Raw genomic sequence first — 57,671 nt, forward strand, 5'->3', positions numbered from 1 at the left:
GCAGCGGAGCCCGGTATTGGGGGCTGGTTCTCCCCTGAGTTATCCACAGGCGGGAGAGTTCGGGGTGGTGAACCGTTCCGCCTACGTGATCCCATCGATCTTGGGGGAGCCTCTGGTTTCGCCGGTTTTGCGCTGCCCGGGGTGATGGGGGTGGGGTGTGGGGTGTGGGGTGTGGGGTGTGGGGTGCCTCGGGTTTTTGGTTCTTGGGGTTGGTGGGGTAGCTCGGATGTGTTGGTGGGGCGCCTCAGGTAGAGAACCTACCGGCGGCCTGGCGGGGTGGGGGTGGGTTCTCCCTCCTTCCCCGCCGCGTGATTGTTGCCGCCCGCACCGCACGCGTCAAGGCGATGTCGGGTTCTGTAGTGCTGTGGTTGGTGGCCTTGACCCGTGCGGTGCGGGCGGCGGTTTGGCGGCTATCGGGGAAGGGGGAGAGTGGTTGGGGTCCCAAAGGGCCCTGTGGGCCTGCGGCCCACTCCGGCCGCAGGCGGCCGGATCCCTTCCCCTCCCTCTGGTGTCCTCGTGGGGCGCGTCGCCACTACGTGACCGGTGGGGTCACGAAGTGCCCGCTACAGGTGGGAAGGGTGGTGGGGCGCGTCCCTGCGGTGGCAGGCTCCGGAGGCTTTTCCCCGATGATCTTGTCCGTAGCGCCATGTTCGGCGCCCAAATTGGCGCTACGAGCAAGATCAAAAACAGGAACCTATTTAATCCCGGGTTGTGGGTAACCCGAAATGGCCGCCCTATTCACGGTAGGTGCATCCGCTGGCCGGAAAACGAATTGAATATACCCACGAGTAAGTCTCCCATTCTTTGGGGTGTTCGCCTATAATCAGAGTATGAGCTTTCCTCCCAGCACACCGCGCCCGACCGGGAACACCCTGGTTGATCAGGCGATGGCGGGTGCGCGGGAGAGGGCGGTGGAATTCTCCGAACGGGATATCCCGTTCGGGTGCGAAACCGATGTGCTCGCCCAGTTCGGCCGCCTCAATGGGGAAGTCGACCGTATCCGTTATGGGATGTTGCCCGCCCTGGCCCGCATGGAGGCCACCGGCGCCCTGTTGGAAGAGGGCGGACAGCGCAGTATCCAGGCGTGGATCACCCACCAGTGGGGCACCTCCCCGGCCGAAGCCAACACCCTGGCCATCCTCGCCCGGGGCCTGTACCGGCAGCAGTTGCCGTTGGTGGAAGAGGCCTTCCAGGACAGTGTTCTGTCGTTGGGTGAGGCGTGCGCGATCGCGACTTCCACCGAAAAGGCCACCGCCGAGTGGGCGAAGGTCCTCGAAAAAGCGGATGAGGGATTCCGTGCCCAGCGCCCTTCGGTGGAGGGTTTTCGGGCCCGGTTGGAATACGGTCTGATCGCTTACAAACACGAACGCCCCCAGACCTCGGTGCGCCAGTTGCGGGACGCGGCGAAATGGTTCGTCGCCCGCCTGGACCCGGATAAGGCCGACCGGGACTTTGATGAGGTGTTCGAGAACCGGGGCGCGCAGTTCTCGCCGACGTTCGAGTCCGGGTTTTTGTTGCGGATGTGGGGGCCGGGGGCCGACAACGAGCTGATCCAGGCCGCCCTGGAGGCCTACACCGAGCCGTACGGTCCCGATAACGCGGCGATGCCGAAGCATGAGCGGGTCTATGACGCGATGATGCGGATCTTCGAGACCGCCCTGACACACCGGGGGTGCTCCAGCCTGAGCCGCCAGCCGTTGGCGACCCTCAACATCACCGTCCCCTTGAAGCGCTTCCTCGGAGACGAAACCGCTGAGCCCGCCGTCACTGAGGACGGTGTGGTCATCCCCGACCAGATGGTGTCCCGCCTGACCCCCGACAGTTGGTGGCGCCGGTTCGTGACCGACGAGGAAGGCCGGACCCTGCTGGACGTGGGGCGCAAATACCGGTGTGCTCCGGATCCGGTGCGTCAGGCGGCAGGGTTCAAGAAGTCCTACTGCGAGTGGCACCAGGGCTGTGATGTGCCGCGTAGCTGGTCGCAGTTCGACCACATCGTCCCCTTCTCCCACGGCGGGGCCACCAGCTCCGACAACATGCAGATCCTGTGCTCGACCCATAACCGGCTCAAGCACCGGTTGCAGGCCAAGGTGAACCGGAAGATCTGGGAACACCACCACGCCCAGAACCGCCAGGACACCGAGACCAGCGGGGACAGGGACGGGGAAGGAGAGCCAGCCCCAGCCACCGCCTTCTAACCACCACGACCCGCTTCCACCACGCGTTTCCGCCAGGTGGAACACCACCACCCCGAGAACGCCCCAAGCGGGTGTCAGACCCCAAGGGCCCGTGCCCTGTGGGGATATCGGCATGCCCCCACCACGAACCCCCCACCCAGAGCCATAACCAGGGGCCGGAGTGGCTCCTGTTGGGGGTGTCGGCAGCACACCTGCCGAGATCGGCCCTACTGCCACCCCACTACGGGCACAGTGCCGGGTGCCGGCACCGGGGCTACCCCACTGCGGACACGGCACCGGGTAGCAGCACCTGGGTTACTCCCACCACCACTGACCACCACTGCTAACGGCCCGCCGGTACCGGGGCCTGCTGTGAGCCTCGGTGCGGTCTTGCTACCGGGGCCGGCTACCGCAGGGACGCGCCCCGCCCCGTGTCTGGCCTGTAGCGGGTCCTTCGTGACCGGGCCTGTCACGTAGTGGCGACGCGGCCCACGAGGACACCAGAGGGAGGGGAAGGCATCCGGCCGCCTGCGGCCGGACCGGGCCCCCAGGGCCCGGGGCCGTTAGGAACCTCAACCACTCTCCCCCCTTCCCCGATAGCCGCCAAACCGCCGCCCGCACCGCACGGGTCAAGGCCACCAACACCGCTGCCAGAGCACCCGACATTGCCTTGACGCGTGTGGTGCGGGCGGCAACAATCACGCGGCGGGGAAGGAGGGAGAACCCACCCCCACCCCGCCCAACCACCGGCAGGCTCTCGACCCCAGGCGCCCCACCAACACACCCCACACCAACTCCGCCTCATCCTTCAGGGGACCCGGCCACCCAAAACCCTTCAGCTCAGCCGCGCCGAGAACACCGAGAACAGAGCGGCACATGGTTCTCAAGGGCCCATGGTCATGAGCCTTCGAGCACATCGGCATGTGTCGGGCAGCCCCGATACTCCGGGAAGAGGGACGTTCGGCAGACTGGACGGCCATCCGCCCAAGGGTTACTTCCGAAGAACGAGGCACGCGATGACCACTCACCCCCGACGACCCACGCACGGAGCACGGGGCGGTCTGCTTCGTCCGTCCATGTCCCCCTGGGCCGACCTGCGCGAACCCGCGGCGGACGACGCCCCGGGACGGTTGCGCGCGGTGTTCCTCGGGGTCTCCACGATCCTGCTCACCGACGGCGAGACCGCAGTACTGACCGACGGTTTCTTCAGTCGCCCGAGCAAGCTCGACCTGGCGTTCAAGCGGCTCGCCCCGAACCGGGCCCGGGTGGAGGCCGCACTCGCGCGCTTCGGCATCTCCCGCCTGGACGCGGTGTTCGTGGTGCACTCCCACTTCGACCACGCGCTCGACGCCCCCATGGTGGCCGAGCTGACCGGGGCTCGGCTCATCGGTTCGGGGTCCACCTACAACATCGCCGCCGGTCAGGGGATGGACGGTGGCCGCTTCGACCAAGCGAACCTGGGCGAACCGATGCGGTTCGGTTCGCTCACGCTCACCGCGCTGTCGGCGGAGCACAGCCCCGGCGACATCGCCCCCGGCGTGATCGGCCGCCCGTTGCGGACCGGGCGCGCCGGCGACTTCAAGACGGGTGACTGCTACTCGCTGCACGTGGCCCATCCCGACGGGGAGCTGCTGATCCACGCCAGCGCCAACTGGCTGCCGGGCGCCCTCGACGGCCACCAGGCGGACACGGTCTACCTGGGGGTGGGCACGCTCGGCAAACAGGACCGGGGGTTCCGGTCCGACTACTGGCACCACGTCGTGGAGCGCACCGGCGCGCGGCGCGTGGTGCCGATCCACTGGGACGACTTCACCATCTCCTTGAAGCACCCGCCACGGCCACTGCCCCGGGTGGTCGACGACCTCGGCTCGACCCTGGACTTCCTGTCCAGGCGCGCGGAGGACGAGGGTGTGGACCTGGCGCTGCCGGTCCTGGGCCGGAGCACCGATCCGTTCAGGACCTGAACCACCCGCCTATGGGCCCGCGCGAAGTCGCCCGGGCATCGGCCGGGGGAACCACCGCCGGCCCGCCGCCACAGAAGTGGGGCAGCGGGTCGTGTCCTATGGCGGAGGGTCAGGACCGCCAGGTTCGCACCACGTGCAGCACGACCGCGATCACGGCGAGGATCCCCCACGCCATTCCCTCGGGGGTGGACTCGGCAGCCCAGGCGGCGGCGACGATACCGAGCGCGCCCCACCCGGCGACCTTGCGTGTCCGTTCGAAGCGCGTGGCGGGGCCGGACCGCTCCTGCTCCCCCTGACCCTTCAGTGCGGTCTCCGATTCCATACGCGTGGCCAGCGAATCGGCGATCTCGGTGTCGAAGTCCTGGCCGAGTTCGCGCGCGGTGGAGATCGCGGTGGCGATCTCGTCGCGCAGGTCGGTGACGCGGGCTGGGGGCGTGGTGGCGGTCCAGCCGTGCGGGTCGGTGGTTCGAGCAGGGGGTGTGGTGGCCATCAAGTCTCTCCTCCAACGGTTTTACCGGTCATAGTAGCCCGAGGGCGAAGTTCTGAGCTTATGGCGCGGTCTCCGCCCCGGGTATAGCCACGCGGGGTGGCGAAGCGACCGTTCGCACTGGTCAGGATGCGGAGGTGAACGTCCTGCGCTACCATTTCGAACATAGGTTCGACAACGGCGTCTTCCCCTTCTGCCGGTCACGGAAGGGGTGTCACCGGTGTTCGCGCATCTGCGTTCGACGTCGTCGTTCTCCTTCCGGCACGGCACCGTGCCGCCCGCCGCCCTGGTCGAACGGGCCGCCCGCGACGAACAGCCGGTGCTGGCCCTCACCGACAGGGACGGGCTCTTCGGGGTCGCCGAACACCTTCGCGCCTGCGCGGAAAGCGGGGTGCGTCCCGCGCTCGGGGTCGACCTGGCCCTGGCCTCACCCGAGGGCGGCCGGGTGGTCCTGCTGGCCCGCGGCGCCCGAGGCTGGGCGAACCTGTGCCGTCTGGTCACCTCCGTCCACCACTCCCCCGGCCCGGTGGCCGCCACCCCCGAGCAGATCGCCGAACACCACGAAGGACTCGTCGTGCTGCTCGGCAACGACTCCGACGTGGGCCGCGCCATGGCCCAAGATCTCCCCGTGCGCGCCCGCGACCTGCTGCGCGCCTGGCGGGACCTGGGTGTGGAGATCGCATTGGCCCCGCACGACCACGGCGCCGCAGGGCAACGCCGCACCGCCCGGGACCTGGTCCGTCTGGCCGACGACGAACACGTGCTGGCGGTGCTCACCAACGCGGCCCGCTACCCGACCGGCGAGCACGCCGGGGTGGCTCGGGCCCTGGACCGGATCCGCGGGCACGCCCCCGGCGGGTACCGGCCCGAGCCCCGCACCGACCGCGCGCACCTGGCCACAGGCGAGGAGATGCGCCTCATCGCGACCGGGGTGTGCGGCGGCGACACCGCCCGCGCCCGACGCCTGGTCGCCCACACCCTGGCCCTGGCCACCTCCTGCGCCCTGGACCCCGTCGCCGACCTGGGCTGGGGCCGTCTCCACCTGCCCACCCGGCCCGATGCCGCCGCCGAGCTGCGTTCCCTGGTCGGCGACGGAGCCATTCGTATGGGGCGAGCCGCCGAGGAACGCGCCCGGCACGAACTGGAGGTCATCGACCGGATGGGACTGGCCAGCTACTTCCTCACCGTCGCCGACGCCGCCCGAGCCATCCGGGACAAGGACATCCGCTGCTTCGCGCGCGGATCGGCCGTGGGCAGCCTCGTCGTGCACCTGCTCGGCATCTCCGCGATCGACCCCTTGGAACACGGGCTCTCGTTCGAGCGGTTCTGCACCCCGAGCCGGCCAGGCCTGCCGGATGTGGACCTGGACGTGGAGTCGGCGCGCAGGTTGGAGGCCTACGACGCGGTGATCGCCGCCCACCCAGGGGCGAGCGCGGCCGTGGCGATGCTGGAAACCTACCGGGCACGCAGCGCCCTGCGCGACGCCGGGACCGCCCTGTCCCTGCCCTCGGTGGAGGTCGACCGGATCGCCTCGGTCTTCCCCCGGGTCCGGGCGTCCCGGATCACCGAGACCGCGCGCGAACTCCCCGAACTACGGAACCTGGACGGTCTGGACACCGCACACGTGAAGAAGCTGTTCGCGCTGGCCGAGCGGCTGTCCGGGCTGCCCCGCCACGTGGCGATGCACCCCTGTGGTCTGGTGCTGTCCGACCACGCCCTGGGCGACCGGGTCCCCACCCAGCCCTCGGGCGCCGGCTACCCGATGGTGCAGGCCGACAAGGAGGACGTGGAACACCTGGGGCTGCTCAAGCTGGACGTGTTGGGGGTACGGATGCAGTCGGCACTGGCCCACACCGTCGAGGAGATCGGCCGGACCGAGGGGACCCGCCCGGAGCTGGAGGCCCTGCCGGACAACGACCCGGCCACCGCCCACATGGTCGGCGCCTCCCACACCCTGGGCTGCTTCCAGATCGAGAGCCCGGGCCAGCGCGAACTGGTGTCCCGACTGCGCCCGCGCGGGGTCGCCGACCTGATCGCCGACATCTCCCTGTTCCGGCCGGGTCCCATGGGCACCGACATGGTCGGCGCCTACCTGGGGGCGCGGGAGGGCACGGAGCCGCCCCGGCTGCCCCATCCGTCCTTGGCCCCCGTGCTGGCCGAGACCGGTGGCGCGCTGCTCTACCACGAACAGCTCCTGCGCGCCCTGGACACCATGACCGGTTGCGGGGCCGACGAGGCCGAGGCGATGCGGCGCGCGTTGGCCACCGACCAGGGGCGTCGGGAGGTCGAGACGCGGGTTCGTGTCCTGATGACCGCGCGCGGGCACGACGAGCGGACGATCGAGGACACCTGGCGACTGGTGGCGGCCTTCGGCAACTTCGGGTTCTGCAAGGCGCACGCCGCCGCGTTCGCCCTGCCCACCCACCAGTCCGCCTACCTCAAACGGCACTCCCCGGCGGCGTTCTTCGCCGGGGTGATGACCCACGATCCCGGCATGTACCCACGTCGGGTGCTGTTGCACGACGCCCGCAGGCTGGGGGTCGCGGTGCTCGCGTTGGACGTGAACGTCTCCGGTCGGCACTGGCACGTGGACACCGACGCCGAGGGGCGGCGGGGTCTGCGGCCGTCCCTGTCGGACGTGGGCGCCCTCACCGGGGCCGAACTCGACCGGTTGCTGACGCGGCGACCGTTCAGTGACCCGCGCGACCTGCTGGCTCGGGCTTCCCTGTCCCGCGAGTCGGTGGACAACCTGGTGTTGGCCGGGGCCTTGGACTCCCTGGCCGGGGTCACCGGCGCACCCGGTGCCCCGGACCGGCGCGACGTCCTCGTGCACGCCCACACCCTGGTGCGAGGCGGCGTCGTGGAGAGCGCGCACGACCAACTCTCACTGCGCACCGACCCCGTGGAGGTGCCGGTGGGGGCGGGGACTCCGATGACACACGCCGAACGCGTGGCCGAGGAGCTGCGGGTGCTGGGCTACGAGCTGTCCGGGCACCTGTTGGACCGGTACGCCGAACACCTGGCCGCACTGGCCGCCGCCCATGACCTCGTTCAAGCCCAAGACCTGCACCGGGTTCCGGACGGGGCGCGGGTCATGGTCGCGGGGGTGCGGGTCTGCACGCAGACCCCGCCCACACGGTCTGGGCGCAGGGTCGTCTTCACCACCGTGGAGGACCGAACCGGGCTGGTCGATGTGGCCCTGTTCGAGGACGCCCAACGGCACTCGGCGGCCTCGGTGTTCGGCTCTGAGCTGGTGGTGGTCCACGGGCGGGTGCGGCGAGCGGCCCCGGGCGCGCTGCCCACCCTCACCGCCACCCGGGTCCGACCCCTTGATGAGAACGCCGGCACCTCATCCGGAAAGGGGTGAGGTGCCGGCGTCGGTGCGGTTCGTTCGAGGAGGTCCGTTCAGGGAGGAGGGGTCAAGCGCGGGCGATGGCGAGGAAGGCGTCCCACTCGGAGGAGGGGAAGGGGATGTGTCCGTCGGTGGGGTGCTTGGAGTCCCGGAGCGCCGCGCCACAGGGCAGGTCGGCGACTTCGACGCAGTTGCCGTTGACGCCGCTGTGACTGCTCTTCCGGAAGTCGGTGGGGATGTGCGCGACCTCCACGCAGTTCGGCTCTTGGCCGCTGTAGCTGCTCTTGTGGAAAACCAGCTCGTTGCTCATCAGTCGCTCTCTAGGAATGTGAGCACGTCGGCGATGAACCGTGCGCTCTGTGTGGTGCTCAGTGCAGTTCCTTGGATGTCGCCGAATGTGGTGCTATAACGTGCGACATCCTTGGGCTGCTCGAAGAATACTGAATCGGTCACTGTGCCTACGTGAACGATGGGCAGGTCCAATTGCTCTGGGAACTCCAGAATGCTGAAGGGGGCCACCAACGCGGCGTGTGACCCTGCGGCGAAGGGGAGCACCTGCACGTCGACATTGGGCATCCGAGCCATGTGCAGCAGATGCTTCAGTTGCTCGATCATGATCGAGGGGTTGCCGATCATGCGCCGTAGGGCTGCCTCGTCCATGACCACACGCAGATGCACCGGATTGAAGCGGGTCAGGATCTCCCGCCGTGCCATACGAGCTTCCAGCCGGTGGGCAATGTCTTCGGCATCGGTGTAGCGACCGCCCTGGAAGAGAGCTTCGGCGTAGGCGGGTGTCTGCAACAACCCTGGGATGACGAGCCCTTCAAAGCTGCGGATGATGGAGGCTTCGGCCTCGAAGTCCGGGAGCGCCTGGTCCCCGAAGACCTCCCTGTAGGAGGACCACCAACCACGTTTCTTGGCGTCCTTCGCCAGTTCGTGCAGGGCTTGCCGCTTGGGTGGGTTCTCGAACTTGTACAGGTCCATCATCTTGTCGAGGTCGTTGGGTGTTATTCGACGAGTTTGTCCGGTTTCGATCTTGCTGATCTTGGATGACGTCCACCCCAGAGCCTTGCCGGCTTGAGAAACGGTCAATTTGGACTTTTCGCGCCCCTGTTTGAGCTGGGCGGCAAGGCGCCGAAATCGGAGGGTGGGACTGTGAGGCTCATGCATGGGGTAAGCCTAAGCAAGTTTTTCGACATTGTCTAAATAATCCCGTTGACACTCGCCAATGTCGAGCTATGGTTATGAGTGTAGCCAGTGACTGGACTCTCACTCAGGGTTCATGTGACCAGGCTATGCCATGCCCCTTTCCCTCCTCCGGGAAATCGTGAAGGTCGTTGACCTAGCGGGCGCGCCGAATTGTCCATTTTCCTCACCTTTGTGACAGGAGTTCTGTTCGTCATGCCCTTAATCGCACCTTTGGCCGGTCTGCCCGACGTCACCCTTCCGCTCGGTGAACTCATCCCGCCGTTCCAGCGGCACTACTTCACCGGCCCCGACGACATCCGCTTCTTCAAGTCCCGCTGCTACACCTTCGGCCGCTCGGTCCAGTACATGCCGCTGGTCCGCGCCTTCCTGGACACCTGCGCAGCCGAGCGCGGCACCGACTACCGCTACCTGTTCACCCTGCTCGGCTCAGAGCTCGCCAACAACGCGCTGACCCACACCCGCTCCGGGCAGCCCTACGGCCACTACACCCTCAAGTGCGAACGCCGAGACAACGGACTACGCCTGACCTGCCGCGACCAAGGAAGCAAGCACACCGACCAGAAGGATCAGCCGAACCGGTTCGAGCACCTGACCACCCACGCCTCACGCCTGACCGGCGACGCCGAATCCGGGCGCGGACTGGCGATGATCGACTCCCTGGCCACCAACTGGGGCGACAACGGGTTCACCGGCACCCGACAGGTCTGGTTCTTCCTCGCCTACGACCTGTCCGGCAGCAGCTGGAACAGCCTGCTGTGACCCACCCACCCCAGCAAGCACAGCAGTACATCGCGCCATAGACGCGAAACGGGCCCAGAAAGCGCGCCAACGCCTTCCGGGCCCTCAGATCCCAAAATCCACACACTTGCACATGCTTAGAAAGCAGGATCAGTGACGCATCCTATCCCCGCACCCCGCCCCTCCAGTGACCCGCTCTACCGCACCCGCCCGGGGCTGCCCCGGCGCGGTCCGCTCATCGGCCCGGTCTGCCCCACCTGCGCCCACCCCTCCTGCCGCCGGATCCGCGCCGAGGAGCTGCCCATCCTGGGAGGTCACAAGGCCGAGTACCGCGACGAACACGCCTTCGCGGCCTCCGTCCAGGCCCGCAACCGACACCTGATCGTCTGGTACGGGGAGAAGACCGGTTCGTTCTGGGTGGCCTCCTCCACCGGCCTGGCCGAAGTGCCCGACGCCGCGACCCTCACCCACCTCCTGACCCCCGAACCCGAACCGGAACCGCACCCCGAACCGACCCCGTTCCTGAGGCCGTACCTGAATCCGACGAACCCGAACCTGAACCCGGTGCTGATCTGAGTCGGAAGGCCTGATGCCGGTGGGTCGTGCGGCACTTCGCACCTGGGCCCTTCCTCCCGATTCGCGCGCCACACCCACCTTGGAGAGGCGCGGCGGGGTCCCATGAGGCACTCTCGAAGGAAACCGCCGTTGAGGGGGAGGAACACGGATGGCCGAGAACGGAACGCCGAAGGTGGCCGTGGGTGTCGACGGGTCGGCGACGGCCGAGAGGGCCTTGGGCTGGGCCGCGTCCGAGGCCGCGCGTCGCGGGTGGCCTCTGCACGTGGTCCACGCCCTGGCCATGCCGTTGGTGATGTCGGTGTACGCCGGGCCCACCCGGTTCCCGCCGAACGAGGAGATCACCGAGCAGGGGCAGCGGGTTCTGAGCCGCGCCGAGGCCCACGTGCGTGAACTCGAACCGGATCTTCCGGTGGAGACCGCCCTGGCCTTGGAGGACCCGGCGAAGGCCCTGTTGAGGCGCACCGGGCCCAAGGACCTACTGGTGACGGGTTCACGGGGTCTGGGCGCCGCGCGTTCGGCCCTGGAGTCGTCGGTGAGCGTCCGGTTGGCCGCGCGCGCCGAGTGCCCGGTGGTCGTGGTGCCCGAAAGCGAGGCCTCCGTGGTCACGGCCCCGCGCCGGATCGTGGTGGGCGTGGACGGTTCCGACTACTCCCGTGGCGCGCTGGACTTCGCGCTGCGCGAGGCGGCCCGGGCCGAGGGCGGTTCGGTGGTCGTGGTGCACGGCTGGCGGATGCCGTTGCCGTTCGATTCCGAGGAACTGGCCCAGAGCGGTTGGTCGCCGCCGAACGACCTGCTGGACCAGCGGTCGCAGGAGATGGTCTCGGACATGCTCGCCTTGGTCCAGGACGAGGAGACCCGGCACGTGGGGGTCTCGGTCGTGCGGTTGGACACCGACCCGGCCGACGCGCTGGTGGACACCGGTGCGACGGCGGACATGATCGTGGTGGGCTCCCGAGGTAGGGGCAGCGTGCGAGGGCTGCTGCTGGGTTCGGTGAGTCAGGGCGTGCTGCACCGGGCGACCGTTCCGGTCACGGTGTTGCCGCGGGCGATCCGCAAGCACTGATCCCAAAAGCGGAACCACGGGCGGTCGGTACTCCACGGGAGGCCGGCCGCCTCGCCCGTTTTCCGTGCGGTGGGTACCGACGCGAGGATTCCCAAGGGCCGGATCACCTCGGAAAATGTGACTATCGGTAGCTGAAACATCTCTTTTCGTAATACTCATCACAGTGCGCCGATTTCCAGCTTAGGTTAGCCTCCCCTGAGTTGGTCATCCCCAGGCCGACCTGCCCGATCCCCCCGTACCAAGTCCGTGCCACGGGCTTCTTCGGCGTGCCCGCCTTCAGGAGGACGATCCATGAGCTCTCCCGCGAGGTCCCTTGAGGATCCGCCCGGGTCTTTGGCCCCCGACCACAGGGACCAGCTGTTCGACGCGTACAGCGCAGGCCGCTACCGCGACCTCACCGACGACGCCGTCGGCCGGATCGCCGACCGCATCGCCCGTGTCGACCGCCCCTGCACCGGGGCCACCGCCGAGGACCTGCGTCCCGGGGTCGAATCCGTCGACCTCGAACGTCCTCTGCGCGACCCCTCCGCCGCCCTGGACGAGTTGGAACGGCTCTACCTCGACGACGCCGTCTACTTCCATCACCCCCGCTACATGGGGCACCTCAACTGCCCGGTGGTCCTGCCCGCCCTGCTCGGCGAATCCGTGCTCTCGGCGATCAACTCCTCCCTGGACACCTGGGACCAGAGCGCGGGCGGCACCCTCATCGAACAGCGGTTGATCCGCTGGACCACCGACCGCATCGGCCTCGGCGACCGGGCCGACGGCGTCTTCACCAGCGGCGGCAGCCAGTCCAACCTTCAGGCCCTGTCGATGGCCCGCGACGAGACTCACCGGCGCGAGGGAGGCCGCCTGGCCGACCTGCTGCCGCGCATGCGGGTGCTGACCTCCGAGGTCGGCCACTTCAGCGTCGCGAAGTCGGCCGCGCTGTTGGGTATGGGCTACGAGTCCGTCATCTCCGTGGCCTGCGACGACCGCCGTCGCATGCGACCGGACGCGCTCGCCGCCGAACTGCGCCGCTGCCGCAGCGAGGGCCTGCTGCCCATCGCGGTCGTGGCCACCGCCGGCACCACCGACTTCGGCAGCATCGACCCGCTCCCGCAGATCTCCGACCAGTGCGCCCGCCACGGCCTGTGGATGCACGTGGACGCCGCCTACGGGTGCGGGCTGCTGGTCTCGCGCCACCGCCACCTGCTCACCGGCATCGAACACGCCGACTCGGTCACCGTGGACTTCCACAAGTCCTACTTCCAGCCGGTCAGTTCCAGCGCCGTGCTGGTGCGCGACTCTCGCTCCCTGGGTCACGTCACCTACCACGCCGACTACCTGAACTCCCGCTCCGACGGCAGCACCCCACTGCTCTCCCCCAACCAGGTCGACAAGAGCCTGCAGACCACGCGCCGCTTCGACGCGCTCAAACTCTGGCTGACCCTGCGGATCATGGGCGCCGACGGGGTGGGCGAACTCTTCGACCAGGTGCTGGGCCTGGCCGTGGAGGGGTGGGCGCTCCTGGACGCCGATCCGCGCTTCACCGTGGTCACCCGGCCCACCCTCAGCACCCTGGTGTTCCGTTGCGCGCTGCCGGGGGTCTCCCCGGAGGTCGCCGACGGCGCCAACCGGTACGCGCGTGAGGCCCTGCTGGCCTCGGGCCTGGCCGTGGTGGCACGCACGACCGTGGACGAGCGCCCGTACCTGAAGCTCACACTGCTCAACCCGCGCAGCACCCGCCAGGACATCGCCGAGGTCCTGGACCTGCTCGCCGCGCACGCCGAACGCTACGTCGCCCAGACCGGGGGGACCCCTTGAGCACCCGCATCCACGACTTCGCCGCCATCGGCATCGGTCCGTTCAACCTGGGGCTGGCCTGCCTGAGCGAGCCGATCACCGAACTCGACGGGATCTTCCTGGACCAGAAGCCGGAGTTCGACTGGCACAGCGGCATGCTGTTGGAGGACGCCGAACTCCAGACGCCGTTCATGTCGGACCTGGTCACCCTGGCCGATCCCACCTCCCCGTACTCCTTCCTCAACTACCTGAAGGAGACCGGGCGGCTCTACCCGTTCTACATCCGCGAGCGCTTCTATCCGCTGCGCGCCGAGTACAACGACTACTGCCGGTGGGCCGCCGCGAAGCTGGGCGAGACGGTCCGCTTCGGGCAGCGGGTGGACGGGGTCGAGTACGACGGCGAACAGGGCGTCTACCTGCTGCACAGCACCGACACGGCCTCCGGTGAGAGTGGGCTGTTCCGGGCCCGGCGGCTGGTGCTGGGCACCGGCACCCCGCCCTACGTTCCCGCTTCCTGCCGGGACCTGCCCGGGGACGTGGTGCACAGCGGCGACTACCTCTTCGCCAAGGAAGGCCTCCAGGGCAAGCGCGGCGTCACGGTGGTGGGCAGCGGGCAGAGCGCCGCGGAGATCTTCCACGACCTGCTCCAGGACGTGGACACCCACGGCTACGAACTGAACTGGGTGACCCGGTCGCCGCGGTTCTTCCCGCTGGAGTACACCAAGCTCACCCTGGAGATGACCTCCCCGGAGTACGCCGACCACTTCTTCGCGCTGCCCGGTGCGACCCGGGACCGCCTGGTCGCCTCGCAGAAGAACCTGTACAAGGGCATCGACACCGACGTCATCAACGCGATCTACGACCTGATGTACGCCAAGAGCCGACTCGGACCACTGCCGGTGCGGCTGATGACCAACACCGAGGTCATCGGTGTGACCCGGGACGAGACGGCGGCCGGGTACCGCTTGGAGCTGCGCAACTCCGACCAGGAACGCGACTTCGCCCTGGACACCCAGGGGCTGGTCCTGGCCACCGGCTACCGGTACCGGGCCCCGGCGTTCCTGGAAGCGATCTCCGACCGTTTGGCCTGGGAGGACGAGGACCGCTTCCGGGTACGGCGCGACTACCGCGTCGACCGGGCCGCGCACGACGCCAACGGCCACGGAGGCGTCGGGGTTCCGGCGCCGGCGGGCGCGGTGTTCGTGCAGAACGCGGAACTGCACACGCACGGCTTCGTCTCCCCGGACCTGGGCATGGGCGCCTACCGCAACTCCTACATCCTGCGGGCGCTGCTGGGCCGCGAACCCTACGCGGTGGAACGCTCCATCGCCTTCCAGGAGTTCGGGGCACCCGTCGAGGCCGACTTGGAGGCGAGCGGGCGATGAGTCGCACCTTTTCCACCGGTTTGGGGGCCTTCCGGGTCGCCCCCGTGGATCCCGAGGCCGACATCGATCTCCTCCACGGATGGCTGACCCATCCCAAGTCGGCGTTCTGGCTGATGACCGACTTCTCGAAGGACGACACCGCCCGTTACTTCCGGTCGGTGCACGAGTCCGAGCACGAGAACGCCTACATCGGCTCGTGGGAGGGTCGGCCGTGTTTCCTCGCCGAGCTCTACTCCCCCGCGCACGGCGAGCTCGCCCCGCACCACGACACGCTCCCGGGCGATGTGGGGATGCACTTCCTGGTGGCTCCCACCGACGCCCCGGTGCGCGGGTTCACCCTCGCCGTGATCACCACGGTGATGGAGCTGGCCTTCGCCGATCCCGCCACCGAACGCGTCGTCGTCGAACCCGACGTGCGCAACCACGCCGTGCACAGGCTCAACGAGGCGGTGGGCTTCCGGATCGAGTCCACCGTCCACCTCGCCGAGAGCGACAAGGACGCCCACCTGAGCACCTGCACCCGCGAGGACTTCCGAACGGCCACGAGAGGAGTCGCCCGATGACCATCGACCACGACCCGCGCGCGATCGTCGACCACCTGGCCCCCGAACCGTGGGCCCGCGCCAATCGGCTGCTGGTGCGCAAGGCCCTGGCCGAGTTCACCCACGAACGGCTGCTCGTCCCCGAACCCGAGGGGGAGAACGCCTACAAGGTCCTCGCGGACAACGGTGCCGAGTACCGTTTCACCGCCCGGGTCATGACGCTGGAGCACTGGCGGATCGACGCCGACAGCGTCGTGCGCCGCTCCCCCGAGGGCGAGATCACCGAGATCGACGCGTTGGACCTGGTCATGGACCTGCGCGAGACGCTCGGGCTGAGCGAGGAGGTCCTGCCGGTCTACCTGGAGGAGGTCTCCAGCACCCTGGCGAGCAGCGCGTTCCGGATCACGAAGGGGCAGCCCACCGCCGCCGAACTGGCGCGGTCCGGCTTCCAGGACATCGAGACCGGGATGACCGAGGGGCACCCCTGCTTCGTGGCCAACAACGGGCGGCTCGGGTTCGACGCCGCCGAGTACCGGGCCTACGCACCCGAAGCCGGTGAGCCGGTGCGACTGGTGTGGGTGGCGGCGCGACGTTCGCGCACCACCTTCTCCCACTCGGCGGACACCGACCCCGACACCTTCCTACGTTCCGAGCTGGGCCCGGACCTGTTCGAGGCCTTCGAGGAGCAGCTGGTCGACCTGGGGCTGGACCCGGCCGACTACCACCTCGTGCCGGTGCACCCGTGGCAGTGGTGGAACCGGCTCGCCGTCACCTTCGCCGCCGACGTGGCCCGCCGCGACCTGGTGTGCCTGGGGCACGGACCGGACGAGTACCGGGCGCAGCAGTCCATCCGCACCTTCTTCAACACCTCGCACCCGGAACGGCACTACGTCAAGACGGCGCTGTCGGTGCTGAACATGGGATTCCTGCGCGGGCTGTCCGCGGAGTACATGGAGGCCACCCCCGCCATCAACGACTGGTTGGTCGACCTCATCGAGGGCGACCAGGTGCTCGGCGGCACCGGGATGGAGGTGCTGCGCGAGCGGGCCGCGGTGGGCTACCGCGCCACGCACTACGCCGAAGCCGCCCCGAAGCGTTCGCCCTACCGGAAGATGATCGCCGGGCTGTGGCGGGAGAGCCCCGTGCCCAGGCTGCGCGCGGGTGAGCGCCCGGCGACCATGGCGTCGTTGCTGCACACCGACGCCGAGGGAGGTTCGTTCGCGGAGGCGCTCATCGCCGAGTCCGGGCTGGCGCCCACGGAGTGGTTGCGCCGCTACCTGGACGCGTACCTGGTGCCGCTGCTGCACTCGTTCTACGCGCACGACCTGGTGTTCATGCCGCACGGCGAGAACGTCATCCTGGTGCTGCGCGACGGAGTGCCGGAGCGGGTGCTGATGAAGGACATCGCCGAGGAGATCGCGGTGATGGACGCCGAGGTCGAGCTACCCGGCGAGGTGGAGCGGATCCGGGCCGAAGTGCCCGAGGACATGCGGTTGCTGTCCCTGTTCACCGACGTCTTCGACTGCTTCCTGCGGTTCCTCAACGGGATCCTCGCCGACCGGGGCGTGCTGACCGAGGACGACTTCTGGCGGACGGTGGCCGAGTGCGCGGCCGACTACCAGGCGTCGGTGCCGCACCTGGCGGAGCGGTTCGAGCGCTACGACCTGTTCACCGACCGGTTCGCGCTGTCGTGCCTGAACCGGCTCCAGCTGCGCGACAACCGGCAGATGGTGGACCTGGAGGACCCGTCGGGGGCGTTGCGGCTGGTCGGGACCTTGGAGAATCCGATCGCGGCTTACCGACCGGCGACCGTCCCGGGGTAGTTCCGGGGCTCAGGCGGGATCGTCGGGGTGTTCCTCCCGACGGTCCCGCTCGGCGTTCAGGACCGAGGGGAGCAGACCGGGAAAGCGTTCCTGAAGGTCGTCGGTGCGCAGGGCGCTCTTGCGGGCGGTGCCCACGTAGTACTGGCGGATGATCCCGGCCTCGCGCAGCACGCGGAAGTGGTGGGTGGAGGTCGACTTGCTCACCGGCAGGTCGAAGGCGACGCAGGCCATGTCCTCGTGCCCGTCGGCCAGCGCGCACACGATGCTCAGCCGGACCGGGTCGGCGAGGGCGCCGAGCACGGTCTCCAAGCGGAGCCGTGCGGTCTCGGGGTGCTCCAACCGACGCCCGGACACGGTGGGGGATGCGGACTCGGACATGCTTCGACCTCCCGTGGTTCCTTCCCTCAAAGTACGAGGGTCCTCATAGTTTGACAATCCTCGTACTACGATGGTTATCGTACTTTGGCCGCCGTGATCTCCGTGGCCCAAGTCGATCCGAAGGAACCTTTCGTGAGCTCGTTGTTCACCCCGCTGACCCTGCGTTCGCTCACCATCCCCAACCGTGTGTGGATGGCCCCGATGTGCATGTACTCCGCCGCCGCGGAGGGGCCCGACACCGGCGCGCCCACCGACTTCCACCTCACCCACCTGGCCTCCCGGGCGGCCGGGGGCGCCGGGCTGGTGATGGCCGAGGCCACCGGGGTACGCGCCGACGGCCGGATCAGTCCCTGGGACCTGGGACTGTGGAACGACCGGCAGCAGGAGGCCTTCGCCCGCGTCACCGCCGCCATCCGTTCCCACGGTGCCGTCCCCGCCATCCAGCTCGCCCACGCCGGCCGCAAGGCCGCCACCGACCGGGCGTGGCTGGGCGGTCGCGGCCTGACCGAGGCCGAGGGCGGTTGGGAGACGGTGGCGCCCAGCGCCTGGGCGTTCGAGGGTCTGCCGACGCCGCACGAGCTCACCGTCGCCGAGATCGACGAGTTGGTGGCCGACTTCGCGGCCTCCGCCGAACGCGCCCTAGCCGCCGGCTTCCAGGTCGTGGAGGTCCACGGCGCCCACGGGTACCTGCTCAACTCGTTCCTGTCCCCGGCGGGCAACCGGCGCACCGACTCCTATGGCGGCGATCTCGCCGGTCGGATGCGCTTCCCGCTGCGCGTGGTCGAGGCCGTGCGCGCGGTGTGGCCCGAGGATCTGCCGGTGTTCTTCCGAGTCTCGGCCACCGACTGGATCGAGGAGAACCCCGAGGACACGCGTACCGGCTGGACCGGGGCCGACACCGTGCTCCTGGCCAAGGAACTCCAGGCCCGCGGGGTGGACCTGTTGGACGTGTCCACCGGCGGCATGGTGCACGACGCGCGGATCCCGGCCGGCCCCGACTACCAGGTGCCCTACGCCACGCGGGTGCGCGAGGAGACCGGTCTGCCCACGGGCGCGGTCGGGCTCATCACCGAGCCCGACCAGGCGGAGCGGATCATCGCCTCCGGTGCCGCCGACGCCACCTTGCTCGGCCGAGAGCTGCTGCGGGACCCGTACTGGGCGCGCCGCGCCGCACGCGAGCTGGACGTTCGTCCGGAGTGGCCGGTGCAGTACGGCTACGCGGTCGGTCGCCGCTGAGCCCTACCGGTCCCATCGCTCCCGGACGTGGTGGACCTTGACACAGGTGCAAGGGGTCATGCTCCGGGAACACTCTCCACGAAGGCGCGGCACGAGGGGGAGTGATCATGCGGGAACGGGACGCGACCGTGATCGGCCTCGACGAGGTGCGGCGGGACATGGGCGCCTTGGTGGGCGGCAAGGCCGCCGGCCTCGGGGAGATGATCGCCGCCGGGGAGCGGGTACCACCGGGGTTCTGCGTGACCACCACGGCCCTGTCCTCCGGTGACGTACCCGCCCGGGAGATCGCCGAGGCCTACCGGCGACTGGGCGGCGGACCCGTGGCGGTGCGATCCAGTGCCACGGCCGAAGACCTGCCCGAGGCGAGTTTCGCCGGGCAGCAGGACACCTACCTCGACGTCGACGGCACCGACGCGGTCGTGGACGCGGTCCGCCGTTGCCGGGACTCCCTGGAGAACGCGCGCGCCATCGCCTACCGGGAGGCGAACGAGGTCGAGGAGGCCGACGTGCGCATCGCGGTGGTGGTGCAGTCGATGGTGGACGCCGCGACCGCCGGGGTCATGTTCACCGCCGACCCGCTCACCGGTTCGCGTTCGCGCACCGTGGTGGACGCTGTACCCGGGCTCGGGACGGGTGTCGTGGACGGCACGGCCGAACCGGACCACTACGTCCTCGACACGGAACGGATCGTCGAGGGTTCGGGCGGGTGCCTGTCCGGGGAACGGGTCCGCGCGTTGGCCGCAGTGGGCAGCCGACTCCAGCGGCTCTTCGGCTCACCCCAGGACGTGGAGTGGGCGCACGACCGCGACGGCGGGCTGTGGCTGTTGCAGTCCCGCCCCGTCACCACCCTCTTCCCGTTGCCGCCACAGGACGTGCCCGACCCACCCCGGCTGTACATGGAGGTCGGGAACATGCAGGGCATGCTGCGCCCGTTCACACCCATGGGGCTCTCCCTGCTCGAAGACATGTGGACCCACGGGTGGCGGGCGTTCGGGGCGCCCGGCGAGACTGCGGGGTCGACACCGTTCATGGTCGGCATCGGTCGGCGACTCTACGTGGACATCACCTCGCCGCTGCGCGACCCATGGTCGCGTTCCGGGTTGGCGCGGAGCATGGAGGTGTACGGGCCCCGAGTACGCGCGGCGGTGGAGCACCTGTACGACGACCCCCGGTTCGCGCCACGTCCTGGGGCGTCGTTCCCCGTGGGCACCGTGCTCGCGATGGCCGTCGCCCTGCTTCCCCCGATCGTGCTCGGGATGGGCCGTGCCCTGATCGACCCGCCCGCCGCCCGGGCCCGGGCGTACGAGGCCGTGGACCGGTGGCGTTCCCTGCGTGGACCGGGGGCCGAGGCCGACGCCGCCGCACGGGTGGAGTGGGTCCTGGATGACGCCTTCGACGCGTTGCTCGGCCCGGACCTGGTGGAGGTGATCGGGCCGGTGGGGGCGGGGCTGCTGACCATCATGGCCCCGGCCGCCCTGCTACGCGGGGTCGCGTCGAGGGAGGAGACCGACACCGTCCTCGGTGGAGCACCGCACAACGTCACCACGCGAATGAACCTGGAGCTGTGGCGGATGGCCGAACGGGCCCGCGCGCACCACGACCTGTTCACCGCCACCCCACCGGGGGAACTGGCCGAACGGTACCTGCGCGGGGAGCTTCCGGACGTGGGGATGGCGGAGTTCCTGGACCGTTACGGGCACCGCACGGCGGCCGAGGTGGACATCGGGGTGCCACGTTGGCGCGAGGACCCCACCCAGGTGTTCGTCGTCATCGCCGAACACCTGCGTTCACCGGGTGGGGAGCAGGCCCCGGACCGGCGCCACGCCCGGGCCGCGACCGCCGCGGAGTCCATGCTGGCGGAACTGCAGCGGCGGGCCGTGCGGGTTCGCCCGGTACGCGGGCTGCTCGCGGCGTTCCTGATGCGGCGCTCACGCGAGTTGGCGGGCATGCGGGAGTACGCCAAGTTCGCGTGGTTGGTGCCGTTCGCCGAGATGCGGCGTCAGCTGTCGATGGCCGGTGCGGAGCTGACCTCGCGCGGGCTGTTGGATCGGTCCGAGGACCTCTTCTTCCTGGAGCCGGACGAACTCCGGACGGCCGCGCGCGAGGGTGTCGACCATCGGGGGACGGTGGTCGAACGACGCCGTTTCCACCGACGCGAACTGCGCAGACGTTCGGTTCCGGCGACCCTCCTGACCGACGGGACCGACGTGACCACGACCCTGCCGCGCCCACCCATGATGGAGGGCGGGTTCCCGGGGGTGCCCGCCGCCCCGGGACGGGCCGAGGGGCGGGCCCGGGTCGTGCTGGATCCGGCGGATGCCCGTGTGGAGCCCGGAGAGATCCTGGTCGCGCCCACCACCGACCCGGGTTGGACCCCGTTGTTCATGACCGCGGCCGGTCTGGTCAGCGACACGGGTTCGGCGATCGCCCATGGTCCGACGGTGGCCCACGAGTTCGGGATCCCGGCGGTGATCTGCGTCCTGGACGCCACCACCGTCATCCGCACCGGCGACCTGCTGCGGGTCGACGGCGTGGAGGGCACCGTCACCGTCCTGGAGCACGCCCCTAAGGACGACGGATAGAGACGGTCAGACGGCGGACCAGCCGCCGTCGACCGGCAGGATCACGCCGTTGACGTTGCTCGCCGCGTCGGAGGCCAGGAAGACGATGGCCGAGGCGAGTTGTCCGGACTCGGCGATCGGGCCCATGTTGCCCATGTAGCGGCCCAGGACGTTCGGGCCCATGGCCTCTGAGTCGGCGTGGACGCTGATCCCGGTGGCGACGCCGCCCGGGGCGACCGCGTTGACCCGAACGCCCTGGTCCCGGTACATGATCGCGGTGGACTTCACCAGGCCCACGACCGCGTGCTTGGAGGCGGTGTAGGCGGTGCCCGAGGCGCCACCGCGCAGGGCGGCCTCGGATGCGGTGAAGACGATGGAACCCTTCTGCTTCTCGGTCATGTGCGGCAGGACCGCGCGGGTGAGCAGGAAGGGCGCGGTGACGTTGACCCGGATGACCCGCTCCCACACCTGGTCGGAGACGTCGGCGGTGGCGGACATGTCGTCCATGATGCCCGCGTTGTTGACCAGGACGTCGATCCCGCCGAGGCGGTCGAGGGCGGTGGCCACGACCTCCGCCACCACCTTCGGGTCGCCGAGGTCGCCGACGACGCTCTCGGCGGTTCCACCGGCGGCGCGGACCTGCTCGACGGTCTCGCGGGTGCCGTCGGCGTTGAGGTCGGCCACCAGGACCCGGGCGCCGGCCTCGGCCAGCTGCAGCGCGGTGGCGCGGCCGATGCCGGAGCCGCCTCCGGTGACGATGGCGTTCTTTCCGTCCAGACCCGTCATGGGAATTTCCCTCTTTCTCGTGCGGGGTGCCGGCTCCGATGGCCTGCGATATTGTCACTCTAGGACTTTTTGTCACTCAGCGACAAATATACTTCGAGTGCCACCCGTCTCGATAGAGTGGACAGCCTGAGGGAACAGACCGAGGAGGTGCCCTTGCCGCGCACCGAGACGCCCTCCCCGGAGGCCATGGGCCGGGGTCGCCCGCCCATGAGCGACCGGCGCAAACACATCATGCGCACCCAGATCGCCCGCGCGGCCGTGGAACTGTTCACCGCCAAGGGCGTCTCCGCGACCACCGGCGACGACATCGCACACGAGCTCGGCATCTCCACCCGCACCCTGTGGCGCTACTTCCCGAGCAAGGAGAGCTGCGTGCGCCCGCTGCTCACCGGTGGCCTCGACCTCATGACGGAGCGGCTGCGAACCTGGCCCCCGGAGCTGTCCCTGACCGAACACCTGGAGCGGTCCGGCGCCCTGGCCGAGGACGCCGAGACACCATCGATGGCGTCGATGATCGACCTCATCCGCATGACCCGCACCGAACCCGGCCTCCGAGCGGTGTGGCTGGACGTGCACCACTCCGCCGAGGAGGTCTTCGCCGAGGCCATCGCCGACCGCGCGGGCCTGACACCCGGCACGCTCTCCGTCCGGGTCCGAGCCGCCACCATCAACGTGGCGCTGCGGGTGGCCGCGGAACGGTTCGCCGGCCGCACCGGCGACGGCGACCAGGGCGAGGACATGGCGGACCTGATCCGCGCGGCCCTGGACGTGGTCGACGACGGACTGGGACCGATCACCCGCTGACCACCACCGAGGAAACGATGTCCCCCTTCCACCCCGACCTGGCCCACGCGCGATTCCTTCCGCCCTTCCCGATCGGTACGCGCACGGCACGCATGGTCCAACGGGCCAGCGAACGCATGCGCCCGCCCCGCGCTCCAGACGACGTCCTGATCGAGGAGCACACCGTCCCCGGCCCGGAGGGCGCACCGCCGGTCTCCGTGCGCCTCTACCGACCCCGCTCACTCCAAGGGCCGGTCCCCGCGCTGCTGTGGTCCCACGGCGGCGGGTACCTGTTCGGCAGCCCCGTCCAGGACGAGAACCGCAGCATCGGGTTCGCGCTCGACCTCGGGATCACCGTGGTCGCCCCGCGCTACCGCAAGGCACCCCAGAGCACACATCCCGCCCCGGTCGAGGACGTCTACGCCGCCCTGTCCTGGATGGTGGCCGACGCCGACCGGCTGGGTGTGGACCCCGCCCGGATCGCGATCGGCGGGGCCAGCGCGGGCGGCGGCATCACCGCGGCCCTGGCCCTGCTGTGCCGTGACCGAGGTGGCCCGATCGACCCTCTGTTCCAGCTGCTCGTCTACCCGATGCTGGACGACCGCACCACCCTGCGCTCCGACCTGGACACGCTTTCGACCCGTATGTGGTCGGTGGCCGACAACCGGTTCGCCTGGCGGACCTACCTGAACCGGTTCCCGGGCGGCGCGGGTGTCTCCCCCTACGCCGCGCCGGCCCGGAGCGAGGACCTGTCCGGGCTGCCCCCGGCGTGGATCGGGGTGGGCACGCTGGACCTGTTCCACGACGAGGACGTGGCCTACTCCGAGCGACTGCGCGAGGCCGGGGTGCCCTGCGTGCTCACGGTCGTTCCGGGCGCCTTCCACGGGTTCGACGCGCTCTTCTCGCGGACGGAGGTGGTGCGCGAGTTCAGGCGTACCCAGACCGAGGCCCTGCGCGCGGCCTTCACGGAGCGGTTCCCCTAGTCTGTCGGCGCACGACGACGAGAGGTCACCATGACGCTGCGCGCCCCGGACGAGGTCGCCCGGTTCTTCGACGGACTGGACCTGGTGGAACCGGGGATGGTGCCGATCACGCGATGGCGCCCGAGCCCCACCGACGTGGGCGAGCCCCGGGACGTGGACGAGTTCGGCGCCGTCGCCCGCAAACCCTGACCAGGACCGGTTCGACCACGAGCCCTCCTGGATCGGTCATCCGGTGAACCGCTGAGTCGGTGGGCCCGGATGTGGTCCGGCACACGATTCATCCCGAAAAAAACCGAACTCTTCACATTAGCGAAAACCTTCCCGGGAATTCCTCGAAAAAGTCGCCGGACAAAGAGACCCCAGGTGAAAACGGGGCAGGTCCGGATCGTTAGGGTTCCGGTGGTCCCGGTGAGTGCTCGCACCCGCCGGGCCACCGGCGACGAGGCCGGACAGGGCAGCGCCGCACGAGTTCAGGAGGCATCGGGCATGTTCCGAAAGATACTGGTCGCCAACCGCGGAGAGATCGCGATCCGTGCGATGCGCGCCGGGCACGAGGTCGGAGCGAGGACCGTGGCGGTCTTCCCCCATGAGGACCGCCACTCCCTGCACCGGCTCAAGGCCGACGAGGCCTACCAGATCGGGGAACAGGGCCACCCGGTGCGCGCCTACCTGTCGATCGAGGAGATCGTACGGGCGGCCGTGGAGGCCGACGCGGACGCCGTCTACCCCGGTTACGGGTTCCTGTCGGAGAACCCGGACCTGGCCCGGGCCTGCGCGGACGCGGGCATCACCTTCGTCGGGCCGCCCGCCGAGGTCCTGGACCTGACCGGCAACAAGGCCAGCGCGATCGCGGCGGCCAAGCGGGCGGGCATCCCCGTCCTGGACTCCTCCGAGCCCTCCACCGACATGGACACCCTGATCGCGGCCTCCCGCGAGATCGGGTTCCCGCTGTTCGTCAAGGCCGTTGCCGGCGGCGGTGGCCGTGGCATGCGCCGGGTCGACACCGCCGACACGTTGGCCGAGGCGGCGGAGGCCGCCATGCGCGAGGCCGGGACCGCCTTCGGCGACCCCACGGTGTTCCTGGAGCGGGCCGTGGTGGACCCGCGCCACATCGAGGTGCAGATCCTCGCCGACGGCCAGGGCGGCGTCATCCACCTGTACGAACGTGACTGCTCGGTGCAGCGTCGCCACCAGAAGGTGGTGGAGATGGCCCCCGCGCCGAACCTGTCACCGGAGCTGCGCGCGCGGATCTGCGACGACGCGGTGCGCCTGGCCAAGGAGATCGGCTACCGCAACGCGGGCACCGTCGAGTTCCTGCTCGGCAAGGACGGCCGGCACGTGTTCATCGAGATGAACCCGCGCATCCAGGTCGAGCACACGGTGACCGAGGAGGTCACCGACGTCGACCTCGTGCAGTCCCAGCTCCGTATCGCCGCAGGGGAGAGCCTCGCCGACCTGGGCCTGAGCCAGGACGACATCGTCGTGCACGGCGCCGCCCTCCAGTGCCGCATCACCACCGAGGACCCCGCCAACGGGTTCCGCCCCGACACCGGAACGATCAGCGCCTACCGCTCCCCCGGTGGTTCGGGCATTCGCCTGGACGGTGGCACGGCGGCGGCCGGTTCGGAGGTCAGCGCCTACTTCGACTCGTTGCTGGTCAAGCTCACCTGCCGCGGTCGTGACTTCGAGACCGCGGTGAGCCGCGCCCGCCGCGCGGTCGCCGAGTTCCGGATTCGCGGCATCTCCACCAACATCCCGTTCCTACAGGCGGTGTTGGAGGACGACGACTTCCGCGCGGGTCGCGCCACCACCTCCTTCATCGAGGAGCGCCCGCAGCTGCTGACCGCGCGCCCCTCCGCGGACCGCGGCACCCGCCTGCTGTCCTACCTGGCGGACGTGACGGTGAACAAGCCGCACGGCGAGCGCCCGCAACTGCTCGACCCCACCGCGAAGCTGGTCGAGGCGCCCCAGGAGGCGCCACCGGCCGGTTCCAAGCAGCGCCTGGACGAGCTGGGCCCGGAGGGTTTCGCCCGTTGGCTGCGCGAGTCGCCGAACCTGGGCGTCACCGACACCACCTTCCGCGACGCGCACCAGTCGCTGTTGGCCACCCGGGTGCGCACCAACGACCTGCTGGCCGTCGCGCCCACCGTCGCCCACACGCTGCCCGAGCTGCTGTCCCTGGAGGCCTGGGGCGGCGCCACCTACGACGTGGCCCTGCGCTTCCTCGCCGAGGACCCGTGGGACCGGCTGGCGGCGCTGCGCGAGGCGGTACCCAACATCTGCCTGCAGATGCTGCTGCGCGGGCGCAACACGGTCGGCTACACCCCCTACCCCACCGAGGTCACCGACGCGTTCGTGCGTGAGGCGGCCAGGACCGGGGTGGACGTGTTCCGTATCTTCGACGCCCTCAACGACGTCGACCAGATGCGTCCGGCCATCGACGCGGTCCGGGAGACCGGCACCGGGGTGGCGGAGGTGGCGCTGTGCTACACCGCCGACCTGTCCGACCCGAACGAGAAGCTCTACACCCTCGACTACTACCTTGAGCTCGCCGAGCGAATCGTGGACGCGGGCGCGCACGTGCTCGCGATCAAGGACATGGCCGGCCTGCTGCGCGCCCCGGCGGCCAAGCGCCTGGTCACCGCGCTGCGCGAGGAGTTCGACCTGCCCGTCCACGTGCACACGCACGACACCGCCGGTGGCCAGCTGGCCACCTACCTGGCCGCGGTGCAGGCCGGCGCCGACGCCGTCGACGGTGCGGTCGCGTCGATGTCGGGCACCACGTCGCAGCCGTCGCTGTCGGCGATCGTGGCGGCCTTCGACCACTCCGAGACCCCGACCGGGCTTTCGTTGGACGCCGTGAACGAGCTGGAGCCGTACTGGGAGTCGGTGCGCAAGGTCTACGCGCCCTTCGAGGCGGGCCTGGCCTCCCCGACCGGCCGCGTGTACCACCACGAGATCCCCGGTGGCCAGCTGTCCAACCTGCGCACCCAGGCGATCGCGCTGGGGCTGGGCGACCGGTTCGAGGACATCGAGGCGATGTACGCCGCGGCCGACCGCATGCTGGGCCGACTGGTGAAGGTCACCCCCTCCTCCAAGGTGGTCGGCGACCTGGCCCTGCACCTGGTGGGCGCGGGCGTGGCCCCGGAGGACTTCGAGAAGGACCCGGACCGGTTCGACGTTCCCGACTCGGTGGTGGGCTTCCTGCGCGGTGAGCTCGGGGTCCCCCCGGGCGAGTGGCCCGAGCCGTTCCGCACCAAGGCGCTGCGCGGTCGCGGCGAGCCGCGCGAGGCCGTGGAGCTGACCTCGGTGGACCGTGCCGGTCTGGCCGAGGACCCGCGTCCCACCCTGAACCGGCTGCTGTTCGCCGGGCCCACGAAGGAGTTCGAGTCACACCGCGCCTCCTACGGCGACACCAGCGTGCTGAACAGCATGGACTTCTTCTACGGGTTGCGCGAGGGCGAGGAGCACGTGGTCGACCTGGAGCCGGGTGTGCGACTGCTCATCGGGCTCCAGGCAGTGAGCGAGCCGGACGAGCGCGGGATGCGCACCGTGATGACCACGCTCAACGACCAGTTGCGTCCACTGCACGTGCGGGATCGCGCCCTGGCCTCCAACGCCCCCGAGGCGGAGAAGGCCGACCGGGACGACCCCTCCCAGGTGGCGGCGCCGTTCGCGGGTGTGGTCACCCCGGTGGTGGCCAAGGGCGACGAGGTGGCGGCCGGTGACACCGTCGCCACCATCGAGGCGATGAAGATGGAGGCCTCTATCACCGCCTCGCGGGCCGGCGTGGTCGAGCGCGTCGCGGTCGAGGGTGTCCAGCGAGTGGAGGGCGGCGACCTGATCGTCCGCCTGGGCTGATCCCGAACCCCGAACCCCCGCACCGCAGGAGGCCCTGTGGTGCGGGGGTTCTCGGCGTTTCGGGGTTCCCGGGCGGGCTCGCTTGGGACAGACTGGTCGCGCCTCGTCCCCGCACCGGATCGGATTCCCATGAGCGGCAGCCCGGCCGTCCCCGACGGCGTCGACGTCTCCGTCCCGCACTCCGCCCGGGTGTGGAACCACTGGCTCGGCGGCAAGGACAACTACCCCGTCGACCGCGCCTTCGGCGACCAGATCGTGTCGCTCTACCCGCAGATCGCCGTCGACGCCCGCGCCGGCCGGGCCTTCCTCGTGCGTGCCATCACCCATCTGGCCGCACGAGAGGGAGTACGCGGGTTCCTGGACCTGGGTACGGGGTTGCCGACCCACCAGAACACACACGAGATCGCCCAGGCCGTCGCCCCCGAGTCCCGAGTGGTGTACGTGGACAACGACCCCATGGTGGTCGCCCACGCCCGCGCCCTCCTGACCGGATCCCGCGATGGGGCCACCGCGTTCGTCGACGCCGATCTGCGCGATCCGTCCTTGGTCCTGGCCAGGGCCGGGGAGGTGCTCGACCTCGACCGCCCGGTGGCGCTGTCGATCATCGGCGTCCTGGGACACGTGCCCACGATGGCGGAGGCCACCGACCTCGTTCGCGCCTACATGTCCGACCTGCCGTCGGGCGGCTTCCTGGTGGTGGGCGACAACGTCATGCCCGACGACCCGGTCGCCATCGAGGCCTTGGAACGGTGGAACGAGGGGGCGGCGTTGGCCTACCGCACCCACACCCTCGCCGAGTTCACCTCCTATTTCGACGGTTTGGAACTCCTGGAGCCCGGCGTGGTCCCCTCCACCCGGTGGCGCCCCGAGAACTCGAAGGTCGGGACGGTCCCGCGCACCGACATGTACGCGGGTGTGGCCCACAATCCCTGACTTCGTAGCATGGGGGAATCGCCGAGAACGCGGGTCCCTCCCGCGAAGACAAGGAGCTCCTGTGTCCGACGCCCCCGAACGCGCCCTGGTCGTGATGGCGCACCCCGACGACGCCGACTTCTCCTGTGCCGGCACCGTCGCCCTGTGGACCGAGGCCGGGACCGAGGTGGTCTACCTGATGGTCACCGACGGCGAGGCGGGCGGTGACGAACTCACCCTGGACAGTGCCGAGATCGGGGCGATGCGCCGGGGCGAGCAGCGCAGGGCCGCCGCGGAGGTGGGGGTGAAGGACGTGCGGTTCCTGGGCCACCCGGACGGGCGTGTGGTCGCCTCACTGGACCTGCGCCGCGACATCGCCCGGATCATCCGCCAGGTGCGCCCCCAGCGCATGGTCATCCCCGACCCCGAACGCGACTGGGACAGCATCGCCGCCAGTCACCCCGACCACATGGCCACCGGCGAGGCCGCGATCAACGCGGTCTTCCCCGACGCGCGCAACCCGCACGCGCACCGGGAGCTCCTGCACGTGGAGGGCCTGGCCCCCTGGACCGTGCCGGAGGTGTGGGTGACCGGTGGTCCGAGCCCCCACCACTACTCCGACATCACCCCGGTCTTCGAGCGCAAGCTGGCGGCGCTGGCCGCGCACGAGAGCCAGATCTCCGACATCGACGAACTCGCGCCGTTCCTGCGCACATGGATGGGTGAGAACGCCGTCAAGGGCGGCCTGCCGGAGGGGTCCTTGGCCGAGGTGTTCCGGATCGTGAAGACCGCCTGAGCGCCACGCCGGGGGTGGACAGGGGGACGTATCCTCGGGGCGTGACCGACACGCTCCACGCTCACGCCGCCGAGAAGGCCGCCGATCGGATCCGCGCGATCCTCGGTACGGGCCCGACGACCGTGTTGACCGGGGCCGGGGTCTCCACCGACTCCGGCATCCCCGACTACCGGGGGCCCGACTCGCCCCCGCGCAAACCCATGACCTACCAGGAGTTCGTGGGCGACGCCGCCTTTCGGCGCCACTACTGGGCGCGCAACCACGTCGGGTGGCGGCACGTGGAGCGGACCCGGCCCAACGACGGCCACCTGGCCTTGGCCGAGTTGGAGCGCGCCGGGGCGGTGCACGGGGTCATCACGCAGAACGTCGACACCCTGCACGACGCCGCCGGTAGCAGGCGCGTCATCGACCTGCACGGGCGCTTCGACCGGGTGGTCTGTCTGGCCTGCCGCGTGGTGAGCGACCGTGCGGAACTGGCGGTGCGGTTGACCGGGCTCAACCCGGGTTTCGTCGAGGAGGTCGCCGACGTGGAGGTTGCCCCCGACGCCGACGCGGTGTTGGCCCGCACCGAGCACTTCCGGGTGGCCGACTGCGCGGGCTGTGGCGGCACGCTCAAGCCCGACATCGTGTACTTCGGCGAGAACGTGCCCAAGCCCCGGGTACTGGAGGCCTACGCGATGGTCGAGGAGGCCGCGAGCCTGCTGGTGGTGGGTTCGTCGCTGACGGTCTTCTCCGGCCGCAGGTTCGTCAAGCGCGCCGTGGCCATGGGAAAGCCGGTGGTGATCCTCAACCGAGGCACGACCCGCTGCGACGACATGGCCACGTTGACCCTCGACCACGGATGCTCCCCGGTACTGCGTGCCCTGGCCGACACCCACCGCGTCTGACTTCGTACCGCCCGAGGGGTACGGTGACCGTCGAGGCCCTCCGCTCATCCCGTCTTCACACGTGTTGAGCGTGTGCGGTGCGCACCCACGGGGGATGCTCGGGGTGGATCCCCGCCTTTATCGGCTTTTCTCGGACCGGGTGGATGATCCCGGCCGACTTTGCACACGGAGGATCGCGTGCCGTTCTGTAACAGGAACATCCTCGTCTCGGGAAGCGGTGTCGCCGGTTCGGCGCTCGCTCTCTGGCTGGCCCGAAAGGGCTTCACTCCCACCATCGTCGATTCGGCCCCGGGCCCTCGCGCCGAGGGCGACCACGTCGAGGTATCCCGGCGCGGCATGGAACTCCTGGACCGCATGGGTCTGGGAGGAAGGGTCCGTGCCCTGGGCGCGAACCACACTCAGATCCGCAACCACATCAGCGGTCGTACCGCCCCCATCCTCCTTCCCTTCGACCCCGGATCCGTGATGGTCCGTCACGACCACCTGGTCCGGGTACTGCGGGAGGAGACCGACGGCCTCCCCGACGCCCGCGTCGAACGGATGGACGGCGACACCGTCACCGGCCTGACCCAGGACGAGAACGGGGTGGACGTCACCTTCGCCCGGGCCCAGGGCCGTCGCTTCGACCTGGTGGTGGGCGCCGACGGCCTGTACTCCCCGGTGCGACGACTGGCCTTCGAGGGGCCCGACGAGAACCACCTGCGCCGGTTGGAGGCCAACGTGGCCACCTTCGAGGCGCCCAACGTGCTGGGCACCCGGGACTCCCTGTCCTGGCACACCTGGCCGCACCGGGGTTGTGTGGCCGCCACCCTGCCCGACAACGAACGCCTGTACGTGGTGTTGATGATGCGCGACCGCTTCCCGGTGCGCCCGGGAAGCCTGGACCAGGGGTCCCTGCACCGCGTGGTGGAGGAGTACTTCGGCGCGGACGGGTGGTGCATGCCGCGCTTGTTGGAGGCCATGCGCGAGACCGAGGTGACGGTGGACTCCTCGACGCAGGTGCGCATGAACCTGTGGTCCAAGGGCCGAGTCGTCCTGGTCGGGGACGCCGCCTACTGTCCGGACCAGCTGAGCGGGCACGGTCCCGGGACCGCCCTGATCGGCGCCCTGGCCCTGGCCGGTGAGCTCGCCTACGGAGACGGCGACCACGATCGGGCGTACTTCTCCTATGAGGCGGCGGTGCGGCCCACGGTGCGGGAGGCCCAGGCGGTGGCGCCGCAGTCGGTGGAGACCGGCGCCCCGGAGGTCGAACCGTACGAGATGTGGATGCGCGAACGCGCCGAGGCCGCCCTGTCCCGTGGCGCCAGGCTCATGAACAAGTTGGGTTTCCAGCCCGCCAAGGACCCGGTGGGCGACGAGTTCGCCCTGGAACGCTACGCCACCATGTTCGAGGCGCGAGCCGCCTGATCCCCGCCGGGACGCCGCGACGGCCGCGGGGTCTCCTGGTCGGCCGTGTCGTTCGCCTTGGACGATGTGGACGATCCCGACCGGAACTCCGCGGCCACCGGATCCTGTCCTCGGACACCCACGCATGGTTTACGATAATGATTATCGTTTCCGTCGCTGGGAGGTTCCGCCCCATGTCCGACGTCTCCTCTCCCCTGCGCGTGGTCGTCGTCTCCGGTCTCCACCGCGCCGCCCGCCACCGTACGGTCGACGACCTCATCACCGCGGTCCCGGATTCACTGGCGGTCCACCACGACCTCGACGGCATCGCGGAGGGCACCGTGTACCGCGTGCTGCGCGACCGATGGGGGCCGGTGGGTCACGACCGCGTCGAACTCGACCACCTGTGCGCCTCCTGCACCCTGCGTCGGGACCTCGTCCCCACACTGGAGGAACTGGCCGAGCGCGGCGAGCACACGATGGTCGTCGTGGAGACCTTCGACGGGATCGAACCCCGTGGGGTCTGCGAGGTCCTGGCCGACCACCCGAGGCTGCTCCTGGCCGCCGTGGTGACCGCGGTCGACTCCGACCGGCTGCTCCCCGACCTGTCCGGCCACGACGACCTCGCCGACCGCTCCCTGGGGATCGCCGTGGAGGATCAGCGCGCGGTCGCCGAGGTCCTGTCCCACCAGGTCGAATACCCGACCGTGCTGGTGTTGCACGGCGCCCGCCACCGCGACGAGGCACGCGCGCTGCTCGAACATCTGAACCCGGCCGCCGTGGTGGTGCCGCCCGGCGGTGGTCTGGTCGCCCTCACCGGGGGACGCTTCGACCCGGACCGCGCGCGCAACCGGCTCGACCCCGTCTGGGCCCAGTACACGGGTCGGTCCGACGAACGGGTCTCCACCGTGGTGTGGACCCGCAAACGCCCCCTGCACCCGGGCCGCCTGCGCGAGGCGATGGAGCGCATCGTCTCCTTCGGGCTGCGCGGCCGTGGACGGGTGTGGTTGGCCGGCCGCACCGACACCCTCCTGGTGTGGAACGCCTACAACGACGCCCTGCTGTTGGAGAGCGGCGGCCCCTGGCTGCACGCCCTGCCCGAGGCGGCGTTGGACCTGGTCGGCGAGACCCGCCGTGCCTCGGCCCTCCTGGACTGGGACCCGGTGGTGGGCGACCGTCGCCAGCACCTGGCGTTCACCGGGGTGGACCTGGACGCCGAACGCCTGGTGGAACTGCTCGACTCCTGCCTGGTCACCGAGGAGGAGACGGGTCGGACGCCGGCCGATGACCCCTTCGCCGACGCGCTCTGACCCGCTCAGGCGTCCTTGGGCGGCGCGGTGCTGTGGCGTTCCACCAGGCGGGTGGCGAGCTCCACCCGGGTGGTCTCGGGGACGTCGCCGCCGACCAGGTCGATGAGCATGCGGGTGGCCATCTGCGCCATGTCCCGCAGCGGTTGCCGGACCGTGGTCAGCGGCGGGATCGCCCAACGCGCCTCGGGCAGGTCGTCGAAGCCCACCACGGAGACGTCGTCGGGCACCTTCAGGCCACGTTCGTGCAGGGCCTCGTAGGCGCCCCGGGCCATCTGGTCGGAACCGGCGAAGATCGCGGTGGGCGGCTCGGGCAGTTCGAACAGCGCCTCGGTGAGCTCCTTGCCGGTGCCGGCCATGAAGTCGCCGTGGGTGACGTAGCCGTCCAGGACGGGCAGGCCCGCGTTGCGCATGGCGCTGCGGTACCCGTCCACGCGCCCCCGGCTGCACATCACGTGTGCGGGGCCCGCGATGGTGGCGATCCGCCGGTGGCCCTGCGCGATCAGGTGCTCGGTGGCGGTGAGCCCGCCGTCCCAGTTCGCGGCGCCCACGGCCGGGACGCCGCGTGCGGGGTCCCCTATCGGGTCGACGATCACCACGGGGATGCCCAGGGCGTCGAGCTGCGCCTGTTGCTGCGTGGAGAGTTCGGACAGCACCAGGACCACGCCGTCGGAGTGACGGGCCTGGATGTTGTCCAGCCACTTGCGGCCCGGACGGCTGCGTTTGCGGTCGTGCACCGCCGAGACGACGATGCCGAACCCGGCTTCGTGGGTGACCTCCTCGACGCCGGTGAGGATCTCCATCGCCCAGGGGCTGCCCAGGTCGAGGAAGACCAGGTCGATGAGGCCGACCGTCCGCCTGCCCCGATGCCTGCGCGGCTGGTAGCGGTGTTGTTCGAGCAATCGTTCCACCTGACGTCGGGTGTCGGCCGCGACGTCTATGTGTCCGTTGATCACCTTGGAGACGGTGGAGACGGAGACCCCCGCCTCCCCCGCGATCTCGGCCAGGGTGGGTCGTCTCTTCGCCATATGCCTCCTCAACGTCGGGGATCGAGGTCCCGTGGTCCGCTCAGCGGATTGTAGCCCGAAACATTTCGCCACCCCACACCGTAACCTCCTCGAAACCCGTGCTCCCCTTGACGTCTCTTGGTGGACGACTTAGCGTCAAGCATCCCGAAAGCTATCGGAAACATTTCGGAAGCTTTCGGTCGCCCCCCCATGTTCGACCAGAGAACGGTGTCCACGCCATGAGTCGCACTCACCGGATAAGCGTGATCGGAAGTACCGCCCTGGCCCTCACCCTGGTGGCCACGGCCTGTGGATCCTCCGGACCCGGAATGTCGGAGGACGCCCTCCAGGTCTGGGCGTTGGAGGAGGCGGCCGTCAACGACGTCCTCCAGGCCTCCATGGATTCCTACAACGAGGGCGCCGAGATCGACTCCGAGCTCGTCACCTTCGTCAACGACGCCTACAAACAGCGCCTCCAGGTCGCCCTCGGCTCCCCCAACGCCCCCGACGTCTTCTTCAACTGGGGCGGCGGCAACCTCAGCGAGTACGTCGACCAGGGCCAGGTGTTCAACATGACCACCGCCCTGGACGAGAACCCCGAGTTCCGGGACTCGTTCCTGCCCAGCGTCCTGGACGTCGCCCGGATCGAGGACGGCTACTACGGGGTGCCGATGCTCGGCATGCAGCCGGTGGTGCTCTTCACCAACAACGCCGTCCTCGAAGAATCCGGGTTGGAGGCCCCGCAGACCTACGACGAGCTGCTGGAGGCCATCGAGGTCCTCAAGCAGGACGAGGTCACCCCGATCGTCCTGCCCGGTGCCCAGGGTTGGACCCAACTGATGTGGCTGTCCTACCTGGTGGAGCGGATCGGCGGCCCCGACGTCTTCCAGGCCGTGGTCGACGGCGAAGAGGGCGCCTGGGAACACCCCGCCATGATCGAGGCCATGGAGAAGTGCCAGGAACTCGTCGAACTGGGCGCGTTCGGCCCCAACTTCGCCTCCATCGACTACGACGGCGGCGGCGCCTCGGCGATGCTCGCCAACGGTGACGCCGCGATGTTCCTGATGGGCAGCTGGGACCTGTCCCAGCAGCAGGAGAACCACCCCGACTTCGCCTCCGGCGGCGACCTCGGCTATGTCCCCTTCCCCACGGTGGAGGGCGGCGAGGGCGAGGAGGGCGCCGTCGTCGGCAACCCCAGCAACTACTTCTCCATCAACAACGACAGCCTCAACCCCGACGCGGCCGTCGACTTCCTGGTGGAGACCGTCACCTCCGACGAGTACGTGACCGGTCTGATCGACGCCGGCCAGGTGCCCGCCGTCGAGGGCATCGAGGACCAGCTCGCCGGCAGCGACTACGCGGACTTCGCGGTCTTCACCCACGGCATGGTCTCCGAAGCCCCCAGCTTCACCCAGTCCTGGGACCAGGCCATCCCGCCGGCCGCCGCCGAGGCCCTGCTGACCAACCTGCAGCTGCTCTTCCTGAGCGAGACCACTCCGGAAGACTTCGCCGAGGACATGGAGTCCTTCCTGTGAGGTCCACCCACACCACGGAGCGGCCCGGGTTCGTCTGGGTCGCTCCGGCCCTGCTGTTCTTCGGCCTGTTCGGACTGGGCCCGGTTTTGATCGTCCTGTACCTGAGCCTGACCGACTGGAGCGGGCTCGGCACCCCCGCGTGGGTGGGTCTGGACAACTGGGTCCGTCTGGGCGAGGACGAACAGGTGCGATCCAGCCTGGGCATCACACTGTTCCTGACCGTGCTGTGCTGGGCCACCCAGACACCGATGGCGTTGGCCTTCGGATCGTGGGCGGCCGGCACCCAGAAGTCCCGGGCCGTGGTGAGCTCGATCTTCTTCCTGCCCTTGCTACTGTCCACCGCGGCCATCGCCCTGCTCTGGAAGGCCATCCTCGAACCCCACTACGGGTTGCCCGGCCAGATCGGACCGCTGTTCGGGTTCAACGGCAACATCCTGGGCGACTCGACCCTGGCGCTGTACGCGATCGCGTTCATCGTGCTGTGGCAGTTCCTGCCGTTCCACATGCTGCTGTACCAGGCAGCGGCCCGTCAGGTGCCCCGGTCGCTCTACGAAGCGGCGGAACTGGACGGGGCCTCCCCGTTCCAACGGTTCCTGAGGATCACCGTCCCGCAACTGCGCCACACCATCATCGCCTCGTCGGTGCTGATGATCGTGGGGTCGATGACCTACTTCGAGACGGTCCTTCTGCTGACCAACGGCGGCCCGGGCAACGCCACCCGGATCCTGCCCCTGTACATGTACTCCCAGGGCTTCGTCTCCTTCGAGATGGGCTACGCGAGCGCGATCGCGGTCGTGCTGGTCGTCCTGGGAACCGGGATGTCGCTGCTGGTCGTGCGCGTGACCGGATACTCCCGCATGACCAGCCAGAGGGAGGGCATCTGACATGGCCCCGAACGTGAAGGACAGGCCGGTTCCCCGGCGGCGTCGTCGATCCGGCGGACGCCCCTCCTACTGGTCCGGGCTCGGCGCCGCCTTCTGGCTCGTCATCGTCGCCATCCCGCTGTACTTCCTCATCGCCACCAGCCTGCGCGGCTCCGGCGACTACATGTCGGAGGGGCCGCTGGCCATCCCCGACAGCCTCACCTTCGACAACTACCTCCACGTGTTCGAAGTGGGGTTCCTGAGGTTCCTGGGAAACAGCCTCGTCGTGGCACTCGGCGCGGTCGGCCTGGTGCTGCTCGTGGCGGTCCCGGCGGCGTTCGGCATCGTGCGCAGTCGCAGCCGCGTCGTGGCCACGACCTTCTCGCTGTTCCTGCTGGGGTTGGCGGTGCCCGCCCAGGCGGTGATCATCCCGGTGTACCTGCTCATCACCAGGATGAACCTGTACGACACCCTCATCGCCGTCATCCTGCCCACGGCGGCCTTCAGCCTGCCGATCTCCATCCTGGTGCTCACCAGTTCGCTGCGCGACGTGCCCGGGTCGTTGTACGAGGCGATGGCGTTGGACGGGGCGACCAACCGTCAGGTCTTCCTGCGTCTGGTGCTGCCGCTGTCGCGGCCGGGCGTGATGACGGTGGCGATCTTCGTGGGCCTCAACGCCTGGAACAACTTCATCTTCCCGCTGGTGCTGACCCAGTCCGAGTCCACGCGGGTCCTACCGCTGGGGTTGTGGGCGTTCCAGACCCAGTACGGAACCGACGTCCCCGGGCTGATGGCGGCCGTGGTGCTGTCGTCCCTGCCCATCCTCGCCCTGTACCTGTTCGGCCGCAGACAGTTGCTCGGTGGGTTGGCCGCCGGGTTCGGAAAGTAGTCCGAGGGGGCGCACCGAACACGGGACTCGGAGGCGCCCCCTCTCCGCATCACAGGTCGTCGTAGAAACCACCTCGAGGCGCGACCTTCAGCAACAAGACCACGAGCACATCATCGTCGATCTCGTAACGGATACGATAACCACCAACTCGAATCCGCCACATGTCGGTCTGTCCCTTGATCTGGACACGACCTTCTGGCCGAGGGTTTTCAGCCAGAGCTTCGATCGCTCGGCGCACACGCTTACGAACCGATCCATCAAGGTTCTTGATGCCTTTACGGGCTGCGTGGGTGTATCGCAGTTCGTACCGGCTCACTCCTCGTCTCCCCACACTTCGTCGTGGTCGAAGACTTCTTCTCTGCCGGCTCTCACATCTTCTGAGATCCGCACTGCTTCAGCGTCGTCATGTTCTTCGAGAAGCCGCTCATAGTGCTCGACCCAACTCGCAGGCACGAGCACGTATCCGGTGAGATCCCGACCCACCCCAGGAGTGCCCTCAGGGTCCACTGGCATCGCGGTCATGGCGTTCCCTCCACATCTGGATGGCGACTGCGAAGGACCCATGTGCGGAACAGGCATTCGACCTCGATGTCGTTGAACCATCTGTGCATGGGCCATCCCCACGTGCGCGGGGAACACTGCATATCATGTCCATCCTAGGCAACTTCGAGGCTCAGTCCCCCCGGTTTCGAACCCTGGTTCGCGGTATCGGGGCGGGGAAAATCGATTGATACTCCGTTCGGGGCCGCCGTAGGCTCCACTTCGCCGAGCTTCCGCCCCCTCACCCCAAGGTCGGTGTCCCAGGGTGTCGACCCCTGCCAAGAACCTGCTCTTCTTCGCCACACTGTGGCGATCGCATCGTCGGCTCACCGTGACGTGGTGGGCGCTGATCCTGGTCCAGGGGATCCTTCCCGCCGTGTTCGTCGTGGCGGTCGGCATGCTGGTCGGCGCGGTCGCCGGTGACGAATCGCTGCGTACGCCGTTGATCCTGATCGGTGTCGTCTTCGTCCTGATGCAGGTCATGACGCCCCTGCACACCCAGGTCGGCTCCCTGCTGGGCGAACAGGTCTCCGACCGCCTGCACGACCGGCTCCTGGCCGCCGCGAACGCCCCCGACGGTGTCGAGCACCTGGAGGACCGCGCGCACATGGACGAGTTGACCGCCGCGCGGGACTTCGACCTCGGTATGACCGGTCCACCCTTGCACCTGTCCATGGGCATCATCGCGGGCGGGCTGGTCGAGGCCGTGGCGGGCCTGGCCCAGGCGGTCGTCCTGGCCGGCTACGCCTGGTGGGCCCCCTTCCTGGTCGGCGGGGCCTGGCTCTCCACCCATTGGCTGTTGCGCGAGAGCTCACAGTGGGACCGCGATACCGGCGAGGTCCTGGACGCCCAACGCCGAGCCGAGTACTCCTACCGGTTGGCGGTGGACTCCCCCGCCGCCAAGGAGATCCGGCTCTTCGGCCTGGCGAGCCGGCTGACGGAGCGCTTCGCCGCGGACCGGCGCGACCTCGTCGAGCTGCGCTGGCACGCCACCCGGCTACGACGCAAACCGATGCGCTGGGCGGTGGCGGTACTCGTGGTCTCGGGAGGGCTGTTCTTCTGGTCCCTGGGCCGCGACGCCGCGTCGGGCGCCATCGACCCGGGGCAGGTGAGCACCTTCGCCTACGCCGCCGTCGGCGCGAGCGCGCTGGCCTTCGGCGGCCTGAACTGGGCCCTGTCCCTGGCCACCGACGCCGTGGCGTCGGTGCTTCGTGTGGAGCGGACGATGTCGACCACGGCCGCGGCACGTTCGGTGGTCTCCGGGCGAGAACCGGCGGAGGGCACGCCCACCTCCGAGATCCGGTTCCGTGACGTGGGGTTCTCCTACCCCGGCGGGTCGGCGCCGGTCCTGGACGGTCTCGACCTCACCGTCGAGGCCGGAAGTTCGCTGGCCGTGGTCGGCGTCAACGGGGCGGGCAAGTCCACCCTGGTCAAGCTGTTGTGCCGGCTCTACGACCCGGTCTCGGGAACGATCGAGGTGGACGGCACGGACCTGAGGGACCTGGACCTGGAATCGTGGCGCCGCCGCGTCAGCGCGATCTTCCAGGACTTCATCCGCTACGAACTGCCGCTCAAGGACAACGTCGCCCCGCTGGGCGCCTCCCCCGAGGAGGTCCAGGAAGCGTTGACGATCGCCGGCGCCACGGACCTGCGCGACGTGGAGACCGTGCTCTCCCCCGGGTACTCGAAGGGCACCGACCTGTCCGGTGGACAGTGGCAGCGGGTCGCCCTCGCCCGTGTGCTGTGCGCGGTGCACCAGGGCGCGGGCGTGGTCGTCCTGGACGAACCCACCGCCCAACTGGACGTGCGCGGGGAGGCCGAGGTCTTCGACCGGGTCCTGGCGGCCACCCGGGGGTGCACGACCATCCTCATCTCCCACCGCTTCTCCACGGTCCGAAGGGCCGACCGGATCTGCGTGGTGGACGAGGGCAGGGTGGTGGAGCTCGGAAGCCACGACGAACTCATGGCGCTGAAGGGCACCTACGCGCGGCTCTTCCGTCTCCAGGCCGCGCGATTCAACGAGGAACAGGACGGAGCCGACCGTGTCGAGTGAGGACCACCCGCTGCCCTCGTCCTGGCGGGCGCTGGCCCGAACGCTGCGCCTGGGTTGGGCGGCCTCCCCCGGGCTCATCGCCGTCGCGTTCGTCACGACCGTCGGCGCGGCCCTGCCCGACGTCCTGATCGCCATCGCCCTGGCCTGGCTCATCGACGCGGTGATCTCCGGTGCGGGGAGCCACATGGTCGTGGCCGCGGTGGCCTTGGGCGCGCTGGCCGCGTTGAGCTGGCTGCTGCGCGTGGTGAGCGAGCGGGCCGACCGCCGCTTCGCCGACCGCGCCGCCGTGTTCATGGAAGCGCACGTGGTCCGGTTGCAGGGCGGCATCCCCTCCCTGGAACACCACGAACGCCCCACCTACGTCGACCGCGCCCAACTCCTGCGCGACCACGCGGACACGCTCAGCGAGGTCTACCAGTACCTGTTCAAGGCGGTGGGCGCCATCCTGCGCCTGGCCCTGACCACGGCGTTGCTGATGACCATCCATCCCCTGCTCGGTCTGCTGTGCCTGTTCGCCGTGCCCACCAGCCTGGTCTCCCACTGGCGCGGAGGGGCGGAGCACGCCTTGGAGGAAAGGGTCGGCCACCACGAGCGTTTGGCGCGGCACTTCTTCCTACTCGGCACGAAGGCCTCACCCGGGCGCGAACTCCGTGTCGGTCGAGCACGGGAGCGGGTTCGGGAAGGTCGTCACCGGGCCTGGGAGGCGCGCCATCGGATCATGGCGCGGGCCCGGTGGGTCACCGCCGCGTGGCAGGCGGCGGCGCTGACGGTCTTCGCCGGCGCGTTCGTGTGCGCGCTGGTCTGGGTGTCCCTGGGTACCGGTTCGGCGGCCCAGGTGGTCCTGCTGCTCACCGCCGGGAGCCGACTGGCCCAGTACATCGGCCACATCCTGGGCCAGGTCCACTTCCTGCGCACCATCTGGTTGGAAGGGGGCCGCCGCCTGCTGTGGCTGGAGGAACTGGCCTCGGCCGCCGAGCGACGGGGCGTCGTGTCCGCGCCGGAGCGGGTGGGCGGCGGGATCACCCTGGACCGGGTGTCGTTCCGCTATCCGGGGACGGACCGACCCGTCCTGGAGGAGGTCTCGCTGCACTTGCCGGCGGGCGCGGTGGTGGCCGTGGTCGGCGAGAACGGGGCGGGCAAGTCCACGCTGGTCAAGCTACTGGCCAAGATGTACGAACCCGACTCCGGGCGGATCCTCGTCGACGGGCAAGACCTGGCCGGCATGGCGGCCGACACATGGCGCGAGCGGCTGTCGGGCGCCTTCCAGGACTTCGCCCGCTTCGAGTACCCGCTGCGTCTTTCCATCGGCCTCGGCGACCTGCCCCGGGCCGAGGAGGAGGACGCGGTCGAGCGGGCCGTCGAGCGCGCGGACGCGGGTGCCCTCGTCGAGCGGCTCCCCCGAGGACTGAGTACACAGCTGGGCAACACGTGGGCCCAAGGGGTGGAGCTGTCCGAGGGCCAGTGGCAAAAGGTCGCGCTCGCCCGCGGCTACATGCGCGACCACCCCCTGCTGCTGCTCCTGGACGAACCCGCGTCCGCGTTGGACGCCGAGACCGAGCACCTGTTGTTCGAGCGGTACGCGGAACGCGCCCGCGCCCTCCGCGGCCGGGACCATCTCACGCTTTTGGTCTCCCACCGGTTCTCGACCGTGCGCATGGCCGACCTCATCGTCGTCCTGGACGGGGCACGGGTGATCGAGCGGGGAACCCACGACGACCTCATGGAACTCGATGGGCGCTACGCCGAGCTGTACGGAATCCAGGCACGCGCCTATCGCGTCCGGAGCACGGGCGAGAACCGGTCCTCGTCGTGAGCGCGGGGGCCTTCGGGCACTGAGTCGACGAACGCTCAGACGCCGAGGGCCAGGCGGACGCCCAGGGCGAGCATGAGGACGGCGATGATCCCGTCCAGCGCCCGCCAGGCGCCGGGGCGCGCGAAGAAGGGACGCAGCAGCCGGGCCCCGAACCCCAAGGCGAAGAACCACACGAAGCTGCCGGTCAACGCCCCGGCCGACCACCACCAGCGGGCGTCGCCGACCTGCTGGTTGGCGAGCGAGCCCAGGAAGACCACGGTGTCCAGGTACACATGGGGGTTGAGCCAGGTCAGGGCCAGCGCGGTGAGGACGGCGGCACTCGACGCAGAGCGCGTACGGGTGCCGGTTCGCAGTGTGGTCACCGCGCCGCCGTCCCGCACGGGTTCGGGCTCCGGCCCCGCCGGAACCAGCGTCTGCGCCGCTCCCGGTTTCAGTGCCCGGTGCGCGGCGAGCAACCCGTACACGATGAGGAAGCCCGCGCCGAGGATCCGGATCACCACGAGCGCGGCGGGCATGGCCTGGACCAGGCCGCCGATGCCGACCACACCGGCGGCGATGAGGATCGCGTCGGAGAACGCGCAGACCAGGACCACCGCCAGAACCGTGCGGGGGTTTCCGTCGATGCCCAGGCGCAGGAGGTAGGCGTTCTGCGCGCCGATCGCGACGATGAGGGCGAGCCCGGTGCCCAGGCCGAGAAGTGCGGGAAAGAGCGTTTCGTTCACGTCCGGTAGCCTCCCCCGACCACGGGTCCGCAGTAAAGCTAAAGTTTCTTAGAAGGCTTAAGGGACGCTTAGGAGAGGCCGCGGATGCCGTTCCAGTTCGACCATCTGAGCACGCTGACCGCGCTGATCGACGAGGGCACCTTCGAGGCCGCCTCCGAACGGCTGCACGTGACCTCGTCCGCGGTGTCGCAGCGGATCCGGGCGATGGAACAGAGCGCCGGCAAGGTACTGGTGAGGCGGACCAACCCGGTTACCCCGACCGAGGCCGGCGACGCGGTGCTGCGCTACGCGCGTCAGGTGTTGCTGCTGGACCGGGAGGTGCTGTCCGAACTGCGCCAGGGCGGAGAGGAGCGGCGCGACCACGTGCCGCTCGCGGTCAACGCCGACAGCCTGTCCACCTGGTTCCTCGAAGCCCTCGCCGAACTGCCGGCCGAACTCGGCGCGGTGTTCGAGATCCACCGCGAGGACGAGGAGCACACCACGAGCCTGTTGCGTTCGGGTTCGGTGATGGCCGCGGTGACCTCCACCCCCGAGGCGGTGCAGGGATGTTCGGTCCGGGGTCTGGGCGTGATGCGCTACCAGGCGGTGTGCCACCCGGAGTTCGCCCAACGCCACGGGCTGCGCGGGGTCGAAGGGCTCAACGCGGCGCCGGTGGTGAACTTCGACCGCAAGGACGAACTCCAGGACCGTTTCCTACGGGACCTGACCGGTGAGGGCTCGACGGGGCCGCGCCACTACATCCCGGCCTCGGAGGACTTCGCCCGCACGGTGCTGCTGGGCCTGGGTTGGGGCGCCGTCCCCGAACAGCAGTGCCGGGCGCACCTGGAGAGCGGGCGGCTGGTGGCCTTGGCCCCGGAACACCCGGTGGAGGTGCGACTGTTCTGGCAGCGCTGGAACCTGCGCTCGCCCCTGCTCGACCGGATCACCGAATGCGTGCGCGCCGAAGCCGCCCTCCACCTCCACCCCATGTGACGTCGGTGGCACCGACCCGGTCAGGGTTTGCCGGCGGTGCTCTCCCTGGTGATCAACGCGAAGCCCGGCTGGAGCCGCCTCGGTTCGATGGCGTTGCCGGTGCCGGCGGCGAGGCGTTCCAGTAGGGCGTCGGTGGCCGCGCGGGCGATGCCGCGCTTGTGGGGGGCGACGGTGGTGAGGGTGGTGGCGCAGTAGCGCCCGTCCTCGATGTCGTCGAAGCCCACCACGGCGACGTCCTCGGGGACGCGCAGGCCACGGGTACCGAGGGTGCGCATGGCGCCTATGGCGATGAGGTCGTTGTAGCAGAACACCGCGTCCGGGCGGACCCCTGAGTCCAGGAGGCGGGCCATGGCCTGGGCACCGTCCTCGCGGGTGTAGCCGTCGGTGACCGCGATGAACTCCTCGCCGGTGGGGCGCCCGGTCTCGGACATGACCTCGCGCCATCCCTGGAGTCGCAGGTGGGCGGTCTGGCGGGCACGGCCGTGGCGTGCCCCGAGGAAGGCGATTCGGCGGCGGCCGAGCTCGACCAGGTGGGCGGCGGCGGTGCGGGCGGCCGCGACGTTGTCTATGGCGATGTGGTCGTAGGGGGCGTCGTACTGGCGTTCACCGAGCAGGACCAGGGGCGCGTCGCTGTCGCGGGCGAGCAGGTCCTCGTTCTCCAGTTCGATGGGGCTGAGGATCAGTCCGTCGATGACCCTGGCGCGGAACCCCTGGGCGAACAGGACCTCTTGGTCGCGACGGCCGCCGGTGTGATCGAGCAGAACGATGTACTCAAGGCCGCCCGCGTACTCGATGACGGCGTCGGCGAGTTCGGCGAAGTAGGGGTTGCCGAGCTCGGGCAGGGCGAGGGCGATCATCCCGGTCCGCCCCTTGCGCAGGTGGCGCGCGGTGAGGTTGGGCCGGTATCCGAGCTCGTCGATGACCCGCTGGACGCGCTGGCGGGTCTGGGGTGTGACGTGCCGGTAGCCGTTGACCACGTTGGACACCGTCTTGATCGACACCCCCGCCCGCTGTGCGACGTCCTTCAGGCTGATACCCACGCGCTCCTCCTCCGCCGGACGGGGCGCCCGGGATCGGTGACCTTTGTTCGGTGTCCTTTCCATCGTTATACAACACGGGCGCCGGCCCTGCCCAGCCGTGCCGGGGAGCCCGATTCCGCTGTCACATCGGTGTTCCACGAGTTTCGATTAAGGGTCTGGACAGAGCCCTCGGTTCGTGTTCTCATCATCGCCAAGTCAGGTTTCCCACGTTGTAAATGCGCGGACCACTCACGGCCCGCACCTCGACACGGAGAACCCACATGCGACAACCCCCCGTCAGCACCCCCATCCCCGGCCGACGTCCATGGGTCCGAGCGACCGCCCCCGTTCTGGCCGCGATCCTGACCCTCTCCGCGCTGTCGGCCTCCCCCGCCGGCGCGCGACCCGAACTCCCTTTGACGACCCCCTGGACCGACGAGGTCTCCCCCGACAACGCCCTTCCGGACTACCCGCGCCCGCAGATGGTCCGCGAGGACTGGGAGAACCTCAACGGAACCTGGCAGTGGGCGCCCGCGGAGGAGGGCGAGGAGCCCCCGTTCGACACCGACCTGGACGGCGAGATCCTCGTCCCCTACCCGATCGAGTCCGCGCTGTCGGGCGTACAGGAACACCACGACCGGGTCTGGTACCGGCGCAGCGTGGAGGTCCCCGACTCCTGGGACGGCGACCGGGTCCTGCTGAACTTCGGCGCCGTGGACTGGGACTCTCGGGTGTGGGTCAACGGCACCTCCGTGGGCTCGCACACCGGCGGCTACGACAAGTTCTCCTTCGACGTCACCGACGCCCTCCGAGAGGGCGAGAACGAGATCATCGTCGGGGTGTACGACCCCGGCGACGCGGGTGAACAGCCGGTGGGCAAGCAGCGCCTGGAGCCCGGCGGTATCTGGTACACCACCCACACCGGTATCTGGCAGACCGTGTGGATGGAGCCGGTCCCCGAAACCCACGTCACCCGGTTGGACATCACCCCGGACGTGCCCGGCGAACGACTGGACGTGGTCGTGAACGCGGCCGGCTCCGACGACTCCACCGCCACGGTGACGGTCCGCGACGCCGAGGGCGCGGAGGTCGGCTCGGCCACCGGCGCGACGAACTCCGCGATCACCGTGGACGTCCCCGACCCGCACCTGTGGAGCCCGGACGACCCCTACCTGTACGACGTCGACGTCACACTGGACTCGGGCGACGGGGTCGCCGGCTACACGGGTATGCGTTCGATCGAGGTGGGACGGGTCGACGGGGTGACCCGCCCCCTCCTCAACGGCGAGTACGTCTTCCAGGTCGGCACCCTGGACCAGGGTTACTGGCCCGACGGCATCTCCACCGCGCCCACCGACGAGGCCCTGCGCTTCGACATCGAGTCGCACAAGGACCTGGGCTTCAACACCATCCGCAAGCACGTGAAGGTGGAACCGGACCGCTGGTATTACTGGGCCGACCGGCTCGGTGTGATGGTCATGCAGGACATGCCGTCGATGTCCGGCGACCCCGGCCAGGAGGGGCGTGAGCAGTTCGAGACCGAGTTGCGCGCCCTGGTGGACGAACACCGTTCCTTCCCGTCGATCGTCAACTGGATCGTGTTCAACGAGGCCTGGGGCCAGTACGACGAGGACGCCCGGATCACCCAGGACGTCAAGGACTCCGACCCCTCCCGCCTGGTCACCGGCGCCTCGGGCTGGCACGACACCGGCAACGGCGACATCGTCGACTCCCACATCTACGTCGGCCCCGGCGACCCCGCCCCGGCCGAGGAGGACCGCGTCTCGGTGCTGGGCGAGTTCGGCGGCTACAACCTGCCCGTCGAAGGCCACGAGTGGAGCCCGGGCGACGGGTTCGGCTACGAGGACATCACCGACGGGGAGTCGCTGGCCACCCGATACTCCGGTCTGATGGCGGGCGTGCAGCGCCTGGAACGCACGCACGGGCTGTCGGCGGCGATCTACACCGAGATCACCGACGTGGAGACCGAACTCAACGGGTTCTGGACCTACGACCGAAGGGTGCTGAAGGTCGACCCGGAGGTCATCGCCACCGCGCACGAGCGACTGCTGTCCGGTGAACCGGTCGGCGGGGTCGTCGACGTGCCGTTGGAGGAGAACCTGTCACTGCGGGTCACCACACCCGACCACCGGGACCGCTACCTGGCCCACTCCGAGGGGCTGGGCGTGACCACCCCGGTCGACGGCTCCAGCTCCGAGGAGACCCGCGCCGACGCCACCTGGCGTTTCGTGCCGGGCCTCGCCGACGACACCTGCGTGTCCGTGGAGTCGGTGAACTTCCCGGGCGAGTACCTGCGGCACAAGGAGTCGCGGGTGCACCGAGATCCCTCCGACGACAGCACGTTGTTCGCCCAGGACGCCACCTGGTGCGCGGTCCCCGGTCTCGGCGGCGAGGGCGTCTCCCTGCGCTCCTACAACTTCCCCGACCGGTATCTGCGCCACTACGAGTCCGAGCTGTGGCTGTCCGGGGCCGGCGGCGCCGGGGAGGACCGCGACACCTCCGAGAACTACGACCACGACGTGACCTGGTCCGTCGAAGACCCCTGGACCCCCTGATCCGACGCACCGGCGGAGAACGACCATGAACGAACAGCACCCCATCCCCCCTCGCGGCCCACGCCGCGCCCTGCTCACCACCGCGGCCGTGTGCGCCGCCCTGACCCTGGCCGCCACCGGCTGCGCCCGGGGAGAGGACGACACCGCCCCATCGGCGGCGGACGAGGGCGGCGGCGAGGGCCAGGCCCAGGTCCTGGACGAGGCCGCCAGTGGCGACGAGACCTGTAGCGCCGCCGATCACGGCATCGAGGCGTTCGACCTGACCGACAAGACGGTCGGGTTCTCTCAGTCCGAGGCCGAGTCCAACCCGTTCCGGATCACCGAGACGCAGTCGATCAAGGACGAGGCCGAGGAGCGCGGCGTCGACCTCATCACCTCCAACGCCCAGTCGGACTTCGCCCAGCAGATCAGCGACGTGCAGGACCTGATGTCGCAGGGCGCGGAGGTGCTCATCATCGCCCCGCTCAACTCCGACGGGTGGAAGCCGGTCCTGGACGCGGCCGAGTCCGCCTCGGTCCCGATCATCACCATCGACCGGCCCATCAACGGCACCGCCTGCGCCGACTTCGTCACCTTCATCGGCTCGGACTTCGTGGAGCAGGGCCGACGGGCCGCCGACCAGATGATCGACACGCTCGGTGGGGAGGGCGAGGTCGCCATCCTGTTGGGCGCGCCCGGCAACAACGTCACCACGGACCGCACCGACGGGTTCGTGGAGCGGTTGGAGGCCGAGGCGCCCGACATCGAGATCGTGTTCGAGCAGTCCGGCGACTTCACCCGTGAGGGCGGCCAGTCGGTGACCGAGCAGCTCATCCAGACCGAGCCGGACATCGACGGGATCTACGCGCAGAACGACGAGATGGGCATCGGTGCCGTGACCGCGCTCAACGGCGCGGGCAAGGCACCGGGTGACGTCGCGATCGTCACCGTGGACGGCACGGAGGCGGCGGTGGAGCACATCGTCGACGGGTGGATCTCCGCGGTGATCGAGTCGAACCCGCGGTTCGGTCCACTGGCGTTCGAGGCCGCCGAGGCGTTCGGCGCCGGTGAGGAGGTCGGGACGAACCTCATCATCACCGACCGCGAGTACGACGCCGCCAACGCCGAGGAGGAACTCGGCAATGCGTACTAGTCCGGTCCTGGACACCCGTGGGCTGACCAAACGGTTCCCGGGTGTCCTGGCCCTGGACGGGGTGGACCTCACCCTGCGGCCCGGTGAGGTCCACGCGCTGGTCGGTGAGAACGGCGCCGGCAAGTCCACCCTGATCAAGGTGCTGACGGGCGTGTACCGTCCCGACGGCGGGGAGATGTGGCACCACGGCGAACCCGCCCGCTTCACGACCCCTCTGCACGCGCAGCGCGCCGGGATCGCCACCATCTACCAGGAGGTCGACCTCCTGCCGTTGCTGAGCGTGGCCCGCAACCTGTATCTGGGGCGTGAGCCCAAGCGGTTCGGGCTGATCGACTTCACGCGCATGCATCATCGGGCCGCCGAGACGCTGCGCGGATACGGAGTGGCCGTGGACGTGCGGCGCCCGCTCGGTTCACTGTCCATGGGCGCCCGGCAGATGGTGGCGTTGGCGCGCGCGGTGTCGGCCGACGCCCGTGTGGTCGTCATGGACGAGCCCACGTCGTCGTTGGAGCCGCGAGAGGTCGAGACCCTGTTCGGGGTGATCGACCGGTTGCGTGAGGACGGCGTGGCCGTGGTGTACGTGAGTCACCGGTTGGACGAGCTGTACCGGGTGTGCGACCGGGTGACCGTGCTGCGGGACGGTCGGGCGGTGCACACCGGTGCGATGGCCGACCTGAGCCGGTTGCGGTTGGTGTCCCTGATGTTGGGCCGGGACATGGAGCGGGTGGAGCGCGAGGGCGCCACCACCTTCTCCGGTGAACGGGAGGCGTGGGCGGGCACCCCGGCCTTGGAGGCCGAGGGGCTCACCGCCCGGCACCGGTTGCGCGAGGTGTCGTTGACCATCCGTCCCGGCGAGGTCGTCGGGCTCGGCGGCCTGTTGGGATCCGGGCGCACCGAGACCGCGAAGGCGATCGCCGGGGCCCTGCCGCTGGACGCGGGGAGCGTGTCGGTGGTGGGGACCCCGCTCAAGCGCGGTTCGTCCGTCCCGGCCGCGATCCGAGCCGGGGTGAGTCTGCTGCCGGAGGACCGCAAGCACGAGGGCATCGTGCCGGGGCTGTCCATCCGGGAGAACATCGCGCTGGCCGCGATGCCTCGGTTGAGCCGGTTCGGGCTGGTGGCGGAGAAGCGGGTGGACGAGGTGGTGCGGGTGTTCATGGAACGCCTGCGCATCAAGGCCGTGGGCCCGCACCAGAAGGTGGAGGAGCTGTCCGGCGGCAACCAGCAGAAGGTTCTGTTGGCGCGCTGGTTGGCGCTCAACCCCAAGGTGCTGCTGCTCGACGAACCCACGCGCGGGATCGACGTGGGCGCCAAGGCGGAGGTGCAGCGGTTGGTCGACGAGCTCGCCGAGGAGGGGTTGGGCGTACTGCTCATCTCCTCGGACCTGGAGGAACTGGTGGCGGGCGCCGATCGTGTGGTGGTGCTCAAGGACGGTGCGGTGGTGGGTGAGTTGGCGGGCGCTCAGGTCACCGAGGACGCCCTGATGGCGGCGATCGCCCAAGGGCCGGACGGGGGTGAGGGAAGGTGAGCCCGGACACCGCGACCCGGCCGGCTCGAGGTCGGGTGGACGGGGACCGGCTCCTGCGCTGGTCGCGGGAGTACGGCGTGTACGTCGGCGTGGCGCTGATCGTGCTGTTCAACATCGTGTTCACTCCCAACTTCCTGTCGCTGGAGAACTTCCGCACCCAGGCCGTGCAGGTCGCCCCGGTACTGATCGTGGCGCTGGGCATGGCGTTGGTGATCGCCACCGGCGGCATCGACCTGAGCGTCGGCTCGGTGATGGCGCTGTCGGCGGCGGTGATCTCCCTGTACCTGGGATACGGCCCGATCGTGGCGGTGCTCATCGCGATCGTGGTGGGCGCGTTGGCCGGTGCGGTCAACGGCGTGCTCGTGGCGTTCGCGGGGATCCAGGCGATCATCGCGACGCTGGCGATGATGATCGGCGGCCGGGGTGTGGCGCTGGTGCTGTTGCCGCAATTGGACGGGATCCGCAACCCGGGGCTACGGGCCCTGGGCTCGGGGTCGTTCCTGGGCGTGCCCTACCTGGTGTGGATCGCGGCGCTGCTGGTGGCGCTGGTGGCGTTCCTGGTCAGGCGCACCGTGTTCGGCCGTCGGCTTGTCGCCGTCGGTGGCAACCGGCGCGCGGCCGAGCTGTCCGGTCTGCCGGTGCGCCGGGTGTTGCTGGGCGTGTACGCGTTGTGCGGCGCCTTGGCGGCCGTGGCCGGGGTCCTGGTGACCGCCCGGTTGCAGGCGGCCGATCCCAACTCGGTGGGCGTGCTCATCGAGTTGTCGGCGATCACCGCGGTGGTGGTCGGCGGCACCCCGTTGACCGGCGGGCGGGTGCGGATCGCCGGAACGGTCGCCGGCGCGGTGTTGATGCAACTGCTGGTGGCCACGTTGATCAAACACGACCTGCCGCCGTCGTGGACGCAGATGGCGCAGACCGCGGTGATCATCGCCGCCGTCTACCTGGCCCGGGATCGAGGGAGGACATGATCACCACGTCGAAGGAGGCTTCGGTCGCCTCGATCCCCTGGCGGGAACTCGCGCGACGGCACGGCGCCCTGCTGGTGTTGTTGCTGGTGGTGGCGGTGGCCGGGATGACCCTGGACGGGTTCCTGGCCCTGGGCAACCTGAACCGGGTGCTGGTTAGCGCCTCGTTCCTGGCGATCATCGCGCTGGGCATGACGTTCGTGATCGTCACCGGCGGGATCGACCTGTCGGTGGGCACGGTGTTCGCGCTCGGCGGGGTGTCCGCGGCGTGGGCGTCCCAGTACGGGAGCCTGGCGCTGCTGGTGGTGCCGCTGGTGGTGTGCGGGCTCATCGGCCTGCTCAACGGGGTGCTGATCGCCCGCGCGGGGCTGGCCCCGTTCATCGTGACCCTGGCGACCATGCTGGGCGCGTGGGGGCTGATGCTGTCGATCTCCGACGAGGGCAACACCACCTACCTGGTGCCGGAGGGGCTGGCGTTGGCCCCGCTGGTGCACGGCCGGCTCTTCGGCGTGCTGGGATACTCGTTCCTGCTGGTGGTGGCGTTGTTCTTCGTGGGCGGCCTGGTACTGCGCCGCACCACGGCGGGCCAGCACGTGTACGCGGTGGGCGGCGACGAACGGACCGCCGCGCTCATGGGCGTTCCGGTGGCGCGCACCAAGGTGGCCGTGTACACGTTCTCCGGGTTGTGCGCGGGGGCGGCGGGCGCGCTGAACGCGTTGTGGTTGGGGTCGGGCGTGACGATCTTCGGGATCGGCATCGAACTCCAGGCCATCTCCGCGGTGGTGATCGGCGGGACGTTGCTGACCGGCGGTTACGGGTTCGTGGCCGGCACCCTGGGCGGCGTGCTCCTGCTCGGCGTCATCCAGAACATCATCAACGCGGTCGGCACGCTGACCTCGGCCTTCCAGGAGGTCGTCAGCGGGCTGTTCCTGGTCGTGGTGGTGTTGATCCAAAGCCGGCTCAGGGGAGGACCGACAGGTCCCGTTCGGTGACCAGACCGAAGTGCAGGGCCTTCTCGGTGAGCATGTCCACCCGCCAGTCCTGCCCCTGGCGGGCGTCCTCCGGTTCCACGCGGAACTTGCTCTTGAGCAGGTAGTCGATGTGGGAATTGACCGCGGCCTTGGACAGCTTCAGCCGTTCGGCGACCTGGTGCTGGGTGGGCGTGTACCGGGTGCCCGGGTCGCGCAGGCGGGGTTCGCAGAAGGCGGCCAGCACCCGGTAGTAGGTGTGCAGACGGTCGATCCGGAAGCTGCGGATGTCGGTGCGTTCGGCGTGGGTGTCGGTGGTGTCGGCCTCCATGAACGGTTCCCCGGAGGGCACCAGCACGCTGCTGCACGCGGCGGGCGCCATCACCAGGAACCCGTGCTCGCCCTGGCCTCCGGGGACCAGTACCCGGGAGGTCTCGAAGGGCACCAGCATGCCCTGGGTGTGCGGCGGGACCTGGACGAACCCGGCGAGCCGTTCGGTGTTCTCCACGACGTAGGACTTGGTGGGGCTGAGGTTGCTGATCCGCCAGTGGTCCCCGTGCGAGACGATCTCGCCCGCCACCCGCGAGACCGCCCGGTCGCCTGCGGCCAACGGGATGTCCACCTGACGGTTGCGCCCACCACGTCCGAAGGTGCGGGACTCCCCCGTCTCCAGGTGGTGGGTGTCCATGGGGGTGTCACCGTCGTAGTCCTGCTGGACGGTGATGATCTGTTCGGAGTCGTCGGGTGAGGGGAACACGCTCATGTGCCGTCTCCAAAGGGGGTCGAGTCCTTGAGGATACTGCGTTCCCCTTGGGACGACGCGGGTTTCGCCGAGGCCCGGCCGCCCCGGGGCGGCCGGGCCGGAGGGTGTCAGTCCTCGTAGAGGGCGTCGATCTCGTCGGCGTGACCTTCGGCCACCACGCGGCGGCGCAGTTTGAGAGAGGGGGTCAGCTCACCGGTCTCCGGCCCCCACTCCCGTGACAACACCCGGTACCGCTTGATCTGTTCGGCGCGGTTGAGGCGACCGTTGGCCGCCATCACGGCCTCTTCGATCTCGGCGATGACCTCCGGGTGGGCGGCCAGTTCCTCCCCCGTCGCCTCGATCCCCTTGGAGGCGGCCCACAGCGGGGCCAGTTCGGGGTCGAGCACGATGAGCGCCACCAGGTAGGGGCGGCCATCACCGTGCGCGAAGGCCTGGCCGACCAGCGGATGTTCCTTGAGGGTGTTCTCCACCAGTGCCGGCGACACGTTCTTGCCGCCGGAGGTCACGATGATCTCCTTCTTGCGGTCGGTGATCCACAGGAAGCCGTCCTCGTCGACCCGGCCCACGTCACCGGTGGCGAACCAGCCGTCGGCGTCGGTGTCGGGACGGACGGTTCCGTCCGCCCCCAGGTATCCCTCGAAGACGGAGGCCCCGCGCAGGAAGACCTCACCGTCCTCTCCCAGACGCATCTGGACGCCCTCGATGGGGCGACCGACCGAGCCGAGCCGGAACCCCCCGGCTTCGGGAACGTTCATGGTGGCCACGCCCACGGACTCGGTGAGGCCCCAGACGTCCATGATCACGATGCCGAGGGAGGCCCAGAAACGGACCACCTCCAGGGGCATGGGCGCCGAGGCGCTGGAGGGCAGGAGCACCCGGTCCAGCCCCATCTTGGCCAGCAGTGGTTCGAGGACCGTGGAGTGGGCCCGCCGGTAGCGTTCCGCCAGTTCGGCGGGGACCTCGCCGTCGCGTTCGAGCCGTTCGACGTGTTCGGTGGCCACCGCCCGGGCCTGGTCGATGGCGGTGCGTTTCTCCTCGGGCAGGGAGGACAGGACCGCCTGGACGGCTCCGGCGAACTTCTCCCACACGCGCGGCACCCCGAGGAAGTGCGGGGGTCGTACCTGTGGCAGGACCCCGACCACCGCGGTGGGGTCGGCGCACATCCACACGTGCGAGACGCGTACCAGCGGCATGTACACGCTCAGCATGCGCTCGGCGATGTGGGCCAGTGGCAGGTAGCAGACGTGGTCGGGGAACTCCGGGAGTTCCAGGGCCGCGTCCAGGGCACCGGCCTGGGCCAGGACCCGCCGGTGCGAGATCGCCACGCCCTTGGGGTCGCCGGTGGTGCCGGAGGTGTAGACGACGGTGACGAGGTCGTCCGGGACGCGGTCGCGCCAACGGTCGGCAGCCCCCGAGGGGGTCGCCGCGGTGAGGGTGGCGTAGGGGGTGTGGCCTCGGTCGGGATCGGCGCCCTCGACCACGACCAGTCGCTCCAACGGGGTGTCGGGGTCCTTGAGCAGGCTCTCCCAGAGGGCGGCCACCTCCGTGTTCTCGACGACGGCGACGCGGGCCCGGCTGTGCCGGGCGATGTGGGTGATCTGTTCGGCGGCGGAGGTGGAGTAGACGGTGGTGGGGACGGCCCCGGCCTGGACCAGGGCGAGGTCGGAGAGCCAGTGTTCGGGCCGGTTGCCCATCATGATGAGGGCGTGGTCGCCGGCTCGGACGCCGAGCGAGGCGTAACCCTCGGCCAGGGCGACGACGGTGTCGTGGGCCCGCGCCCAGGTCAGGGTGGTCCAGTCGGTGGCACCGGGTTCGCGCCAGGACAGTGCCGGGCGATCGGGGTGATCGCGTGCGTTGCTCAGGAGGAGTTCGGGAAGGGTGCGGTTCGTGGGGGCGTCCGCGGTGCCGGGAACGGAGGTCATGTGTACTCCTGGGGGCGACTTCCTCGATGTGTGACTTGGGACACACATCACCCTAGTCCTTTCGGTTTTCAAGGGAAAGGGTGCGGCTTTTCGCACCCCTGGGCCCCAAGGCTGGACAGAACGGAAAGCGGACTGCTACCCATGGGTAACATCGATACGTAACCACCGGTAACACCCCTGCCCGACCCCAAGGAGCCACCCCCATGTCCGACTTCTCGCTCCAACTCCCCGAAGAGATCAGCGACGTCCGAGACTGGACCCACGGGTTCGCCAAGGACGTCATCCGCCCCGCCGGGGCCGAATGGGACGAGCGTGAGGAGACGCCCTGGCCGATCATCCAGGAGGCCGCCAAGATCGGCCTGTACTCCCTGGACTTCTTCGCCACCCAGGCCTTCGAGGAGAGCGGCCTGGGCATGGTCGTGGCCATCGAGGAGATGTTCTGGGGCGACTCCGGCATCGGCCTGTCCATCATGGGCACCGGCCTGGCCGCCGCCTCCCTCAGCGCGACGGGCACTCCCGAGCAGATCGGTGAGTGGGCGCCGCAGATGTTCGGCACCCCCGACGACGTCAAGCTCGGCGCGTTCTGCGCCTCCGAGCCCAACGCCGGCTCCGACGTCTCCGCCATCAAGACCCGCGCCGTCTACGACCAGGCCAAGGACGAGTGGGTCCTCAACGGCGTCAAGACCTGGGCCACCAACGGCGGCATCGCCGACGTCCACATCGTGATCGCCTCGATCGAACCCGAACTGGGCTCGCGCGGGCAGGCGTCCTTCATCATCCCGCCGAACACCCCGGGGCTGTCGCAGGGGCAGAAGTTCCAAAAGCACGGCATCCGCGCCTCGCACACCGCCGAGGTGGTCCTGGACGACGTGCGCGTGCCCGGATCCTGCCTGGTGGGCGGCAAGGACAAGCTCGACGAGCGTCTGGCCCGCGCCAAGGAGGGCAAGCGCTCCAAGGGACAAGCCGCCATGAAGACCTTCGAGACGACCCGTCCCGTCGTGGGCGCGATGGCGGTCGGCACCGCCCGCGCCGCCTACGAGTACGCCCGCGACTACTCCGTCCAGCGCGAGCAGTTCGGCAGACCCATCGGTGACAACCAGGGCGTGGCGTTCCTGCTGGCCGACATGGCCACCCGCGTCGACGCCGCGCGCCTGCTGGTCTGGCGCGCCGCGTGGATGGCCCGTAACGGCAAGGACTTCGACAACGCCGAAGGTTCCATGAGCAAGCTCTACGCCTCCGAGACGGGCACCTTCGTCACTCAGAACGCCCTGCGCATCCTGGGCGGCAACGGCTACACCCGCGAGTACCCGGTGGAGCGTTGGCACCGCGACGCCACGATCTACACGATCTTCGAGGGTGCCAGCGAGATCCAGAAGCTCATCATCGGCCGCACCATCACCGGCCTGCCCGTCCGGTAGGAACGGCGCGGTCCGTACATGGGGAGGAGGGGCCGGGTGGCCCCTCCTCCCCTCGTCGATGGGTGAGGACCCGGGTGACCGGGTAGGCGCGGACCAAGGAGGTGAGTTCGATGTCCGCGTTCTCCGCGTTCGTCCCACTGATCATCATCGCCGTGGTCGTCATCGCCATCTTCCTGGTGCTGGGCATCTTCTACGTGGTTCAACGTCAGGCGGAGAAGGCCGTCCGCTCTCCCGAGTACTGGAACGAGAAGCCGGACGGGCGCACGTATCCGACCGGTTGGGGTGAGGGGCCCACCGTCTCCGGCCCCGCGGAGGGTTACCGGGACCGCCCCCAGGACGCGCCCCAGGATCCGCCACGGGACCCACCGAGTGACGAGCGCTTCCCCAGGGACGAGGGAGAACCCCCCGGGCAGCGACCCACGTGAGGTCGTTCAGACCGCGCGGGCGACGGTGACGATGTTCCGGCTCGGCGCACCGGGTTTTCGGCCGCGCCCCATCATGCACTCCTTTCACACCGCCCCCTGCCACCTCGCTGATTAAGCGAAGCCTTAGGTCGCCGTTGACCGCCGAACACGAAGCGGTGTGCACTGCCTCACACACGATGCGAAGGAGTGCGCATGCAGGTCCCGGCACCGTTCGAATACGAACGCGCGACCAGCGTGGATCACGCGATCGGTCTGTTGGACCGTTTGGGTGAGTCCGCGCGGTTGGTCGCGGGCGGCCACAGTCTGCTGCCGATGATGAAGCTCCGGCTCACCGACCTGGAGTACCTCATCGACATCAACGAGCTCCACGACGAGCTCGGGTACATCCGGGTCGAGGCCGACGAGGTCCGGATCGGGGCGATGACCAGGCACCGGGAACTCCTGGAGTCCACGGAACTGGCGGAGGTCTTCCCCGTCTTCGCCGAGGCCGAGAAGGTCATCGCCGACCCCCTGGTGCGCAACCGCGGCACCCTGGGCGGCTCGCTGTGCCAGGCCGACCCCTCCGAGGACCTGTCCGCCGTGTGCGGGGCCCTGGACGCGGTCTGCGTCATCCGCGGCACCGACGGCGAACGCCTGGTCCCCATGGCCGAGTTCCACGTCGGCCCCTACGAGACGGCCGTCGGCCACGGCGAGATGCTCGTCGAGGTCCGATTCCCCGTCCGGCCCGGCGGGTCCAGCGCGTTCGAGAAGGTCGAGCGTCGCGCCGGCGACTGGGCGGTCGCCGCGGTCGCCGCCGCCGTGTGGCTGGACGGCGGGGTCCTCACCGACGTCCGGCTGGGGCTGACCGCCGTCGGCGCCAACACGGTGGCCGTCGAGGGGATCGCCGAGGCCCTGCGCGGTCGGGCCCCCTCCGAGGAGCTGTACACGCGGGCGGGCGAGGTCGCCGCGGCCTCCTGCGACCCCACCACCGACAGCCGAGGCGGCGCCGAGTACAAGCGCCACCTCGTCAAGGAACTCACCCGACGGACGCTGCGCCGCGCCGTCGCCGGGACCGGAAGGGCCTGAACATGCGCGTCACCATGACCGTCAACGGTGAAGAGGTCAGCAGGGAGATCGAGAGCCGGCTCCTGCTGGTGCACTTCCTGCGCGACCACCTGAGCCTGACCGGCACCCACTGGGGTTGCGACACCAGCAACTGCGGCGCGTGCACGGTGTGGATGGACGACGAACCCGTCAAGTCCTGCACCGTGCTCGCGGCGATGGCCGACGGCCGCAAGGTCCGCACCGTCGAGGGGCTCGCCAAGGGCGCCGAACTCGACCCGGTGCAGCAGGGGTTCATGGAGTGCCACGGCCTGCAGTGCGGGTTCTGCACGCCCGGGATGATGATGACCTCCCGCGCCCTGCTGGACCGCAGCCCCGACCCGTCGGAGGAGGAGATCCGCGAGGCGATCTCCGGTCAGATCTGCCGCTGCACCGGCTACGCCACGATCGTGCGTTCGGTGCGCTGGGCGGCCGAACACGAGGCGAAGGGCTGTCCGGCCCACGGTTCCACGCAGGAGGAGGTCCGATGACCGCGCTGAACGACCACGA

48 protein-coding genes and 1 pseudogene (1 of these 49 running past the window's edge) are annotated in these 57,671 nt (G+C 69.7%); 37 read left to right on the plus strand and 12 right to left on the minus strand.

Annotated features, from left to right (window positions below):
- Positions 1 to 830: 830 nt before the first annotated feature.
- Both ACWGKS_RS10915 and ACWGKS_RS10920 read left to right on the plus strand, forming a co-directional pair.
- Positions 831 to 2,195: an HNH endonuclease gene (locus ACWGKS_RS10915; protein ID WP_452522459.1), complete on the plus strand. Its 1,365-nt coding sequence runs from the start codon at positions 831 to 833 to the stop codon at positions 2,193 to 2,195.
- Positions 2,196 to 3,190: 995 nt separating this feature from the next.
- Positions 3,191 to 4,138 (plus strand): MBL fold metallo-hydrolase, encoded by a 948-nt coding sequence (locus tag ACWGKS_RS10920; protein WP_452522461.1) that lies wholly within the window; start codon positions 3,191 to 3,193, stop codon positions 4,136 to 4,138.
- A gap of 109 nt (positions 4,139 to 4,247) precedes the next feature.
- Here ACWGKS_RS10920 and ACWGKS_RS10925 read toward each other — a convergent pair whose 3' ends face one another.
- A complete protein-coding gene (locus ACWGKS_RS10925) occupies positions 4,248 to 4,628 on the minus strand; it encodes a hypothetical protein (protein ID WP_452455572.1) in 381 nt (126 codons plus the stop codon).
- A gap of 217 nt (positions 4,629 to 4,845) precedes the next feature.
- Between ACWGKS_RS10925 and dnaE the strand changes: the two genes are divergently transcribed.
- Positions 4,846 to 7,992 (plus strand): DNA polymerase III subunit alpha, encoded by a 3,147-nt coding sequence (dnaE, locus tag ACWGKS_RS10930; RefSeq protein ID WP_452522463.1) that lies wholly within the window; start codon positions 4,846 to 4,848, stop codon positions 7,990 to 7,992.
- 52 nt (positions 7,993 to 8,044) lie between these two features.
- Here dnaE and ACWGKS_RS10935 read toward each other — a convergent pair whose 3' ends face one another.
- On the minus strand, positions 8,045 to 8,287 hold the full coding sequence (locus ACWGKS_RS10935) for a DUF397 domain-containing protein (RefSeq protein WP_452455570.1): 243 nt from the start codon (positions 8,285 to 8,287) through the stop codon (positions 8,045 to 8,047).
- Positions 8,287 to 9,147: a helix-turn-helix domain-containing protein gene (locus ACWGKS_RS10940; RefSeq protein ID WP_452455569.1), complete on the minus strand. Its 861-nt coding sequence runs from the start codon at positions 9,145 to 9,147 to the stop codon at positions 8,287 to 8,289. The genes ACWGKS_RS10935 and ACWGKS_RS10940 overlap by 1 nt, the downstream gene beginning before the upstream one ends.
- Before the next feature lie 231 nt (positions 9,148 to 9,378).
- Here ACWGKS_RS10940 and ACWGKS_RS10945 point away from each other — a divergent pair, with 231 nt between their 5' ends.
- The 7 genes from ACWGKS_RS10945 (at position 9,379) to ACWGKS_RS10975 (ending at position 17,098) form a co-directional block, all read left to right on the plus strand.
- Positions 9,379 to 9,945, plus strand: coding sequence for an ATP-binding protein (locus ACWGKS_RS10945; protein ID WP_452455568.1), 567 nt, complete (start codon positions 9,379 to 9,381; stop codon positions 9,943 to 9,945).
- A gap of 132 nt (positions 9,946 to 10,077) precedes the next feature.
- Entirely contained in the window at positions 10,078 to 10,500 is a 423-nt protein-coding gene (locus ACWGKS_RS10950; protein WP_358511513.1) for a hypothetical protein, read from the plus strand.
- Positions 10,501 to 10,648: 148 nt separating this feature from the next.
- Positions 10,649 to 11,563 (plus strand): universal stress protein, encoded by a 915-nt coding sequence (locus ACWGKS_RS10955; protein WP_452522466.1) that lies wholly within the window; start codon positions 10,649 to 10,651, stop codon positions 11,561 to 11,563.
- A gap of 291 nt (positions 11,564 to 11,854) precedes the next feature.
- A complete protein-coding gene (locus ACWGKS_RS10960; protein WP_452522468.1) occupies positions 11,855 to 13,369 on the plus strand; it encodes a pyridoxal phosphate-dependent decarboxylase family protein in 1,515 nt (504 codons plus the stop codon).
- Entirely contained in the window at positions 13,366 to 14,733 is a 1,368-nt protein-coding gene (locus ACWGKS_RS10965) for a lysine N(6)-hydroxylase/L-ornithine N(5)-oxygenase family protein (protein WP_358511521.1), read from the plus strand. Before ACWGKS_RS10960 ends, ACWGKS_RS10965 begins: the two co-directional genes overlap by 4 nt.
- Positions 14,730 to 15,296 carry a GNAT family N-acetyltransferase gene (locus tag ACWGKS_RS10970; protein WP_358511524.1) on the plus strand — a complete coding sequence of 189 codons (567 nt, stop codon included), beginning with the start codon at positions 14,730 to 14,732 and terminating at the stop codon, positions 15,294 to 15,296. The genes ACWGKS_RS10965 and ACWGKS_RS10970 overlap by 4 nt, the downstream gene beginning before the upstream one ends.
- Positions 15,293 to 17,098 (plus strand): IucA/IucC family protein, encoded by a 1,806-nt coding sequence (locus ACWGKS_RS10975; protein WP_358511527.1) that lies wholly within the window; start codon positions 15,293 to 15,295, stop codon positions 17,096 to 17,098. The genes ACWGKS_RS10970 and ACWGKS_RS10975 overlap by 4 nt, the downstream gene beginning before the upstream one ends.
- A gap of 9 nt (positions 17,099 to 17,107) precedes the next feature.
- Here the strand turns inward: ACWGKS_RS10975 and ACWGKS_RS10980 are convergent, their stop codons facing one another.
- Complete coding sequence (locus ACWGKS_RS10980; RefSeq protein ID WP_358511530.1) at positions 17,108 to 17,476, minus strand: ArsR/SmtB family transcription factor; 369 nt, start codon at positions 17,474 to 17,476, stop codon at positions 17,108 to 17,110.
- A 132-nt stretch (positions 17,477 to 17,608) separates the two neighbouring features.
- Here ACWGKS_RS10980 and ACWGKS_RS10985 point away from each other — a divergent pair, with 132 nt between their 5' ends.
- Both ACWGKS_RS10985 and ACWGKS_RS10990 read left to right on the plus strand, forming a co-directional pair.
- Complete coding sequence (locus tag ACWGKS_RS10985) at positions 17,609 to 18,712, plus strand: NADH:flavin oxidoreductase/NADH oxidase (RefSeq protein WP_358511533.1); 1,104 nt, start codon at positions 17,609 to 17,611, stop codon at positions 18,710 to 18,712.
- A 107-nt stretch (positions 18,713 to 18,819) separates the two neighbouring features.
- Positions 18,820 to 21,294, plus strand: coding sequence for a PEP/pyruvate-binding domain-containing protein (locus tag ACWGKS_RS10990; protein ID WP_452522471.1), 2,475 nt, complete (start codon positions 18,820 to 18,822; stop codon positions 21,292 to 21,294).
- 6 nt (positions 21,295 to 21,300) lie between these two features.
- Here the strand turns inward: ACWGKS_RS10990 and ACWGKS_RS10995 are convergent, their stop codons facing one another.
- Positions 21,301 to 22,059 (minus strand): SDR family NAD(P)-dependent oxidoreductase, encoded by a 759-nt coding sequence (locus ACWGKS_RS10995; RefSeq protein WP_358511543.1) that lies wholly within the window; start codon positions 22,057 to 22,059, stop codon positions 21,301 to 21,303.
- 117 nt (positions 22,060 to 22,176) lie between these two features.
- On the opposite strand from ACWGKS_RS10995, the gene ACWGKS_RS11000 reads away from it, so the two are divergent.
- The 9 genes and pseudogenes from ACWGKS_RS11000 (at position 22,177) to ACWGKS_RS11040 (ending at position 32,977) form a co-directional block, all read left to right on the plus strand.
- Entirely contained in the window at positions 22,177 to 22,863 is a 687-nt protein-coding gene (locus ACWGKS_RS11000) for a TetR family transcriptional regulator (RefSeq protein ID WP_452522473.1), read from the plus strand.
- A 17-nt stretch (positions 22,864 to 22,880) separates the two neighbouring features.
- Complete coding sequence (locus ACWGKS_RS11005) at positions 22,881 to 23,825, plus strand: alpha/beta hydrolase (RefSeq protein ID WP_452522475.1); 945 nt, start codon at positions 22,881 to 22,883, stop codon at positions 23,823 to 23,825.
- A 27-nt stretch (positions 23,826 to 23,852) separates the two neighbouring features.
- Positions 23,853 to 24,014, plus strand: a pseudogene (locus ACWGKS_RS11010) (SAM-dependent methyltransferase); the annotation flags it as partial.
- Between the two features lie 297 nt (positions 24,015 to 24,311).
- Positions 24,312 to 27,686, plus strand: a complete 3,375-nt coding sequence (locus ACWGKS_RS11015) for a pyruvate carboxylase (protein ID WP_452522477.1) — start codon at positions 24,312 to 24,314, stop codon at positions 27,684 to 27,686.
- 129 nt (positions 27,687 to 27,815) lie between these two features.
- Positions 27,816 to 28,619 (plus strand): SAM-dependent methyltransferase, encoded by an 804-nt coding sequence (locus ACWGKS_RS11020; protein ID WP_358513439.1) that lies wholly within the window; start codon positions 27,816 to 27,818, stop codon positions 28,617 to 28,619.
- A gap of 61 nt (positions 28,620 to 28,680) precedes the next feature.
- The gene (locus ACWGKS_RS11025) at positions 28,681 to 29,394 is read left to right on the plus strand and encodes a PIG-L deacetylase family protein (RefSeq protein WP_358513441.1); all 714 of its coding nucleotides are present in this window, start codon (positions 28,681 to 28,683) and stop codon (positions 29,392 to 29,394) included.
- Between the two features lie 41 nt (positions 29,395 to 29,435).
- On the plus strand, positions 29,436 to 30,281 hold the full coding sequence (locus ACWGKS_RS11030) for an NAD-dependent protein deacetylase (RefSeq protein ID WP_358513443.1): 846 nt from the start codon (positions 29,436 to 29,438) through the stop codon (positions 30,279 to 30,281).
- A 177-nt stretch (positions 30,282 to 30,458) separates the two neighbouring features.
- Positions 30,459 to 31,688 carry an FAD-dependent monooxygenase gene (locus tag ACWGKS_RS11035; RefSeq protein ID WP_358513445.1) on the plus strand — a complete coding sequence of 410 codons (1,230 nt, stop codon included), beginning with the start codon at positions 30,459 to 30,461 and terminating at the stop codon, positions 31,686 to 31,688.
- A gap of 173 nt (positions 31,689 to 31,861) precedes the next feature.
- Entirely contained in the window at positions 31,862 to 32,977 is a 1,116-nt protein-coding gene (locus ACWGKS_RS11040) for a CobW family GTP-binding protein (protein WP_358513447.1), read from the plus strand.
- A 5-nt stretch (positions 32,978 to 32,982) separates the two neighbouring features.
- On the opposite strand, the gene ACWGKS_RS11045 is transcribed toward ACWGKS_RS11040, so the two are convergent.
- Positions 32,983 to 34,002 carry a LacI family DNA-binding transcriptional regulator gene (locus ACWGKS_RS11045; RefSeq protein ID WP_358513449.1) on the minus strand — a complete coding sequence of 340 codons (1,020 nt, stop codon included), beginning with the start codon at positions 34,000 to 34,002 and terminating at the stop codon, positions 32,983 to 32,985.
- Positions 34,003 to 34,244: 242 nt separating this feature from the next.
- Between ACWGKS_RS11045 and ACWGKS_RS11050 the strand changes: the two genes are divergently transcribed.
- From ACWGKS_RS11050 to ACWGKS_RS11060, 3 genes are read left to right on the plus strand one after another with little or no spacing between them, the layout of a single operon-like run.
- Positions 34,245 to 35,516, plus strand: a complete 1,272-nt coding sequence (locus tag ACWGKS_RS11050) for an ABC transporter substrate-binding protein (protein WP_452455555.1) — start codon at positions 34,245 to 34,247, stop codon at positions 35,514 to 35,516.
- Entirely contained in the window at positions 35,513 to 36,400 is an 888-nt protein-coding gene (locus ACWGKS_RS11055) for a carbohydrate ABC transporter permease (RefSeq protein WP_358513453.1), read from the plus strand. Before ACWGKS_RS11050 ends, ACWGKS_RS11055 begins: the two co-directional genes overlap by 4 nt.
- A gap of 1 nt (position 36,401) precedes the next feature.
- Positions 36,402 to 37,268, plus strand: coding sequence for a carbohydrate ABC transporter permease (locus ACWGKS_RS11060; RefSeq protein WP_358513455.1), 867 nt, complete (start codon positions 36,402 to 36,404; stop codon positions 37,266 to 37,268).
- Between the two features lie 49 nt (positions 37,269 to 37,317).
- On the opposite strand, the gene ACWGKS_RS11065 is transcribed toward ACWGKS_RS11060, so the two are convergent.
- Positions 37,318 to 37,584 (minus strand): type II toxin-antitoxin system RelE family toxin, encoded by a 267-nt coding sequence (locus tag ACWGKS_RS11065; protein ID WP_358513457.1) that lies wholly within the window; start codon positions 37,582 to 37,584, stop codon positions 37,318 to 37,320.
- A complete protein-coding gene (locus ACWGKS_RS11070; RefSeq protein ID WP_358513459.1) occupies positions 37,581 to 37,790 on the minus strand; it encodes a hypothetical protein in 210 nt (69 codons plus the stop codon). The genes ACWGKS_RS11065 and ACWGKS_RS11070 overlap by 4 nt, the downstream gene beginning before the upstream one ends.
- A gap of 283 nt (positions 37,791 to 38,073) precedes the next feature.
- Between ACWGKS_RS11070 and ACWGKS_RS11075 the strand changes: the two genes are divergently transcribed.
- The gene (locus ACWGKS_RS11075) at positions 38,074 to 39,861 is read left to right on the plus strand and encodes an ABC transporter ATP-binding protein (RefSeq protein ID WP_452455554.1); all 1,788 of its coding nucleotides are present in this window, start codon (positions 38,074 to 38,076) and stop codon (positions 39,859 to 39,861) included.
- Positions 39,851 to 41,674 carry an ABC transporter ATP-binding protein gene (locus ACWGKS_RS11080; protein ID WP_358513463.1) on the plus strand — a complete coding sequence of 608 codons (1,824 nt, stop codon included), beginning with the start codon at positions 39,851 to 39,853 and terminating at the stop codon, positions 41,672 to 41,674. The genes ACWGKS_RS11075 and ACWGKS_RS11080 overlap by 11 nt, the downstream gene beginning before the upstream one ends.
- Before the next feature lie 35 nt (positions 41,675 to 41,709).
- Here ACWGKS_RS11080 and ACWGKS_RS11085 read toward each other — a convergent pair whose 3' ends face one another.
- Positions 41,710 to 42,396, minus strand: coding sequence for a LysE/ArgO family amino acid transporter (locus ACWGKS_RS11085; RefSeq protein WP_452522483.1), 687 nt, complete (start codon positions 42,394 to 42,396; stop codon positions 41,710 to 41,712).
- Positions 42,397 to 42,480: 84 nt separating this feature from the next.
- Here ACWGKS_RS11085 and ACWGKS_RS11090 point away from each other — a divergent pair, with 84 nt between their 5' ends.
- Complete coding sequence (locus tag ACWGKS_RS11090) at positions 42,481 to 43,368, plus strand: LysR family transcriptional regulator ArgP (RefSeq protein WP_358513467.1); 888 nt, start codon at positions 42,481 to 42,483, stop codon at positions 43,366 to 43,368.
- A 20-nt stretch (positions 43,369 to 43,388) separates the two neighbouring features.
- On the opposite strand, the gene ACWGKS_RS11095 is transcribed toward ACWGKS_RS11090, so the two are convergent.
- Complete coding sequence (locus ACWGKS_RS11095; RefSeq protein ID WP_358513469.1) at positions 43,389 to 44,408, minus strand: LacI family DNA-binding transcriptional regulator; 1,020 nt, start codon at positions 44,406 to 44,408, stop codon at positions 43,389 to 43,391.
- 260 nt (positions 44,409 to 44,668) lie between these two features.
- Between ACWGKS_RS11095 and ACWGKS_RS11100 the strand changes: the two genes are divergently transcribed.
- The 5 genes from ACWGKS_RS11100 to ACWGKS_RS11120 are packed head-to-tail and all read left to right on the plus strand — an operon-like array spanning position 44,669 to position 51,577.
- The gene (locus tag ACWGKS_RS11100; protein ID WP_358513471.1) at positions 44,669 to 46,963 is read left to right on the plus strand and encodes an AbfB domain-containing protein; all 2,295 of its coding nucleotides are present in this window, start codon (positions 44,669 to 44,671) and stop codon (positions 46,961 to 46,963) included.
- Positions 46,964 to 46,988: 25 nt separating this feature from the next.
- Entirely contained in the window at positions 46,989 to 48,095 is a 1,107-nt protein-coding gene (locus ACWGKS_RS11105) for an ABC transporter substrate-binding protein (RefSeq protein ID WP_452522486.1), read from the plus strand.
- Positions 48,085 to 49,620, plus strand: a complete 1,536-nt coding sequence (locus tag ACWGKS_RS11110) for a sugar ABC transporter ATP-binding protein (protein ID WP_358513475.1) — start codon at positions 48,085 to 48,087, stop codon at positions 49,618 to 49,620. Before ACWGKS_RS11105 ends, ACWGKS_RS11110 begins: the two co-directional genes overlap by 11 nt.
- Positions 49,617 to 50,588 carry an ABC transporter permease gene (locus ACWGKS_RS11115; protein WP_358513477.1) on the plus strand — a complete coding sequence of 324 codons (972 nt, stop codon included), beginning with the start codon at positions 49,617 to 49,619 and terminating at the stop codon, positions 50,586 to 50,588. The genes ACWGKS_RS11110 and ACWGKS_RS11115 overlap by 4 nt, the downstream gene beginning before the upstream one ends.
- Entirely contained in the window at positions 50,585 to 51,577 is a 993-nt protein-coding gene (locus tag ACWGKS_RS11120) for an ABC transporter permease (RefSeq protein WP_452522489.1), read from the plus strand. Before ACWGKS_RS11115 ends, ACWGKS_RS11120 begins: the two co-directional genes overlap by 4 nt.
- On the opposite strand, the gene ACWGKS_RS11125 is transcribed toward ACWGKS_RS11120, so the two are convergent.
- Positions 51,546 to 52,316, minus strand: coding sequence for a winged helix-turn-helix domain-containing protein (locus ACWGKS_RS11125; protein WP_452522491.1), 771 nt, complete (start codon positions 52,314 to 52,316; stop codon positions 51,546 to 51,548). The genes ACWGKS_RS11120 and ACWGKS_RS11125 overlap by 32 nt on opposite strands.
- 107 nt (positions 52,317 to 52,423) lie before the next feature.
- Entirely contained in the window at positions 52,424 to 54,238 is a 1,815-nt protein-coding gene (locus ACWGKS_RS11130; RefSeq protein WP_358513483.1) for an AMP-dependent synthetase/ligase, read from the minus strand.
- Between the two features lie 203 nt (positions 54,239 to 54,441).
- Between ACWGKS_RS11130 and ACWGKS_RS11135 the strand changes: the two genes are divergently transcribed.
- From ACWGKS_RS11135 to ACWGKS_RS11155, 5 genes are all read left to right on the plus strand, one after another.
- Positions 54,442 to 55,656, plus strand: a complete 1,215-nt coding sequence (locus tag ACWGKS_RS11135; RefSeq protein WP_358513485.1) for an acyl-CoA dehydrogenase family protein — start codon at positions 54,442 to 54,444, stop codon at positions 55,654 to 55,656.
- Positions 55,657 to 55,766: 110 nt separating this feature from the next.
- Entirely contained in the window at positions 55,767 to 56,081 is a 315-nt protein-coding gene (locus ACWGKS_RS11140; RefSeq protein WP_358513487.1) for a hypothetical protein, read from the plus strand.
- A 192-nt stretch (positions 56,082 to 56,273) separates the two neighbouring features.
- A complete protein-coding gene (locus ACWGKS_RS11145) occupies positions 56,274 to 57,146 on the plus strand; it encodes an FAD binding domain-containing protein (protein ID WP_358513489.1) in 873 nt (290 codons plus the stop codon).
- Positions 57,147 to 57,148: 2 nt separating this feature from the next.
- On the plus strand, positions 57,149 to 57,652 hold the full coding sequence (locus ACWGKS_RS11150; protein WP_358513491.1) for a (2Fe-2S)-binding protein: 504 nt from the start codon (positions 57,149 to 57,151) through the stop codon (positions 57,650 to 57,652).
- Positions 57,649 to 57,671, plus strand: partial view of an aerobic carbon-monoxide dehydrogenase large subunit gene (locus tag ACWGKS_RS11155; protein WP_358513493.1) — the start only. It continues 2,356 nt past the right edge of the window; the window shows 23 of its 2,379 coding nt (coding positions 1-23); the start codon lies at positions 57,649 to 57,651; its stop codon lies off the right edge, out of view. Before ACWGKS_RS11150 ends, ACWGKS_RS11155 begins: the two co-directional genes overlap by 4 nt.

Source organism: Nocardiopsis sp. NPDC055879, from assembly GCF_053615935.1.

Excerpts from the sequence above, each read along its gene's own strand:
- ACWGKS_RS11045 (WP_358513449.1), bottom strand. The coding sequence starts at position 34,002 with ATGGCGAAGAGACGACCCACCCTGGCCGAGATCGCGGGGGAGGCGGGG.
- ACWGKS_RS11120 (WP_452522489.1), top strand. The coding sequence starts at position 50,585 with ATGATCACCACGTCGAAGGAGGCTTCGGTCGCCTCGATCCCCTGGCGG.
- ACWGKS_RS10920 (WP_452522461.1), top strand. The coding sequence starts at position 3,191 with ATGACCACTCACCCCCGACGACCCACGCACGGAGCACGGGGCGGTCTG.
- ACWGKS_RS10975 (WP_358511527.1), top strand. The coding sequence starts at position 15,293 with ATGACCATCGACCACGACCCGCGCGCGATCGTCGACCACCTGGCCCCC.
- ACWGKS_RS11015 (WP_452522477.1), top strand. The coding sequence starts at position 24,312 with ATGTTCCGAAAGATACTGGTCGCCAACCGCGGAGAGATCGCGATCCGT.
- ACWGKS_RS11145 (WP_358513489.1), top strand. The coding sequence starts at position 56,274 with ATGCAGGTCCCGGCACCGTTCGAATACGAACGCGCGACCAGCGTGGAT.
- ACWGKS_RS10925 (WP_452455572.1), bottom strand. The coding sequence starts at position 4,628 with ATGGCCACCACACCCCCTGCTCGAACCACCGACCCGCACGGCTGGACC.
- ACWGKS_RS11125 (WP_452522491.1), bottom strand. The coding sequence starts at position 52,316 with ATGAGCGTGTTCCCCTCACCCGACGACTCCGAACAGATCATCACCGTC.
- ACWGKS_RS11070 (WP_358513459.1), bottom strand. The coding sequence starts at position 37,790 with ATGACCGCGATGCCAGTGGACCCTGAGGGCACTCCTGGGGTGGGTCGG.
- ACWGKS_RS11135 (WP_358513485.1), top strand. The coding sequence starts at position 54,442 with ATGTCCGACTTCTCGCTCCAACTCCCCGAAGAGATCAGCGACGTCCGA.
- ACWGKS_RS11100 (WP_358513471.1), top strand. The coding sequence starts at position 44,669 with ATGCGACAACCCCCCGTCAGCACCCCCATCCCCGGCCGACGTCCATGG.
- ACWGKS_RS10945 (WP_452455568.1), top strand. The coding sequence starts at position 9,379 with ATGCCCTTAATCGCACCTTTGGCCGGTCTGCCCGACGTCACCCTTCCG.
- ACWGKS_RS11005 (WP_452522475.1), top strand. The coding sequence starts at position 22,881 with ATGTCCCCCTTCCACCCCGACCTGGCCCACGCGCGATTCCTTCCGCCC.
- ACWGKS_RS11060 (WP_358513455.1), top strand. The coding sequence starts at position 36,402 with ATGGCCCCGAACGTGAAGGACAGGCCGGTTCCCCGGCGGCGTCGTCGA.
- ACWGKS_RS11150 (WP_358513491.1), top strand. The coding sequence starts at position 57,149 with ATGCGCGTCACCATGACCGTCAACGGTGAAGAGGTCAGCAGGGAGATC.
- ACWGKS_RS11020 (WP_358513439.1), top strand. The coding sequence starts at position 27,816 with ATGAGCGGCAGCCCGGCCGTCCCCGACGGCGTCGACGTCTCCGTCCCG.
- ACWGKS_RS11130 (WP_358513483.1), bottom strand. The coding sequence starts at position 54,238 with ATGACCTCCGTTCCCGGCACCGCGGACGCCCCCACGAACCGCACCCTT.
- ACWGKS_RS11110 (WP_358513475.1), top strand. The coding sequence starts at position 48,085 with ATGCGTACTAGTCCGGTCCTGGACACCCGTGGGCTGACCAAACGGTTC.
- ACWGKS_RS10970 (WP_358511524.1), top strand. The coding sequence starts at position 14,730 with ATGAGTCGCACCTTTTCCACCGGTTTGGGGGCCTTCCGGGTCGCCCCC.
- ACWGKS_RS11140 (WP_358513487.1), top strand. The coding sequence starts at position 55,767 with ATGTCCGCGTTCTCCGCGTTCGTCCCACTGATCATCATCGCCGTGGTC.
- ACWGKS_RS11090 (WP_358513467.1), top strand. The coding sequence starts at position 42,481 with ATGCCGTTCCAGTTCGACCATCTGAGCACGCTGACCGCGCTGATCGAC.
- ACWGKS_RS10990 (WP_452522471.1), top strand. The coding sequence starts at position 18,820 with ATGCGGGAACGGGACGCGACCGTGATCGGCCTCGACGAGGTGCGGCGG.
- ACWGKS_RS11105 (WP_452522486.1), top strand. The coding sequence starts at position 46,989 with ATGAACGAACAGCACCCCATCCCCCCTCGCGGCCCACGCCGCGCCCTG.
- ACWGKS_RS10980 (WP_358511530.1), bottom strand. The coding sequence starts at position 17,476 with ATGTCCGAGTCCGCATCCCCCACCGTGTCCGGGCGTCGGTTGGAGCAC.
- ACWGKS_RS10935 (WP_452455570.1), bottom strand. The coding sequence starts at position 8,287 with ATGAGCAACGAGCTGGTTTTCCACAAGAGCAGCTACAGCGGCCAAGAG.
- ACWGKS_RS10915 (WP_452522459.1), top strand. The coding sequence starts at position 831 with ATGAGCTTTCCTCCCAGCACACCGCGCCCGACCGGGAACACCCTGGTT.
- ACWGKS_RS10995 (WP_358511543.1), bottom strand. The coding sequence starts at position 22,059 with ATGACGGGTCTGGACGGAAAGAACGCCATCGTCACCGGAGGCGGCTCC.
- ACWGKS_RS10960 (WP_452522468.1), top strand. The coding sequence starts at position 11,855 with ATGAGCTCTCCCGCGAGGTCCCTTGAGGATCCGCCCGGGTCTTTGGCC.
- ACWGKS_RS11040 (WP_358513447.1), top strand. The coding sequence starts at position 31,862 with ATGTCCGACGTCTCCTCTCCCCTGCGCGTGGTCGTCGTCTCCGGTCTC.
- ACWGKS_RS10955 (WP_452522466.1), top strand. The coding sequence starts at position 10,649 with ATGGCCGAGAACGGAACGCCGAAGGTGGCCGTGGGTGTCGACGGGTCG.
- ACWGKS_RS10940 (WP_452455569.1), bottom strand. The coding sequence starts at position 9,147 with ATGCATGAGCCTCACAGTCCCACCCTCCGATTTCGGCGCCTTGCCGCC.